Origin of the sequence: Flavobacterium sp. (genome assembly GCF_035299005.1) — a bacterium.
Taxonomy (GTDB): Bacteria; Bacteroidota; Bacteroidia; order Flavobacteriales; family Flavobacteriaceae; genus Flavobacterium.
This window is the reverse complement of sequence record NZ_DATGXL010000006.1, coordinates 1-57,671: the sequence shown is the minus strand read 5'-3', so window position 1 is coordinate 57,671 and position 57,671 is coordinate 1. Positions and strand designations below refer to the sequence as shown.

Genomic DNA, 57,671 nt, shown 5'->3' with positions numbered 1-57,671 from the left:
ACCGCTGCGAACAATAAAATGTATAAAAATTGCTTCATTATATTTATTATTTAAGAATTCAAAAGTAGTCTTTTTTTTAGCTAAACTTTTAAAAAGTAAAACCAAATTTTATCTATAACTTAATTCAAAAAGATACAACACCTTTCTAACATAAAATTAATAACAACTCATTAACAAATCGTTTACAACACTTTTTTTGAGTTTGGCACGGCAATTGAAAACACCTAATCAAGCAACCTTTTTAGAAACGAATTTTAAAATGAAGTTGTTAGTTTAATCTTTAAATATTTGTATCATGAAAAAAATTACACTTTTAGTAGTAGCCAGCTTCATACTGGTAGGAAGTATGGCTTATGCGTCAGAAAACCCTGTTTTTTCTGACAACACAGATAGAAGAGCTTATTCTATTGATTATAGAGATGCAGAACCTATCATTTTTAAAGAACGTGGGATAGAATTTATGTTGTTTCCAAATGGAGAATTTGATTTTAACACAAGACCATCTGGACCAAGACATACTGCAAATGGAACTAGCGGGGCTCCTGGAACAAGAGGATACTATGGACCATCTGGAAGAGGGGTACGTGTGGAACACGACAACTTTGGTAGAGTAAGACGTGTAGGAAATGTTTATATCAACTACGATGCCTTTGGAAGAGTAAAACGTATTGGAAGTATTTACATGAGCTACAACAGCTTTGCTGTAACTAAAGTAGGAAACATGAGAATTGTGTATGACAGAAGAGGAAGAATTGTAGATGTATATGGTTTTATAAACGCTACAAACAGTGGATATTACTACAACCCAAGAGGAACACATTATTCAAATGATCACGACGACTATGGTTATGACGACGATGATAACGGAGACTATGACGATGACTACGATGAAAATGACTATTACTACTATCGTAAAGACGGAACAAAAGTAAAAATGTCTGATGAAGACATTAAAGAAATAAAAGTTGAAACTTTAGAAGTAAAAAAAGATAAATAATTGGTTGGTTAGTTTGTTTTTAAAAATCCTGTGGATTCTGGGAAGATGAAGCAGGATTTTTTTATTTAAATACTTTCTTAAAAACAGAATTTATCACAAAATTAATATCAGAAGATATCTTTAAATAATAGCTTAATCCCAAATAGAAAATAGACACTAACACCGATTTTAAAGTGATATTTATTATAGGATGGAAATTAAAATCCCAAAAATAAAACAATGAAAAACTAACTAATACTAAAAATAAAGAAATTAAAGTTTTAGTTGTAAACGGAAATAATTTCATTTTTAAAACCACAAATAACAATTTAGCTAAACTGTACATGGTAATTGCTATTAAAGTCGCTAAAGCTGCTCCATTTAAGCCAAAATTAGGAATAAAATACATGTTTAACAAAACAATAAGCACAACCAATAACAATCCAAGAATTAAAACAGTTCTGTAGTATTTTGAATTAAAAATAATTGCATTATTATTTCCTAAAATTAAATCAAAATATTTTGACAATCCAATAGTAAATACAACAAACAAACCCTGACTATATTCGGCAGGCAACATCAAGTATAATTGATTAATATTTACTAAAATTCCTAGCAAAATCAAACCTCCAACTACTTGCAATGTTATGGAAGATTTCTTATACAAATCGTTCAATTCTTGCCATTTGTTTTCGCTCATCAGCTTTGCAGTGATAGGATAAGTAATTTGATGCATGGCTCTACTTGGTACAGAAATCACCATTGCAATAAAAATAGCTACTGAATAATAAGCAATATTATCAATCTTCATGTAATGCTTAATCATGTATTTATCAATATCTAAAAGCATATTAGCAATACTTGCGGACAAAATGATAAAAACTGTATAAGTCAAAATTGACTTACTTTGCTTTGGAATTTTAAAATGTAGTACAATTTTCTTGACTTTATTTGCATAAAAAACAATCAACATTAAACTTATTCCATATACTAAAACCAATGAATAAATAAAATCAGATGATGTGATGTATTCAAAATATACTCCAAAAAGTAAAAGCGTAATTAAAATTCGAACGAAAACTTCTTTAACAAAACTTCCAAAAACTGACTTCATGTGCGCACGTAACCATGCATAAAAAATTTCAAAATAACCCATAAAAATCCCAATAATCGGAATAATCCATACAAATGAATAAATTACTGGATTTTGTTGTGACTCGTAAGCAGCAATTGTATCGTAAAAGAAATAAAATAATACCATTAAAGGCGCAATAAAAAACAACGGAACCAATAGCATATATGTTATATAGCTGTTAAGCTCTTGTTCAGTTTTATTGTTTTCATTAAAAAACTTTATTAAGGTATTTTGAATTCCAAAAGACATAATTGGGTACAAAATGTTTGCAGCAGACAATACATAACCTGTTAATCCAAAGTAATCTTTTCCTAAAAAATAAGGATACATAAACAATGTATTTAATGCACCAATTCCAAACCCTAAAAAAGTAGTGATGGTGTTTTTAATTGATTGTTTAATGACAATTCCCATGTTTTGAGTGAATAGTTATTGGTTATTAGTGATTAGCAGTTTGACTAGTTTCTCAGTTAATGATTTTCTGCTGTATTGCTGTAAACCTACAGGATATACTTTTAAATTATGCTGCTGAAATTTTTCAAAACAAGATAAAATTTGAGTTTTTAATGCTTCTAACTCATCATATTTAAAGAAAGTTCCTGTATTTGTTTCTTTTATAATTTGGGCAAAATCTGCGTTTTCAGGACCAATTGCAATTATTGGTCGCTCAGACACCATATATTCAAATAATTTTCCTGGTATAATACACTTGGTTTCCTCAGAATCAATTTCTATTAACAACAAAACCTGTGAACTTCTTTGTTCAGTAATTGCTTCGTTATGTGGCAAATATCCCAAATGATTTACAAAATCATCCAAATGAAACTCTTGAATTGCTTGCAAGACTTCAGTGCTCACGGCACCAATCAATTTCAGTTGGAAATAATTAGCAAAATCGGCATTTTCACGAACCAACTCCGACAAAGCTTTCCACAAAATTCTTGGATTTCTAGCCGATAAAAACGAACCAATATGAGCTAACGTGAATTTTGCATCCAAAGACCTCTTGGTCACATGCTCTACATCATAACCATTTGTAATTACTTCTATTGGCTTGGAAGTAATTGTTTCAAATTCAGCTTTTGTAGTAGGAGAAGTTACCAAAAGCATATCGCAATTATTCATAACTTCTTTCTCCATTTGTTTGTGCTTATTTGCAGCCCAAGAACTTAATTTTAATTGTTTATGATAACCAATTGTTGTCCAAGGATCACGAAAATCGGCCAACCAAGTAATATTTAGTTCTTTTTTTAATTGTAAACCTATTAAATGCAAACTATGGGGTGGTCCTGTGGTGATTATCGTATCGATTTGATGCTCCTGAAGGTATTTCTTCAAAAAATTAACAGAAGGTTTTACCCAAAAGACTCTTGCATCTGGAATAAAAACGTTGCCTCGAATCCAAAGCATTACTTTTTCTACAAAAGATTGTTTTTTTTGATTCGGAATAATTCCTGAACTGATTCTTTTGGTCTTATTCTTCGAAAAAACAGAAGCTAAACCGTAAGGTTCAAAAATCGGTTGTTTGATAATTACAGTTTTATCTGAAACTTCACTCAATAATTTCTCATCAAGCAATGGATATGTTGGATTTTCTGGAATATAAACGTGAGGCTCGATATTAAAATCAGGTAAATACTTCACAAACTTTAACCAACGCTGTACGCCTGGACCTCCTGCTGGTGGCCAGTAATATGATATGATGAGTATTTTTTTGGTTGGTTTCAATATCAAATTCAATTACAAGTTCAAGTTCAAAATTTTAAACTTTTTTCTTTCTCTCAAAATAAACCCCCGCTCCAATTAATAATAACATTCCTATTGAACTAATTAATGCAATTGTACTTCCAGTTTTTATTACTTGAGGTTCAAATTTGAATTCGATAGTGTGTTTTCCTGCTGGGAGTTGTACACCACGTAATACAAAATCTACTTGATATATTTTAGTTTCTTTTCCATCAATAGTAGCTTTCCAACCGTTTTTATAATAGTTTTCAGAAAACACTCCAAATCCAGCTTTACTATTGTTTGAAATGTATTTTAGATGATTAGGATCCTGTAGAACTAACTGAATCGTTGCCGTAGAATCTTTTTCAAAAGAATCTTCTTTAATATCGTTGACAACTGAATTGATTACAACTTCATTCTTTGTATCCAACTTACTTAACGCTTTTATTTCTTCATCAGCAGATTTGACTACCTTTACTTTTTCTACAAACCAAGCACTTCCATTAGCAAACGGATTTGTAATTGGTACATCACCTTGACCTGTAGGAACAATCACATATTTTACATTTAGCATATCCAAAATAGGATTACTTTTTGTAAAACTAAAGGTTTTAAAATCGATTGAGCTTCCTAATTCGTTTATGTTTTTTTCTACATAATAATCAAATAGTTGATCAAATCGTCTTGGTCGAACCGCACTATAACCACCAACCGATTTATGAAAATAAGAAGTTCTAGCCTGCATTCTACCTTGAATTTCATACACTCTATAATTAGAAGTATCTTTCAAAATATGATTATCTACTTCTGTCGCTTCAAAAGGCATATCAACCTCACGAGCACTTTTAAATTGGTCTGGATTATTATACACGTAACGCTTATCTACCATGAACAAGTCTGCTACCATGAAAAAACCAACTGTTATAATAGCTGTTGTAGCTGCTAACTTATTTTTAATATATAACCAAAGTGCTATCGCTGCTACTAAGATTAATAATCCTGAACGCAATAAATCACTAGTATAAAAATTCATTCTATCTTCTTTAAGCGCATTGATAAAATTGATTCCAAATGATTTATCTTGACTTTCGCCAAACATTTGAATCAATTGTTCATCCATTGCTCCTGAAAAATTAAAGACACCTTTGGCTAAAAACAAAATTACTATCAAACCTAAACTTGTAGCAGTTGCTTTCCATAAACTAGTCCACTGTTTTTCTTTTTCAGTTGAGAAAAACGACTGTAATCCCATGATAGCCAAAACAGGAATACATAACTCTAGCACTACTTGAATTGAAGAAACCGCTCTGAATTTATCATAAAATGGAACATAATCGATAAAAAATCGAGTCAAGCCATCAAAATTTTTACCCCATGAAAGCAATAATGATAAAATTGCACCCGCAAGAAAAACATATTTTACTTTACGTTGATCATGAAATAATCCTAAAACGGCTAAAAAGAAAACTATGGCTCCAATGTAAGCAGGTGCAGCAACAATTGGCTGATCACCCCAATAGGTTTTACCATAATACTCAACTGTTTGTAGCGCTTCTGCTGGCGTGGCTCCATAATTTAGCAAAAATGTATATAATGCAGATTCTTCTCCTAATGTTTCGCTATTGCCACCTCCAAAAAGTCTTGGTGCAATTAAATTGAAACTTTCTGCAATTCCATAACTATATTCAGTAATGTATTCATGTTCCATTGCGGAATTTGTAATATTTTTAGAACCATCAGGCTTAAAAGTTAACTCACTTTTTCCACGAATACTAAAATCTGTATATTCTGCCGTAGCCATTAAATTAGTAGCATTTGCTCCCAAAGCTAATATCCCAGCTATTGCAAAGACACCAAATGTTTTACCTAAATCTAAATATTCCTTGTTTTTAACGGCAATAACAATATAATAAATTGCCATAATTAGCAGTAAAAACAATAAATAATAAGTCATTTGAAAATGGTTTGCATTAATTTCTAATGCAGCGGCCAACATCGTTACTAATCCTCCAATAATAAAGCGTTTTTGGAAAACCAATAAAACACCAGCAACAACCATTGGCATATAAGCAATTGCGTGAGCTTTGGCATTATGCCCAACACCTAAAATTATGATTAAATAAGTTGATAATCCAAAGGCTAAAGCTCCAAAAAAAGCTTTCAATGGGTCAACTTTTAAAACCATCAATAACACATAAAATCCAAGAAAATAAAGAAACAAATAGTCAGCTGGACGTGGTAAAAAACGTAAAATATCATCTAATGCGCCAATGGCATCATTTGGATATTTTGCTCCTAACTGATACGTTGGCATCCCACCAAAAGCACTATTGGTCCAATAAGGTTCTTCATTTGATTCTTTTCTAAAATCATTTTGTTCCTTAGCCATACCCGTATATTGAACAATATCAGATTGGAAAATTTTGTCACCTTGTAAAACAGGATAAAAATAAATAATTGATACTAAAACAAATCCGATAAGTACAAGTAAATGAGGAACTATTTTGTTGATTTTTTTCATTGGAATTATAATAAAAATAATAAGGTGCTAAAGTAACTAAAAAAAGGATATTGTTAAAATATCCTTTTAGTTTATGGGTAAAATACAATTATTTTATTTCTTCATAATCAATATAATCGCCAACAATTTTCTTTTCCTTTGACTGTGATTGTGTTGTTTGAGAAGAGTTATTTTGTTGTTGCTCTTGTTGTTGTCTATACTGTTCTTGCATTTTTTCTTGCATCTTATTCACTGCTTTTTGCATTAATATAGGAGCAAAAATACGCATCAAAAACTTGAACAAATAGTAACATAAAATAATGATTGCTATGGTTCTTAGCAAACTTGAGCCTGAAGCCATTTCCATATAAAACTGTTTTAAAATTCAAAAATACAGATATTGGTTGGTAAAACTTCAAAATTGTTTCTTAAAATTATTATAAAATAACTATTTTTGAAGATAAATTAAATTATATGAAGTCTCTACAAACACTTTTAGTTCTAGGATTATTGAGCAGTTTTCAATTAACTAATGCACAATTTACTGACGATATTAACTCAAACCGACCTGGAAGATCTATGATGGCTTTTTCTGTTGGAAAATCTGTATTTCAAACAGAAACTGGAATAAATTATGTAAATGAAGATCATAACACGCTAGACTACAAAGCTAGTGGTTTCATGGCTGAATTTGATTTGCGTTGGGGACTATTTTTTGAGCAATTAGAATTAATTGGCGAATTTCAATATCAAAATGATAGCTATACTTCAGACATAATTGACAAAAACAGAAGTGCTTTGAAAAAAACACTATTTGGAGCAAAATATTTAGTTTATGATCCTTTTAAAAACTATGAAGAAAAACCAAATTTATACAGCTGGAAAGCTAACCACCGTTTTAAATGGAGACAAATGATTCCTGCAGTTGCTGTTTATGGAGGTGTAAATTTAAACTTTTCAGACAATCCTTTCAATTTTGCACCTGTTGATATTGAAGAGCCTAAAATTAGTCCAAAAGCAATGCTGATAGCTCAAAATCATTTCGGTAGCCGTTGGGTTCTAGTAACAAATATTGCGTATAACAAAATAGGAACCGATTTTGCAAGTATTGATTACATTCTTACTTTAACAAGAGGTTTCAATAAACAGTGGTCAGGATTTATTGAAAATCAAGGATTTATGGGCGATTACTATTCTGACGGTGTATTTAGAATGGGTGCAGCATATTTATTTAATAAAGACATGCAAATTGACGCTTCAATTGGAAAAAATTTAAAAGGAACACCAAATCTTTTTACAGGCGGAATTGGTTTTTCTTGGCGTTTTACCAAAAACTACAAAGAAGTCAAAATAGAAAAAGACAACGGTAGTAAAATGGATAAAAAAATGAAGAAAAAAGGTGAAAAAGAAGCAAAAAAACGCAAAGATGCAGTAGAAGAATAAAATGATAACAATTAAAGAAGCATTTACCAAAAAAGAAATGAAAGATTACGTGATGTTTTCTTTCGAATTATATAAAAACAACCCTTATTGGATCCCTCCAATAATTGCTGAAGAATTAGAAACTTTTGATAAGACAAAAAATCCCGCGCTACAAACGGCTGAAGCACATTTTTATTTAGCCTATAAGAACGGTAAAATTGTTGGAAAAGTGGCAGCAATCATAAATTGGGAAGAAGTAAATCTATTAGAAAAAAGAAAAGTACGCTTTGGTTGGTTTGATGCAATTGATGATATCGAAGTTACAAAAGCACTTTTAAGTAAAGTTGAAGCATTAGGAAAAAAACACCAAATGGATCACATGGAAGGCCCGATGGGGTTTTCTAATTTAGATAAAGTAGGTGTGTTAAGTGAAGGTTTTGATCAAATGGGAAATATGATTACATGGTACAGTTTACCATACTACATCACTCATTTTGAACAACTTGGACTAGTGAAAGAAAAAGAATATCAAGAAAGTATTTTCTCTTTTAGTAATATTGACCCAACTACTTTTCAGAAATTTAGTGAACTAGTAAAACAACGTTATAGTTTAAAATCATTGAATTTCACAAAAACAAAAGACATTATGCCTTATGTAGATAAAATGTTTGACTTGTTTAACGAAACGTACTCAAAACTCCAATCATTTGTTCCAATAAATGATATTCAAAAGGCTTATTTTAAAAAGAAATACATCAGTTTTATCAATCCTGAATTTATTAAATTCATAATGGATAAAGACGATAATATGATTGCTTTTGCTATAGTAATGCCAGGTTTTGCACAAGCGCTTAAAAAAGCTAATGGTAAATTATTCCCTTTTGGGTTTTATCATTTATTACAAGCAAGGAAACATTCAAAAGAAGTAGTTTTTTATTTAATTGGTGTTGCCCCAGAATATCAAAGTAAAGGTGTAACTGCTATTATTTTTGACGAATATTATAAAGTCTGTCAAGCCAAAGGAATTGAAACTTGTATAAGAACACCTGAATTAGAGGAAAATCATGCAATCCACAATCTATGGAAAAACTTTAACACTAGAGTTAACAAACGCAGAAGAACATATAGAAAAGAGTTATAAAAAAAGGGATTCAAATTGAATCCCTTTTTTATATAGTGTAAGTTATTATCCTACTATTCTACGTTTTGTACACTTGCCTCAGCAATTTTAGCATACGTTCCGTTTACTAATTTTTCACGGATAGCTTCAAAAGCAGTTAATGTTTCATTAATATCTTCAATTGTATGTGATGCTGTAGGAATCATTCTTAATAAAATAATACCTTTTGGAATTACTGGATATACAACAATTGAAAGAAAAATTCCGTAGTTTTCACGTAAATCATTCACCATAATCATGGCTTCAGGAATAGAACCTTCTAGATATACAGGAGTAATACATGTATTTGTATCTCCAATATTAAATCCTTTTTCTTTTAATCCGTTTTGTAATGCATTAACATTTACCCATAATTTATCTTTAATTTCAGATGAATTACGTAACAATTCTAAACGTTTTAACGAACCAATTGTTTGAATCATTGGTAACGCTTTAGCAAACATTTGCGAACGTAAATTATATTTTAAATAATCAATAATATCTTTATCTGCTGCTACAAAAGCTCCAATATTAGCCATCGATTTTGCAAAAGTTGAGAAATAAACATCAATTCCATCTTGACAACCTTGCTCCTCACCTGCACCTGCACCAGTTTTTCCTAATGTCCCAAAACCATGTGCATCGTCAACTAATAAACGGAAATTGTATTTTTCTTTCATGGCTACAATTTCTTTTAATTTTCCTTGTTGACCACGCATTCCAAATACACCTTCAGTAATAAAAAGAATTCCTCCACCTGTTTCAGTAGCCATTTTAGTAGCACGTTGCAGGTTTTTTTCCATACTTTCTAAATCGTTGTGTTTGTATGTAAAACGCTTACCCATGTGTAAACGAACACCATCAATGATACAAGCATGTGAATCAACATCATATACAATAATATCATTCTTAGTTACTAAAGCATCAATAATTGACACCATACCTTGGTAACCAAAATTTAATAAATAAGCCGACTCTTTCATTACAAAAGCAGCTAACTCTTGTTCTAATTGTTCATGATATTTGGTATGACCACTCATCATACGAGCTCCCATAGGGTAGGCCGCTCCATAAGCAATTGCTGCTTCTGTATCTGCTTTTCTAACTTCTGGATGATTGGCTAATCCTAAATAATCATTCAAACTCCAATTTAAAATATTTTTTCCTTGAAATTGCATTCTTGGACCTAATTCTCCTTCTAATTTAGGGAATACAAAATATCCTTCTGCTTGTGAAGCCCATTTTCCTAACGGACCTTTATTGTTCTGAATTCTTTCGAATAAATCTTTTACCATGATATTTAATAGGTGTTAAAAACGAGACAAAAGTATAAAGAAAAAAGTTTTTATTATAATTTATTGCGTATGAAAATTTATACCTATAAAAATAATTCAAAAATCTTCTTGTTTATTTCATAAATGGGCTTACATTTGCACCGAACGACACAGAAATGTGGTTACACGTTCATCATAAAAGTCGGGGGCTCCACCTCGGCTTTTGTACTTTTATAACATTTGATACCACACTAATTTCTCTCAAATAAATCTTAAAAAATTTTATTTCTAATATAAAAAACATATTTTTACAACATAACAATATGTTTATTAGTATAAATAAAATTGCATGAGAAAAATTATTTTAACCACTCTTGGGCTTACACTTTTTTTAGTTAGTTGCTCAACAACTCAAAAAACTACTTCAAAAACAGTTGATGTTAATGTGTATAAAAATACCATAACACCTGCCGAACTAAGCAAACACCTTTATATTATTGCAGATGATAATATGGAAGGAAGAAATACTGGGGAACCAGGCCAAAAAAGAGCCGGAGAATATTTGATTAATGAATACAAAAAGATTGGAGTAAGCTTTCCTCCTGGCGCTACAGATTACTATCAAAAAGTACCTTCTGAATTTATGAAACGAGGATTTGCTCCTAAATTAAATGATTCTGAAAACATTTGGACGTTTATAGAAGGTTCTGAAAAACCAGAAGAAGTTTTAGTAATTTCTGCTCATTACGATCATGTAGGGATGAAAAACGGAGAAGTTTTTAATGGTGCAGATGATGATGGTTCTGGTACTGTAGCTTTATTAGAAATTGCTCAAGCATTTAATGAAGCAAAAAAACAAGGTTTTGGACCAAAACGTTCAATTCTTTTCTTACATGTAACTGGTGAAGAACATGGTTTGCATGGCTCTAGATTTTACTCAGAGAATCCATTATTTCCAGTAAAAAATACAATTGCAGATATTAATATTGATATGATAGGTCGTCGTGATACTTTACATCCAAATACAAATAATTATATCTATGTAATTGGTTCTGATAGATTAAGTAGCGAATTACACACTATTAATGAAGAAGTTAATGCAAAATACACGCAATTAGAGTTAGATTATAAATACAATGATCGTAAGGATCCAGAGCGCATTTATTATCGCTCAGACCATTATAATTTTGCTAAAAAAGGTATTCCAGCTATTTTCTTTTTTAACGGTATTCATGCAGATTACCATCAATCTTCAGACACACCTGATAAAATTGAATACGATGCACTTGCTAAACGAGCTCAACTCGCATTTGTATTAGCATGGGAATTAGCCAACAGACCTGAACGAATTAAAGTAGACAGAGACGGTAAATAATTATTTAATCTGAAATTTATTAACTCCAAATTATTTTTTTTGGAGTTTTTTTTAGCCTTTAAGGAAATGGCATCCTTTTTGTTTTTTCTATAAAAACAAAAAGATAAAACGAACTACAGGAATTTGCTCCAAAAAAATTTTATCTTTGTCAAAACATCCTTTTTATGAAGAAAATTACTTTATTATTTTTATCGCTAATCATTGTTTCTTGTGGTGTTAAACAGACACAATCTATGTTAAGTAATGGCGATTATGATGGCGCAATTATTAATGCAATAGATGCTTTACGAACAAACAAGAACGCAAAAAGCAAACAAGATTATGTATATTTATTAGAAGAGGCATTCGCTAAAGCTAAACAACGCGATTTAGAAACTTTAAATTTACTAATTAAAGAAAATAACCCTTCTAACTATGAAAGAATCTACAATTTATATACACAACTAAATAATCGTCAAGAGCGTATAAAACCTCTTTTACCACTTCAATTGTTAAAAGAAGGTAGAAATGCTATTTTCCCAATGAATGATTATTCTGATGAGTTAATTAGCAGTAAAAATAATCTTTCGGGTTTTTTATATGCAAATGCTAAAAAATTATTAGCTTCTAAAAACAAAATGGACTTTAGACAAGCTTATGATGATTTAGCCTATTTAGATAAATTAAATCCAAATTACAAAGACGTTAGAGCCTTAATGGATGAAGCGCAATTTAAAGGAACTGATTTTGTTCATGTATATACAAAAAATGAAACCAATATGGTAATTCCTGTTCGTTTACAAGATGATTTATTAGATTTTAGCACCTATGGAATCAATGATAAATGGACCGTTTACCACAATAACCGTCAGAATGGAATTAATTATGATTTTGGTATGATTGTTAACTTTAGAGAAATTAAAATTTCTCCTGAACAAATTAAAGAAAAACAGTTTGTCAAAGAAAAACAAATCAAAGATGGTGTGAAAAATCTTATAGATGCAAACGGAAATGTAGTAAAAGACAGTTTAGGCAATCCAATTAAAGTGGATAATATGAAAACTATCACTGTTAGTATTTATGAATTTACTCAGTTCAAATCATGTCAAGTAACTGCTAAAGTAGATTATATTGATTTTAGAAGTAATCAATTAATAGATGCATTTCCTGTAGCGAGTGAGTTTATTTTTGATTATATTTATGCTAATTATAATGGTGATAAACGCGCTTGTGAAGAATCCTATTACCAATATTTTGATAGAAGAGCCGTTCCTTTTCCAAGTAATGAACAAATGGTTTATGATACTGAAGAAGATTTAAAAGCCAAACTAAAAGGTATTATTACTAATAATAAATTTAGAAGGTAATATTTTACAATATCCCAAATAAAAAAGCATTTGAAATTCAAATGCTTTTTTATTATATGTATATTTTTAATTCTTCAACAACAATATCACTATGAGAAGCATCATAAACAACTACTCCATTCTTAATTAGCAATACTTGCGGCGATTGATGTTGTACATTAAATCGGAATGCAATTTCATTAGAAATATCTCGATAGTTTAATAAATCTAAAAAATAAGGTTCTATTTTTTCTTCTAAATTAAACTCATTTTCAAATTGTTTTAAAGCAAATCTACTAATACTACAACGCGTACTGTGCTTAAAAATTAAAACTGCTTTCTCTTCAGATATTGAAACAATTAAATCCAATTGATTCATAGCCGTTAATAGATTCCATTCCATCTTATTATTTGGTTTTTCTTCATCAGAAGATCCAAAAACATTTTTCAAAAAACTCATTTTTTGTCTCATTTTAAGACATTTTGACTTGAATTATTTCACAAAATACTAAAAAACAAGTCAAATTGTCTGATTTTTTACTTTGGAACATATATTGTCCAATTTTAAACAAAAGTAAACAACTTACAACATAATAAAAAACATGAACATTAATAAATTCACAATCAAATCACAAGAAGCTTTGCAACAAGCACAGCAAATTGTACAAAGTTTTGGGCAACAACAGCTTGAAAACGAACACTTATTTAAAGGAATTTTGGAAGTCGATGAAAACGTAACGCCTTTCATTTTGAAAAAACTCAACGTTAATGTGGAACTTTTCAAAAAAATATTAGACAGTACTATTCAAAGTTTCCCTAAAGTTTCCGGTAGTGATATTATGTTTGCTCGTGATACTGCAACAACCGTAAATGAAGCCGAAATCATTGCCAAAAAAATGAACGATGAATTCGTTTCTATCGAGCATTTAATTTTAGCTATTTTTAAATCAAAAAGCAAAGTTGCACAAATTTTAAAAGATCAAGGTGTAACCGAAAAAGGTTTGCTAGCAGCTATTGACGAAATGCGAAAAGGCGAAAGAGTAACTTCTGCTTCAGCTGAAGAAACTTACAATTCTTTAAATAAATATGCTAAAAACCTAAACGAGCTAGCTAAAAATGGTAAACTCGATCCTGTAATTGGTCGTGATGAAGAAATTCGTAGAGTTTTACAAATTTTAACGCGTCGTACCAAAAATAATCCAATGCTAGTCGGTGAGCCTGGTGTTGGTAAAACAGCTATTGCAGAAGGGTTAGCACATAGAATAGTTGACGGTGATGTTCCCGAAAATCTAAAAGATAAAATTGTTTATTCTCTAGACATGGGTGCACTAATTGCTGGTGCGAAATACAAAGGAGAATTTGAAGAACGATTAAAAGCTGTAGTGAAAGAAGTAACTTCAGCCGAAGGTGACATTGTGCTATTCATAGACGAAATTCATACATTAGTTGGTGCTGGTGGTGGTGAAGGTGCTATGGATGCTGCCAATATTTTGAAGCCTGCTTTAGCTCGTGGAGAATTACGTGCGATTGGTGCCACAACTTTGGATGAATACCAAAAGTATTTCGAAAAAGACAAAGCTCTAGAACGCCGTTTCCAGAAAGTATTGGTTGATGAACCTGATACCGAAAGTGCTATTTCAATTTTGCGTGGTATCAAAGAAAAATATGAAACACACCACAAAGTGCGTATCAAAGACGATGCTATTATTGCAGCTGTGGAACTTTCACAACGTTATATTACCAATCGTTTTCTTCCTGATAAAGCTATAGATTTAATGGACGAAGCGGCTTCAAAATTACGTATGGAAATCAATTCAAAACCTGAAGAATTAGATGTTTTGGATAGAAAAATCATGCAATTGGAAATCGAAATTGAAGCTATAAAACGTGAGAATGATGAAACTAAGTTAAAAGTACTTGGCTTAGATTTAGCTAACTTAAAAGAAGAGCGCAACGAAATTTTCACCAAATGGAAATCAGAGAAAGATGTTGTAGACAATATTCAAAACGTAAAGCAAGAAATTGAAGATTTCAAAATAGAAGCCGAACAAGCAGAAAGAAATGGCGATTATGGAAAAGTAGCAGAAATTCGTTATGGAAAAATCAAGGAAGCACAAGAACGTTTGGATACTTTACAAATCCAGTTAGCCGAAAACCAAGCAGGAACTTCATTAATCAAAGAAGAAGTTACACGAGAAGATATTGCTGAAGTAGTTGCTAAATGGACAGGAATTCCTGTAATGAAAATGCTCCAAGGCGAAAGAGAAAAATTACTTCGATTAGAGGAAGAATTGCACAGAAGAGTGGTTGGTCAAGAAGAAGCTATTGAAGCCGTGAGCGATGCTGTTCGTAGAAGCCGTGCTGGCTTACAAGACATGAAAAAACCAATTGGCTCTTTCTTATTCTTAGGAACAACAGGTGTTGGGAAAACTGAATTAGCAAAAGCATTAGCCGAATATTTATTCGATGATGAAAATGCAATGACACGTATCGACATGAGTGAATATCAAGAACGTCATTCAGTAAGTAGATTAGTAGGTGCGCCTCCAGGTTATGTGGGCTATGATGAAGGCGGGCAATTGACAGAAGCTGTTCGTAGAAAACCATATTCAGTGGTGTTATTAGACGAAATTGAAAAAGCGCATCCTGATACATTCAATATCTTACTACAAGTTTTAGACGAAGGAAGATTAACGGACAACAAAGGTCGTGTAGCTGATTTTAAAAATACGATTATCATCATGACTTCTAATATGGGAAGTGCTATTATACAGGAGAAATTTGAAAATTTAAAAGGAGGAATTGATGCCGCAACTGAAGCAGCCAAAGTAGAAATTTTAGGTTTATTGAAGCAAATTGTTCGTCCAGAATTTATCAATAGAATTGACGAGATCGTAATGTTTACGCCACTAACCAATGCAAATATCAGAGAAATTGTTGGTTTGCAATTGAAAAGTGTTATTAAAATGTTGGCACATCAACAAATCACAATGGATGCGACACCTGAAGCTATTGATTACTTGGCACAAAAAGGTTTTGACCCTCAATATGGTGCTCGACCTGTAAAACGAGTAATTCAACGAGAAGTATTGAATCAACTTTCTAAAGAAATTTTGGCAGGTAAAGTTACTGTTGATAGTATCATTTTGTTAGATAGTTTTGATGGACAATTGGTATTCAGAAACCAAAATTAAATAAAGTATGTAGTTTTTTTCATAAATTAGGTTTGTTTAGTTAGTCCCAATAGATTTATTAAGTCTATTGGGATTTTTTAGCTCTTAAAGTTTAAAAAAAATGATTTTTTTTATTTAGGTTTACTGCATAAAATCAAAACATGAAAAAACTTCTTACTATCGTATTGACAATTCTGTCTTTTACAACTTTTTCACAAGAAATAAAGTTTGAAAAACCAAACTATAACAAAATTGAAAAAGAAATTCAAAAAAAATCTTCAAGCTATTATTATGAAAAGCTCAAAGAAAAATTCAATGCTTCAGATTCAACTATGACATTGGAAGAAAAAAGACATTTATATTATGGCTTTTCTTTTCAAAAAGAATATTCAAGCAGTTATCACAATAAGGCCAATGATAGCTTAATAAATGTTCTGAATAAACAAAATCATTTGACAGATGATTTTAAAAAAATTATAACATTTGGCAATCAAATTTTATCTGAAAATCCATTTGACTTAAGAGTATTAAATTATCAATTATATGCATATGAAAAAATGCAGGAGAAAGATAATTATATTAAAAAACTAACTCAGTTTTCTATAATTGTAGATGCTATTTTAAGTAGTGGTGATGGAACTAGCAAAGAAAATGCCTTTTATGTAATTAATGTTTCACACGAATATGATATTTTAAACATTATTGGTTTCGAATTTGGTGGTAGTCAAAGTCTTATCGCTGGTCAATATGACTATCTCAAAGTAAAGGAAAATAATTTTAAAATCGATGGATTATATTTTGATATTAGTCCAAGCATTAAAAGCATTGAAAATATGTTTAAAGATTAATATTTCTTAAAAAAAACTAAATTAAAATTATGAAAAAAATATTTTTATCAGTCTTACTAGTCCTATCATTTGTTTCCTTAGCACAGGAAAACAATATAATCAATGACATCAAAAAAATAAAAAATAAAGAATTAGCTAAAGCATTTGCAACACAAGATGTTGTTTTTAATGAAATTGAACTTTTTTTAAATCCCAAAGAAGTCACCAAGAATGATTCTCTCTTATCAAGTGTAGAAATTTTATCAGAATTATATAACTCTATTAATAAAAATAATAGCGCTTTTTATGCCTTAAAATTAGATAAAAAAGAAGTTGAATTATTAGATAGCTATTATGAATACCGATTAGAAAAAATCGATTCTTTATACAAACCATTTTTAACCAAGCAAACTACTGCAAGTAAACAAAAAACTGAAACGCCTACAGTTACAAAAATTGAAAGCACAAAAATTGAAGACACAAAAATAATTGAATCCGCTCCATCTCATGAATCGTGTATCAATTCTGAATTAGGTGTTAACAAATGTGTTCAAAATATCATTCTAAATAAAGTTAGAAATAATTATAACGTCCCAGAGTACAGAACTATCGGAGTTCCACAATTAAAAATTTTTCTTAATCTAAACATAAATAAGGCAGGAAAATTAGAAACCGAAAAAGTTCTACGTTCAAGTGGATACTTTGAATATGATATGGAAGCTATTCGTGTTATGAGTATAATTAAAAAAAATATAACTTTTATTCCAGCTCATTCAAATGGCAAACCAGTTAATTGCTCATATGTTATTCCGATAAATGTTGCAATTATTGAAGATTAATTTTCAAAACAATTAGTATAAAAATCCTCAATATTCTTGGGGATTTTTTGTATCAACGTCTATTCATAATCATTAAAGAAAATAAAATGATTTTCATTGTTAAACAAGTTTCTAATTATAAATTACTAAATTTGAATAACTAACCAAAAACTATTGTTATGAACAAGATTGTATTAAAAAATGGACTATTTGGAAGCGTTATTGTTTCTTCATTATTAGTATTTATTACTATGTACATGAAATCAAATCCAGAAAAAGAAGTGAGCATGACTGTTGGATTTGCTGGTATGATACTTGCTTTTTTCTTTGTTATATGGGGAATTAAACAACAGCGAGATGCGAATAATGGCGTAATTTCATTTGGAAAAGCATTCATTACTGGCTTTATGATTACTCTAATTATTTCAACAGTTTATGTCTTAGTTTGGTTGATTATTTTATATAATTATTTTCCAAATTTTGCAGAGCATTATACTGATATGGCTATTCAAAAAGCAAGTCCAGATGAAGTTGCTAAAGTAACCGAAGACATGAACTCTTTTAAAGAAATGTATAAAAATCCAATTATGGTTATATTACTAACGTATGTAGAAATTTTACCGCTAGGAATTGTATTTTCAATCATAAGTGCTTTAATTTTAAAGAGAAAAACAAACTAATTCTAATGAAACAACCACAAATTTTTATTCCTTTATTTTTTATAGGACTAATTCTTTCAGCAATCAATCCTAAGGAATATTTCACTTGGTTTTTAGAAGTTTCTCCGGCAATTATTGGTTTACTGATTTTAGTTTTTACTTATAAAAAATTTCAGTTTACTAATTTTACTTATTTCTTCATTCTCATTCATTGTTATATTTTATTTCTTGGTGGGCATTACACGTACGCTGAAGTACCACTGTTTGATTGGATTAAAGAAGCATTTGATCAAAGCCGAAACAATTACGATAAAGTCGGGCATTTTGCCCAAGGTTTTATTCCAGCAATGATTGTGAGAGAATTATTTATTCGCAAAAAGGTTATTTCAAATCAAAGTTATTTTAACTTCATTATTGTTTCGGTTTGTTTAGCAATTAGTGCAGCTTATGAATGGTTAGAATGGGGTGTTTCACTTTGTACTGGTGATGGCGGTGATGCTTTTTTAGGAACACAAGGCTATGTTTGGGACACTCAATCTGATATGTTATATGCAACCATTGGCGCCATTTGTATGCTGATTTTCTTTAGAAAAAAACACGATAAAGCAATTCAAATTCAATAACAAAGAAATACTATAAAAATGTTACAACTCAACTTCTCTCCTTTTCCAATACTAGAATCAGAACGTTTACGTTTTAGAAAGCTAACAGATAATGATGCGCCAGAAATTTTAGCACTCAGAGGTAATCCAGAAACAATGAAATTTATTCCAAGACCACTTGCTACAAATATCGAAGAAGCTCTAGCGCATATAAAAACAATCAACGACAAAATAGACGAAAATATTGATATCAATTGGGCTGTAACCGAAAAAGGAAGCGACAAATGTATTGGGCTTATGGGATTTTATCGAACACAACCCGAACATTTTAGAACCGAATTAGGCTACATGATTGCTCCAGAACATTGGGGAAAAGGTTATGTAACTGAAGCCGTAAAAACATTATTAAATTTTGCTTTCAACACATTAAATTTTCACTCAATTGAAGCAGTAATTGATTCAAGGCATAAAGCTTCAGAGCGTGTTTTACAAAAAGCTGGTTTTGAAAAAGAAGCCCATTTTAAAGAGAATTTTTATTACAACAACGAGTTTACTGATACCGTAATTTATGGTTTACTAAAGCAAAATTTTATAAAATAAAATATATGACCGAATTTGAAAAACAATTCCGCGAGGTGCAAGAACTTCTCGAATTTAACGACTTCAATCAAACCATAAAACGAGTAATAGATTTTACTTTAGATTCCGAAAACATAGATTTTTATACTAAAACCAATGCATTTTTAAATTGGTTAGACCATAATGAAAAAGAAGACGAAGATAAAAAAACTCGTTTAAAAACCTTGTTAGATGAACTTTACGCGTTTTTAAGCAAAAAAGAATGTCACAATCATCAAACCATTATTTCGGTTAAAAATCTACAAAAAGTATATAATGCTTCTTTTGGATTAGGTCCAATTAACCTAGATATTAAAACAGGTGAAATCATTGGTTTGGTTGGCGAAAACGGAAACGGAAAAACGACTTTACTACGTAGTTTATGTGGTGAATTACATCCAACATCTGGAACCATAAATTATCAATTTCAATATGATGATTTGTATGATTTGCGAACAAAATTAGTCTACATTCCACAACGAACTGACACTTGGCGCGGTTCTATGTACGAAAATTTAGAATTTACAGCAAGTTGTTACGGCTACTTACCAGAAGAAAATAATTTGGTAGTAGATTTAGTCATAACGCGTTTAGGATTGCGAAAATTTAGAAAACATTACTGGAATAATTTATCTTCTGGTTACAAAATGCGTTTCGAATTGGCTCGGATGTTACTCCGAAAACCAAAAATTTTATTGATTGACGAACCTTTGGCAAACTTAGATATTTTGGCACAACAAACCATTTTAGACGATTTTAGAAACATCGCCAATTCGGCTTTTAGACCGATTGCTATTGTGTTGAGTTCACAACAATTGTACGAAGTGGAAAAAACATCAAATCAGGTGGTTTTCTTAAAACGTGGTTCACAAAAGAATTTAAATGCCGAAAATGATGTAGCAAAAAATTGCATTATCGAATTTGAAAGTTCGTTGAATTTAAGCGATTTAAAAGAAGCGTTTACAACTCTAGAAGTAATTTCTTTGGAACAAAATGGTGGAACTTTTATTGCTACTTTTCCAGAAAAAATTGAAATGAATGATTTCTTAAAAGTGGTTATAAACCAATCGATTCCAATGACTTACATGCGAAACATTTCAAATTCAACACGTCGCTTTTTTGTGAACTAAAAAAATAAAATCATGTTTAAAGATATACAGAAAAAATTATTACTAAAATATCCATTGCTTTGGAACACCAAATTTGTTCCAATGGTTGCTATTGGATTACTACTTCACGTCATCTTTTTTGGATTAGGTTATTTAGACGGAACTATTGATTTTTCAAACAAAAACAATATTGATATAGAAGCACTATCTATTATGTTTGGTGTATTAATCAATATAATAATCACAATATTATGGTTAGTTAACTACTTTAAAAACAATTCTTTAAAATCATTTTACAGCAAATCAAAATACAGTTTATTTTACGAATGGTTGCAAATATTTATTATTAGTACATTATTGATTACGTTTTATTTACCATTTTCTATTGGGAAACAATTGCACCAAAAAAGTTATTATTCACTTGAAGAAACAACCAATCGTTGCAAAACCATTGCTACTGCAGATATGTTTATTGATGGAAGTTTTGGAGAAACAGAATTAGATTCAATACATAAATCAAAATTAAATGATGAAGAATACAATAAATATTTAACCAGTGAAATAGGAGTTAACCGAGATTCAAACTATTATTATTTTAATAAAGATTACATCAATTTCAAAGAAAAAAAATACAATCAATTTTCGTTACTAAACAGAAATACGTTTGAATTTACTGTTATTTCAAGAGAACAAGATTCGTTAAACAGAATACAAGTTCAAAATTGGTTACACCAAGACAATAAAGCTGAAGTTAAAAAGCTAATGGACAATTATTTAAATTTAATTAGAGAGCACAATTTAGCAACCAATTTAACTTTAGACAAATGGTTTGATATTGTTTACAAAGCCCCTGAATTTAATGAGTTTTTATACATTCAACCTTATTTGAGAGAATACGAAACAGACAATTCATATAATAGTTATGACTATGTAGCTAAAGTTGGCAATGGCGAACGAAAATATTCTAAATATTTTGTGCAGCAAGATGTTTTAAAAGATAAATACGATACGGTTTCAGAAGCACATATGGATTCATTTTTCAATATTGAAATGATTTTAGGGTTTTTATATGGTGCCTTAGGGCTATCCTTACTGATATTCTCATTTAGAACAACCTCTGGAAAGAGTTGGTTAATTGCTAGTGTTACTACAGGTATAATTAACATAATATATGGAATTTTTACTGTGGTTTCAAGAGCTGACATGTTGTATTTCTATTTAATAATACCAACAATTTTAGTAATTATCCTTTACTTTTTTGTCATATGTTATAAAAAGAAAAATTTACAATTAAGCAGAATTGCATTAAATTTATTTTTGTGGTTTTTTACAGCAGTAATCCCTATTATTTACTTTATTTTAATTGAAGTAAACAGACCAAATTATTATGATAATTATAATTTACAACGTTACGAAGATTCAAAATTATATGATTGGCTAAATGATCATTTAATTCATATGTTTTCATTGAATTTTATATTATCAATAACATCACTTTTCTTGTTATCAAAAATCATTAGAAACTGGAAAGGAATTGCAGAAAATTAAGTATGATAGTTTATATTAAAAAGCTCCCAAATTTGGGAGCTTTTTAATTTATGACAAACCAGTTATTACACCGTTATTATCAATATTTATTCGTTCTGCGTTTGGAACAGCGGGTAAACCAGGCATTCGCATTACTTCTCCTAAAAGCGGTACAATAAATCCGGCACCACTCGCAATTTCAAATTCACGAACTGTAATATCAAAATTTGTAGGGCGACCAATTAACTTTTCATTATCTGAAAAACTCGCTGGCGTTTTAGCCATACAAACCGAAAAATGACTAAACCCTAAATCGTTAATCATTTTTAATTGTGTTTTTGCTTTTGGAGAAAAATCTACCGTATTGGCACCATAAATTTCCATAGCAACCGTTTTAATCTTGTGCTCAATACTATCCGAAGGCACATAAAGTGGTTTGTAATTTGCTTTTCCTGCTTCTATTTCGGCAATAACTTTTTCAGCCACTTCCGCCGAACCTTTTCCTCCATGAACAAAAGCTGTGCTTACAATTGCTGTAACACCTTTAGTAGCACATAAAGCTTTTAATTTATCGTATTCCGCTTGTGTATCATCAGGGAAAGCATTCACACAAACGACTGGATTAATTCCAAATTTTTGAATGTTTTCAATATGTTTTTCTAAATTGCAAAAACCTCCTTCAATCGCGCTTACATTTTCAGTTTTGAAATCTTCCGCCGCTAATCCTGCATGATGTTTAATCGCTCTTATTGTTGCTACTAAAACAACTGCATCTGGTTTTAAACCTGATTGTTCACATTTGATATGCAAGAATTTTTCTGCTCCTAAATCAGCACCAAAACCCGCTTCTGTTACTACGTAATCACCAAGCGACAATCCCATTTTGGTAGCAATTGCCGTATTCGTTCCTTGCGCAATACTTGCAAATGGTCCGCCGTGCAAAATTGCAGGATTTCCGTCTAACGTTTGCACTAAATTAGGTTTAATGGCATCTTTCAATAAAACGGTCATTGCCCCTACTGCATTCAAATCGCGGGCAAAAATTGGCTTTCCATCAAAAGTTTTTCCAATAAAAATATTTCCTAAACGAAGTTTCAAATCTTCTAAATCTTTTGCCAAACACAAAATTGCCATTACTTCTGACGCAGGTGTAATATTGAAACCGTCTTCGCGCAACATTCCGTTTGTTTTTCCTCCAACACCAATGATAATTTGACGAAGCGAACGATCATTCATATCCATCACTCGTTTCCAAGCAATTGTTCGTGGATCTAAATTCAATGAATATTTATGATTTTGCAGATTATTATCAATAATCGCCGAAAGCAAATTATTTGCCTTTTCAATCGCAGAAAAATCTCCTGTAAAATGCAAATTGATGTCTTCCATTGGCAAAACTTGGGCATAACCACCGCCAGCGGCACCACCTTTTAAACCAAAAACAGGTCCAAGTGATGGTTCTCTCAAAACCGCAATCGCTTTTTTACCAATGTAATTTAAACCATCGGTTAAACCAATTGACATGGTTGTTTTACCTTCACCATATTTGGTAGGTGACATGGCTGAAACTAAAATAAGCTTACCTTTTGGAGTTTCTTGTTGTAGCTGTAATGGTAACTTGGCTTTGTATTTGCCATAATATTCTAAATCGTCGTTTGAAATATTAATTTTATTGGCGATTTCTTTAATATGAGACATCGTTGCATTTTGTGCAATTTCAATGTCTGATGGAAATGTTGACATTAGTTGTGTGTTTTAATTTAAATCTAAAATTAAGTAATTAATGGCGTTGTAAAAATGACAAAAATCAATAAAAAACCTACAAGATTAAAAACCTTGTAGGCCATAAATTATTCTAATGATAAGGTTATTTGTCCGTCATCATCTAATTCTATGTTAAAATCTGTAATATCGGCACTTTCGTTATCCTCTGAAGATTCTTGTTGTACTTCAGGTTCTTCTAATACTTCTTCGTAAGGCAACGGTTCTAATAAATTTATCTGTTTCACCTTATCCGTAGTTAATTGGTTACCCAAAGCTTTGATCCCTTTAACCGCAATAAATTGTTCTAAATCAACAATTTGATTTTCTTTTTGAACACCTTTTACTTTGGCAAAAATGACTTCAGCAACCGGACGCCAATCAGTAGAAACAATTTCTAATTGCGATTTATCATGTTCAGTGATGAAAATTTCCTCTTTATTTTCGTTTTCAACCAAGAAACGTTTTACAAAATAACGCTCTTTTTCACCATCGTAATAAATACAGGAAACCGGTTTATTTGGATTCCATTTTTCCAATACAATCATATCTTCGTCGAAATGTGTGGTTAATTCTGGAATAATGGTTTTTAGTTTTCCGGATTGATTCACAATCAACAAACGATCATTTGGACGGAATTCGCCTAACAACTCACCTCTTCCATCTACATTTAATCGTTGTACCGTATCATCAAACCAAACTTTTCGAGGTCGTAAAGTTGAAATTCCTTTCTCTTTTAACTCGATTTTTTTGATTGGATATTTGGTCACCGTATTGCCTCGAGAAGCTCTACCTTTGATTGCAATGTCTGAGAAATCTACATCCCATTTCAGTTTTTTCACACTACCTACTTGACGTAATAAAATGGTAACCACTTCTGCTTCTCCGTTTGGATTGGCTGAAAAATAGGACACCATTGAACCCGGTTTTTCTTGTGTTAAATCATAAAACTTATCACGAGTTACACCAGAAACATTGAAACGTTTGATAAAAGTTGAACCGTTTTTTCCATCACGATACATCATGTTGTAAATGGTTCGTTTGTCGTTTTTATCAAAAACAGCTATGTGAATAATGTCTTTTCCAACGAATTTTTTATCATCTACTTTGGAAACCATCATTTTTCCATCGCGAAGGAATACAATTACATCATCAATATCTGAACAATCAGCAACGTATTCATCTTTCTTTAAACCTGTTCCAAAGAAACCTTCTTCACGATTTACATATAGTTTTGTATTACGCAAAACTACTTTTGTAGCTTCAATATTATCAAAACTTCTTAATTCAGTTTGACGCTCTCGCCCTTTACCGTATTTGTCTTTTAGCTTTTGGAAGAAATCAATTGTATAATCAATAATATGATCCAAATGATATTTCACTTGTTCCATATCAGCTTCCAATTTTGCAATCGCTTCATCCGCTTTATCCGAGTCGAAACGTGTAATACGAATCATTGGAATTTGCGTTAATTTTTGCAAATCATCATCGTTAATTTCACGAACAAATGATTTCAAAAACGGCTCAAATCGGTCATACATATATTGGTACAACGATTCTCTATCCGAATACAATTTGAAGTCGATATACATTTCTTCGCGAATGAAAATCTTTTCTAACGTAGAGAAATGCCATTTATTTTCTAACTCGTCTAACTGAATTTCCAATTCACGTTTCAGCAAATCAACCGTTCGGTTAGTCGAAATTTTCAACATATCAGAAACCCCAATAAACAATGGCTTGTGGTTTTCAATAACACAACCTAAAGGCGCTACCGAAGTTTCGCAAGCTGTGAATGCATATAAAGCATCAATAGTTTTATCTGGAGAAACGCCAGGTGGAAGGTGAATTAAAATTTCAACCTCAGCAGCCGTATTGTCTTCAATTTTCTTGATTTTGATTTTCCCTTTTTCGTTGGCTTTCAAAATACTATCAATCAAAGTACCAGTATTAGTTGAAAACGGAATTTGAGTAATCACTAACGTTTGTTTGTCTAATTGCCCAATCTTTGCACGCACACGCACACGACCACCACGCATTCCATCGTTATAATTGGAAACATCAGCAATACCTGCGGTTGGAAAATCAGGATATAGAGTAAATGATTTCCCTTTTAAAACTTTAATGGAACAATCAATTAATTCGTTGAAATTATGTGGTAAAATCTTAGTGGATAAACCTACTGCAATACCTTCTGCGCCTTGAGCTAACAGCAATGGAAACTTTACTGGAAGATTAATTGGTTCGGCACGACGACCATCGTATGACATTCCCCATTCGGTAATTTTAGGCGAATACAACACATCGTGACCAAATTTTGAAATTCGGGCTTCGATGTAACGGGAAGCTGCAGCACTATCTCCTGTTAAGATATTTCCCCAGTTTCCTTGCATGTCGATGATTAGGTCTTTTTGTCCAATTTGCACCATGGCGTCGCCAATACTGGCATCTCCGTGAGGGTGATATTGCATGGTGTGCCCAACGATATTGGCCACTTTATTGTAACGCCCATCATCTAACTCTTTCATAGAGTGCATAATACGACGTTGCACCGGTTTAAAACCGTCTTCAATCGCTGGAACTGCACGTTCTAGAATTACATAGGAAGCGTAGTCCAAAAACCAATCTTTGTACATTCCTGTAACTTTGGTAATGGTGTCTTCTGGGTTTTCGTTGTTTTCGTAAAAATGATGTCCCGTTGAAACACGAATATCGTCAAAACCTTCCTCGTTAGTAGAATTGTCTTGATTATCGAAATTTTCGTCTTCGTTTGGAATGATGTTATCTTCTTCTTCGTCTTTCATTTTTATGCTGAATTATTTTCAGTATATTATCTATTTACCAAGTAATTGTTTTCCTAATTCTTTTTCAATCGCTTTGATTTCACGTGATTTATCACTTGTAATTTTTAAACCAAAACTTTTTAACAATTGTTCCATTTCAGTTCCCTTTTCTATACAAAAAACAGGAATATTTTTAAGTGTTTCTGATTCAACACTTCCGCCACATTCAATACAAAATTCATAAAACCCAATTAATTTTTCATTTTTATCGTAAAAATGAATTAAATGCCTTGGAATATAACATGCTGCATGAGTTCCTGAATTATCGCAAATATCATTTTTTAAAAGTGCAAAAAATTCCTTTTTTTGATTGCTATTCAATTCAATATTGTCAATTATTTTTGTCGTATCTAATTGAATTTTATTATTTAAAATCTTTATTCCTTGTCTTTCTTTACCATCTTCAACGTCCCACAAACCTCTTGCAGGATATGACCAAATTTTCACTTTCGTAACCTCCTTTGCAAAAAACTCAACTGCTTCTTCTTTTTCGCTTTTACACGAAAAAAAGAAAATGGGTATAAATAACAAAACTAAATATCTCATAACCTACTTTTCAACAACATCCAACTCCACTTTCAAATTATTTATGATAAACTCTTGTCGGTCTGGAGTGTTTTTACCCATGTAGAACTCTAACAAAGTTTCAATAGAAGTGGATTTATCTAACATAACAGGATCTAATCGAATGTCTTGCCCGATGAAATGCTTGAACTCATCTGGAGAAATTTCTCCTAATCCTTTGAATCGGGTGATTTCTGGTTTTGGTTTTAGCTTTTCGATGGCGTTTACGCGTTCTTCTTCGCTGTAGCAATAAATCGTTTCTTTTTTATTTCGCACACGGAACAAAGGCGTTTGTAAAATATACAAATGGCCATCTTTAATCAACTCAGGGAAAAACTGCAAGAAAAACGTAATCAACAACAAGCGAATGTGCATACCATCGACATCGGCATCGGTTGCAATTACAATATTGTTGTAACGCAAATCGCCCATGTCTTCCTCGATGTTTAATGCGGCTTGCAATAAATTAAATTCTTCGTTTTCGTATACAATTTTCTTAGTCATTCCATACGAATTCAATGGCTTACCACGTAAACTAAACACCGCTTGCGTATTCACATCACGACTTTTAGTAATGGAACCCGAAGCCGAATCTCCCTCGGTAATAAAAAGCGTACTTTCTAAACTTCTTGGGTTTTTCGCATCGGTTAAATGCACACGACAATCGCGTAATTTTTTATTATGCAGACTGGCTTTTTTAGCGCGGTCTTTGGCTAATTTTCGAATTCCTGAAAGTTCTTTACGTTCGCGTTCGGCTTGTAAAATCTTACGCAATAACGCATCGGCAACTTCTGGGTTTTTATGTAGAAAATTATCTAACTTAGTTTTGATGAAATCATTTACAAACGAACGTACTGAAGGACCATTTGGACCAATTTCGGTAGAACCTAATTTAGTTTTGGTTTGCGATTCGAAAACAGGTTCTTCCACTTTAACCGAAACCGCCGAAACAATCGATTTACGAATATCCGAAGCTTCAAAAGGTTTGTTGTAAAACTCTTTGATGGTTTTTACAATCGCTTCACGAAAAGCACCTAAATGCGTTCCTCCTTGCGTGGTATTTTGTCCGTTGACAAATGAATGATATTCTTCTGAATATTGTGATTTACTATGAGTAATCGCTACTTCTATATCGTCGCCCAACAAATGAATCGTTGGATACACCATATCGTCTTCGTGAATGGCTTCTTCTAATAAATCTTTTAAACCGTTATCTGAAAAATACTTTTCGCCATTGTAATAAATAGTCAATCCCGTATTTAAATAACAGTAATTTTTGAGCATCTTGATGATGTACTCATTTCGGTATTTGTAGTTCTTGAAAATCGCTTCATCGGCAACAAACGAAACTTTGGTTCCTTTACGCTTGGTTGTTTCTTGAACGTCTTCTTCTAAAGTTAGATTTCCTGCAGAGAATTCCGCTGCTTTTTGTTGGTTATCACGTACCGATTCTACTCGGAAATAATTGGAAAGTGCATTTACAGCTTTTGTTCCGACACCATTTAAACCTACCGATTTTTTAAAGGCTTTGGAATCGTATTTTCCTCCTGTGTTCATTTTGGAAACTACATCAACGACTTTTCCTAACGGAATGCCTCGACCATAATCGCGCACCGTAACGAGTTTATCTTTGATGGTAACTTCGATGGTTTTTCCTGCACCCATGACAAATTCATCGATACAGTTATCCAATACTTCTTTTAATAAAATATAAATACCATCGTCGGGCGAAGAACCATCACCTAGTTTTCCGATATACATACCGGGACGCATACGAATGTGTTCTTTCCAATCGAGGGAACGTATATTGTCTTCGGTATATTGATTTTGCTCTAACATAGACAGAATTTGGATTTTGTGCAATATAGCACATATCTCCAAAGATTGAAAGTCAGAAACCGATAAGTTATTGACAAAATATGGTTAAGAAGATAGAAAAAAGAGGAAAGAAAAAAGACAAATTATTTATCAATCTTTAACTTCCTGAAATGACGGAAAAGGTAAAAATTTGTAATTAATAATAAATAAAAACCAATTTTTATTTGACCAATTCTATCAATAAAAGCATATCCATTTATAAGCATAATAAGTAAAATCAAAATCAAGTTAATTAAATATACTTTTGAAGTATTTTTAAACTTATTATTGAAAATTTCATATGACCCAAACAATGAAAACAAAACCAATAAAATTGAAAATATAGAAGAAAGAAACAACAAAAACACCCCTAAATCATTTAAAATATTTACACCAAAAAGATCTTTAATTTGAAAAGTTAAGTCAATAACAGATTTACTTTCTTCTACAAAGTAAACTTTTAAATAAAAAATAATGTCGGATATTAAACTTTGAGAATCAGCTGACACTTCACATCCATCACAAATAGGGTTTGAATTTACATATTCAACATTATCACATTGCTTTACGAATGGTAAAAACAAGAATAAAACAGACAGAATTGAAAGAATTCTTAACTTATATTTTTTGACAAAATCCATACTCCAAATTTAGTTATAATGCCTAAAAATTCCACTATCAGAAATTGTCCAAAGTGCAGCTTTTTGATTGGCTGCTTTTAAGGCTTGATTTGCCCAAGAATTGCAAGTATAAAATAGCGAGTAACTTCCATTGGCTTCATAAAAAACATCGTGTTTTCCGTAAACGGCTTCGGTTTCAATTTTTAGAAATTCACCTGATTTGGTTTGGAAAGACTCCTTAATGAATAGAATCAACTTTTTGTAATTATCGGAAGAGATTTGCAGTTTTTTACAAGAGTTACTTTCTTTCATCTCTTTGTAAAACGTTACATGCATTGCGGTTGAACTCAATCCTGAAGCTGCTTTCAAAGCAGTAGTTGCTTTTAAGTCTGCCCAAGTGGGAGTTTCTAGGTAAAAACCTTTATCGCCCCAACCTAAAGCCGCATATTGATACGTAGAATCTTTTGCTTTAGTATGTTCTGGCTTGAGTTGGTTCGTCCAATCGTAATACTCGGTTTTTAAAGGTAAAACAATATCGGTGTGCACTCCGTTTGTTAGAATGTAAATTGGGATTTCTTTGCGACTTTTCATCAAACCGTCATTTACAGTAACAAACGACAACAAAGTTACAATTAGCAAATAAGTCATCAATGACAACACAAAAATTGCAGTGTATTTCAGCAATTTTTTGATGATTTTCATAAGCTTTTATTTAAACAAGTAATTACTTTCGTACTCAAAACCTTCTTTTCGTAATAACTTTCTGAAATCGGCACGTGATGGCGTTAAAACTACGTGAAGCGTGTCGTTTTCTTTCATTTCGATTGCAAAGGGAATTTTTAATTCACTCTTTAACTTTGTAAAATCTTTTTTGGTTCCGAATTGAATGTGTCTTGCTCCAATAGTGGATAATTTCAAAATACTGGTTTGGTATTTTCCATCCACTTCTTTATTTAAAACCAATGAAGATTTATATTGTTTAGCGATTTCGTTTTCTGCAAAAGAGAAAATGGTATCCAAACGCTCGATTTCAAACGCAATTGTATCGCCTTTTACAAACGTTTTATAAGGTTTATTTTCGGATTTATCGTAAACTTGATTGTTGCGCAATTCAAACTCGGGAATAGAATCTAATTCTGATTTTAAAGCTGTTAAAGTTTCTATTTCTAGAATGTAAGCACATTTGGGTTGTACTACCAAACGATGTGAATAATCCATCGTATACGTTCTAACAAACTTCTTTGGAAATGCTGTTAACTCATCCACATTTGTGGGTTGGGCTTCAGAAAAATAAATAAAACTGTTGTTCAATCCTGAATCTTTACAGGAAACCATAGCCATAGCAAATGCGGCTAGAATAAGATATTTTTTCATGATAATTTGTTTTGATTTGCAAATACAAATGTTGTGCCACAAAAAAACCGCTGAATGGCTTCAACGGTTTTCTATTTTCTATGTTCTCAGGAATTAAACATTAAATCTAAAGTGCATTACATCGCCATCTTTTACGATGTATTCTTTACCTTCTACTCTTAATTTTCCAGCTTCTTTTACTTTAGCTTCTGAACCGTAGTTTGAGAAATCTTCGAATGCAATAACTTCTGCACGGATGAATCCTTTTTCAAAATCAGTGTGGATTACTCCAGCTGCTTTTGGTGCTGTATCGCCTATGTTGATTGTCCAAGCACGAACTTCTTTAACACCAGCAGTGAAGTATGTTTGTAATTTTAATAATTTGTAAGCCGCACGAATTAACACTGCCGAACCAGGCTCAGTCAATCCCATATCTTCCAAGAATACTTGACGCTCTTCGTAGCTTTCTAATTCGGTAATATCAGCTTCTGCTCCTACTGAAAGAATGATTACTTCTGCTTGTTCGTCTTTTACTAATTCACGAACTTGGTCAACATATTTGTTTCCGTTTACTGCCGAAGCTTCGTCAACGTTACAAACATATAAAACTGGTTTTGTAGTGATTAATTGGAATTCTTCCATCATATCCACCTCATCCTGATTTTGAGGAATTACCGTACGAGCCGATTTTCCAGCTAATAAAGTTTCGCGAATTCTATCTAACAATGCTTTTTCAGCTTGTGCTTCTTTATTTCCTGTTTTTGCTGCACGATTGGTTTTTTCCAAACGTTTTTCAACAGTTTCTAAATCTTTTAATTGCAATTCGATATCAATCGTTTCTTTATCGCGAATTGGATTTACATTACCATCAACGTGCACGATATTATCGTTATCAAAACAACGTAAAACGTGAATAATTGCGTTACATTCTCTAATGTTTCCTAAGAATTGATTTCCTAAACCTTCTCCTTTACTTGCTCCTTTTACCAAACCTGCAATATCAACAATATCAACTGTTGCCATTTGCACTCGTTCTGGTTTAACCAATTCCTCTAAACGAGCAATACGTGGATCTGGAACGTTTACTACACCAATATTTGGCTCAATAGTACAAAACGGAAAGTTAGCACTTTGCGCTTTAGCGTTTGATAAACAATTAAATAAAGTTGATTTTCCAACATTTGGCAATCCTACAATTCCTGCTTTCATTCTGAATGTATTTTTTTAAAAGTGTGCAAATATAGTTTAAAAGTTGGAAAGCCACAAAGTTTGACAAAAAGCAAATTAGAGAATTAAATGAAAACTTATGTGTGAATTGTGTAAGATTAATAATTTTTGATGCAAAACGAATTAAAAAAAGGAAACTAAATTTGTAACTAATTAACAAATAAAACATTACATCATGAAAACAATACTTTTAGGCTTATTCATTTTATTAACCAGTAATTCAATTATTGGTCAAAATAAAAATGTAAAAGATGAAACCAAAACAACTACAACTACTGTTACTGACTCAAAAGGCGATAAAACATATGTCAAAAAAGAAAATACTAGAGAAGTTCAAAACATAGAATTACAAAATCAAGAACCCAAAAACATTAATATGGATTTAAAAGATTCTGAAGTAATTGTAAAAACCACAACAACAATTACCAATCCTGATGGCTCAACCAGAACAGTCGATACTGATCGATCTTCATACTACCTATTAGATGGAAAAAAATTTCAAGTTTCTTTGGATAGTAATGGTTACAGAATTTTATCTGAAGATAATAAAGAAACAGGATTGCTAAGAAAAACCTCTACAAATAGTTTTATTTATAGAAATAAACAAAAAACAGCAGTTGGTTATTTTGATACTGAAGGCAACTTAATTTTAGAAACCTATAACCCGAAAACAGACACTATTTCTTATGAAAAATATACGGTTACCAAATAAATACAATTACTAAGAAAAAAAATCCTGATATAAATCAGGATTTTTTTTATTCGTTATGTAAAAATGATTGTCTATTTAAAAGTGTTTCTTCACTTTCTACATGATTATCGTCTGGAACACAACAATCAACTGGACAAACAGCTGCACATTGAGGTTCTTCATGAAAACCTTTACATTCGGTACATTTCCCAGGAACAATGTAATAAATATCATCTGAAATTGGTGTTTGTGCCGCATCTGAATCTACTTCTGTTCCATCAGGTAAAATAACTTTACCACTTAGTTTTGTACCATCTTTCCATCTCCAATCGTCAGCTCCTTCATAAATTGCTGTATTTGGACATTCTGGCTCACAAGCCCCGCAGTTGATACATTCATCTGTTATTATAATAGCCATGTTTGCTTTTGTATTTAGAAATTAGAATTCAGAAAAACTTGATATTCTAATATAATGATTAATTTTGCGCTACAAAAATACAATGTAAACCAAATATAAACAAGTTACAAATGTTACAAAGTGAAATAAAATTGAGTTTTGTGGAATTAGGAAATTTTCTACGTCAATTTTCTTTAGAAAAAAACACTAAAAATGTATCCGTTTTACAAAACGATTTATTTTATGATGATTTCATTTCGTTAGTTGAATTATCTCAATCCCACAATGGTTGGTTTACTCCCGAGCAAGTTTATTTTAGTGTTCAGTCTTGGGCAAATGCATTAACAGAACCCAACCTAAACCAATGGCTTTCCACTTACAACTTTTCAAAAACAACACCTAAAAAAATAGGCTTAGTTTTAGCAGGAAATATTCCTTTAGTAGGTTTTCATGATTTTCTTTCGGTACTAATTTCTGGGCATGATGTTTTTGTTAAAACGTCTTCCAATGACCAACATTTATTAAAATTTTTAGCAAAATACTTAAGTTCCATTCAACCTGAATTTAACTCTAAAATAACGTTTGTTGAAGGGAAATTAGAGCGTTTTGATGCTGTAATTGCCACCGGAAGCAACAATACAGCTCGCTATTTTGAATATTATTTTAAAGACAAACCAAGTATCATACGTAAAAACAGAAATTCAGTTGCTGTTTTAGACGGAACAGAATCGCACGAAGATTTAGTTGGTTTAGGTGAAGATATTTTCCGCTATTTTGGTTTAGGTTGTCGAAATGTTTCTAAACTATTTGTTCCAAAAGGCTATAATTTTGATAATTTCTTCAAAGCCATGTACGAATATCGTGAGGTAATTCAGTATGAAAAGTATGCTAATAATTACGATTATAACAAAGCGGTTTTCTTAATGAGTAACTTTCAATTATTGGACAATGAATTTTTAACCATCAAAGAAGATTCAAGCTACTCCTCACCCATTTCATCTGTGTTTTATGAATTTTATGACAACTTGAATGAAGTAAATTCTCGTTTAAATAATGACTCAGAACAAATTCAGTGTATAGTTTCAAATAATCTAATTGAAAATAGTGTCTCTTTTGGACAAACGCAACAACCAAAACTTTGGGATTATGCAGATAATGTTGATACATTGTCATTTTTATCAAAAATATAATTACATTATTTGTATTTTTTTACAAAATCTACAACGTTTTCGTTAATAACATAGCCGAATTATTATTAAATTATAACTCAATTTTTGATAGCTATTTCCGAAATTTGCTTTTTTTAAAAACACATACATAACTACAATAAACACAATGAAAAAACACAACTACAGCGCGGGCCCATGCATTCTTCCTCAAGAAGTTTTTGAAAAATCGGCACAAGCTATTTTAGATTTTAATAATTCTGGATTATCCATTTTAGAAATTTCGCACCGAAGTAAAGATTTCGTTGCCGTTATGGAAGAAGCAAGAGCATTAGTTTTGGAACTTTTAGGATTAGAAGGCAAAGGATACCAAGCTTTATTTTTAGCAGGCGGTGCCAGTTTAGAATTTTTAATGGTCCCGTATAATTTAATGAAAGTTGACGGAAAAGCTGCTTATTTAGATACAGGAACTTGGGCTAATAGCGCTATTAAAGAAGCAAAACATTTTGGAGAAACAATTGTTGTAGCTTCATCAAAACCAGAGAATTATAATCATATACCAAAAGATTATTCAATTCCTGCTGATGCATCATATTTTCACTGCACGAGTAACAATACTATTTTTGGAACCCAAATGAAATCATTTCCAACAACCAATGTTCCGTTGGTTTGTGATATGAGTTCAGATATTTTTTCACGCGTATTGGATTTCTCAAAATTTGATTTAATCTATGCTGGAGCACAAAAAAATATGGGTCCAGCCGGAACTACTTTGGTAGTTGTTAAAGAAGAAATTTTAGGAAAAACAGGCCGAACTATTCCTAATATGTTAGATTACCAACAACATATAGCAAAAGAAAGCATGTACAATACACCTCCAGTATTTCCTATTTATGCATCACTTTTAACCCTTCAATGGTTAAAAAACATAGGTGGAATTGCTGCTATTGAAAAAATTAACGAGGCAAAAGCAAACTTACTTTATACTGAAATAGACAGAAACCCATTATTTAAAGGAACTGCTGCTATTGAAGACCGTAGCAATATGAACGCAACGTTTTTATTAGCAAACGAAGCACATCAAGAAAAATTTGATGCAATGTGGAAAGCAGCCGGAATTTCTGGATTAGCTGGTCATCGTTCTGTTGGAGGTTATCGCGCTTCTATGTACAATGCGCTTCCAATAGAAAGTGTTCAAGTTTTAGTAGATGTAATGCAAGAATTAGAAAATAAAATTTAGTAATTAGTGACTAGTAAATAGTAACTAGCTTAAAAAAATATAAACAAAATGAAAGTTTTAGCAAACGACGGAATTTCAAAAAGCGGCATCAAAGCTTTGGAAAAAGGAGGTTTTGAAGTAATTACTACAAAAGTGGCTCAAGAGCAAGTTGCCAACTATATCAATACACACGATGTAAAAGTAATTTTGGTAAGAAGCGCTACAAAAGTGCGTCAAGATATTATAGATGCTTGTCCAGGTTTAAAAATCATTGGTCGAGGTGGAGTTGGAATGGATAACATTGATGTAGATTATGCTCGTTCAAAAGGAATTCACGTAATCAATACCCCTGCTTCATCGTCAGAAAGTGTTGCTGAATTAGTTTTTGCACATTTATTTACAGGAGTTCGTTTTTTACATGATGCCAACAGAAATATGCCATTAGAAGGTGATACTAATTTTGACGGATTGAAAAAAGCCTACGCAAACGGAATTGAGCTTCGTGGAAAAACACTAGGAATTATTGGTTTTGGTCGTATTGGACAAGCCGTAGCAAAAATGGCTTTAGGATTAGGTATGAAAGTTATTGCGGCCGATAAATATGTAAACGAAGCTGTAATTCGTGTGGATTTTTATAACGGACAATTTATCAATGTGGATATAGTTACAGAGCCATTAGAAGATATTTTCAAACATTCAGATTTTATTACGTTACATGTGCCCGCACAAGAGGGCTATGTAATCGATAAAGAAGAGTTTCAATTAATGAAAGATAACGTTGGAATAGTAAACTGTGCTCGTGGTGGTGTAATTAATGAAGTTGCATTAATAGAAGCATTAGACGAAGGAAAAGTATTGTTTGCAGGGCTAGATGTATTTGAAAAAGAACCAACACCAGAAATCCAAATTTTAATGCATCCAAAAATTTCATTAACACCACATATTGGTGCAGCAACGGAAGAAGCACAAGATAGAATTGGTACAGAACTTGCTGAACAGATTATTAGTCTATTGAAAAATAACTAAAAATTAGTATCTTTAACTAAACAAAAAATCCCTAAAATTATGTTTGATCAACTTTCAGAATTAGTAAAACAATTTGGTGGTGATGCTGTAGTGAACAATCCAGCGGTGCCTAACGAACAAAATGATGCTGTAATGCAAGAAGCTGGAGGTTCAATCCTTTCAGGCTTAAAAGATATGGTAGCTAGTGGAAACATTAGTGATTTAACAGGAATGTTAAGCGGTAATGCTCCTATAGACGGAAACAATCCCGTTGTAAAACAATTAACTGAAAAAGTAACTGGAAACCTAGGTGAAAAATTTGGTTTATCATCTGATGCTGCTGGAAGCGTTGCTGGTGGATTAATCCCTCAAATTTTAGGTGGATTAGTTGATAAAGCTAAAGATCCAAACCAACCTGGATTTAATATGAACGATTTAGTAAGTGCTATTTCTGGTGGTCAAGGTGGTGGTTTAATGGATGCTGTTTCTAAATATGGTGGACAATTTGGCCTAGACCAAGACGGAGACGGAAAAGTTGGCATGAGTGATGCTGTGGCTGCCGTTTCTAAAAAAGGTGGATTGGGCGGTTTACTTGGAAAACTATTTGGAAAGTAAAATTTCTAATTTATACTGTTAAAAGCATCGGTAGTATCGATGCTTTTTTTTATCTTTAACCTTTCTAAATAAGTGAGGTTATGAAATATACTGTTTTACTATTATCGATAGTTTTTTCTGTACTTATAGCTTGTACTAGTTCAAAAACTCAAAAAACTTTTGAAGATAAGCCAACTTTAAAAAGCGACACTATTCATATTGCTAATGAAGCTTTAGAATATGAAGTAATTATAATTGACGGTGGATTTACCTCTTGGTTTAATACACATGCAAAACCTAGAAATTACTATTCACAATCTTATTTAGAAGCGAGAAATAGATTTTGGGTTACCGAATGGAATAGAAGAGTGATGTTTCCTTCACAATACAATCCAAATTTGTATGAAATGGCTATTAATTATGACAGCAATACAGATTATGGCTATGAAGTAAATTATATGATTTACAACTATTTGGTCTATTTTCAATTAACAAACAAACAACAATTAGGAGGATTTGTCCCAAGAATATAACATTTATGAAAAAACTTAAAGAACGTTGGAATGTCAAAAGTAATTGGCAATTAACCCTTATTTTTATTGTATTTGCAATTACTGGTTTTAGCTCATTACAATTGGCTAAACCATTTTTAGCTCTAATTGGTATTCCAGAAACGTTTCAACCACATTGGTTGTATAGAGTTTTGCGATTGATTCTTATATTCCCTATTTATCAAGTATTGCTGGTATTGGTAGGATTTCTGTTTGGGCAATTTGAGTTCTTTTGGAAATTTGAAAAGAAGATGCTGGAACGCATGAAACTGGGCTTTATCGCAAGGTTTTTTGATTCAAAATTTAAAAAGGAGCAATAAGCTCCTTTTTTTTATTCTTGCCCTTTTCCGCCTTTAATAACGTAGGTATAAAACCAAGTAATTGTAAAGGTAGGAATCACATCTACAAATGGAATCATTTCTTCTATGAAACCAAAAATACCTGCTAGTTTACCCGCTGTTCCTTTAAACATCAACACTAGTAATAATCCTGAAATGGGCGCCCATAAAATATCTATAGCTTCTCCAAATACAGGAACTAAATAGGACAACAATCCTATTCCATCAAATAATAAACTCAAAATTAACTTTGAAGTTTTATCATTTTTTTCAGGTTGAATAGGGTTATTTATTACCGGACTAGTTACTTCTTCTGACATTTTGTTTTATGTAAATTCTATTACGAATATACAAAACAAATGCCAAATTATGCTTTATGAATCATTTTATAAAAATCGTCACGGAATTCTTTCTGATTAAAAACACCTCCATATTGCAATGTTGAAGTATAGCTACTCTCATCTTTAATACCTCTACTTGAAACACACAAATGTGTTGCTTCCATTACAATGATTACATTATCGGTTGCTAGTACCGCTTTTAATTCGTTGAAAATTTGCATAATCATGCGCTCTTGCACCTGAGGTCTTCGGGCATAATAATCTACAATTCGATTCAATTTTGATAACCCAATTACTTTTCCTGAAGAAACATAACCAATATGCGCTTTACCAACAATAGGTAAAAAGTGATGCTCACAGGTAGAATTAAAATTAATATTTGCTTCTACTAACATTTTATCATATTGATACGAATTTTCAAAAACAGATATTTTAGGTTTATTTGCTGGATTTAATCCCGAAAATATTTCTTGTACAAACATTTTTGCTACCCGATGTGGAGTTCCTTGCAAACTATCATCTGATAAATCCAATCCTAATTCTTTCATAATGATTTCAAAATGCTCCGCAATAACTTCCATTTTAGCAGCATCTGATTTTACAAAAGCATCTGGACGTAGCGGTGTATCGGCAGAAGTCATTTGATGATTATCGCCAATTATATCGTATATTTCTTTTTCAATAGTTGTATTCATAGCTATTTTTTCTTCTATTTTAACTTTGATTTGTAATACTTTCGGAGCTTTTCTAATTTTGGAGCAATAACCATTTGACAATAGCCTTGCTCTGCATTCTGGTTATAATAATTTTGATGGTAATCTTCCGCGGGATAAAAAATAGTAGCCGAAGATACTTTTGTAACAATTGATTTATCGTATAATTTTTCTTTTTCAATCAAGGCAATATAGTTTTCTGCTTTTATTTTTTGTGCTTCCGAATTATAGAAAATTTCACTTCTATATTGTGTACCCACATCAGCACCTTGACGATTCAGTGTTGTGGGGTCGTGTGTAGCAAAGAAAACTTCTAACAAATCTTCATACGCTACTTCTTCTGGATTAAAGGTAATTTGAATTGCTTCTGCATGCCCTGTAGTTCCTGTACAAATATCGCGATACGTAGGATTTTCAGTAGTACCGCCTATATAACCCGAAACTACTTTCTCTACTCCTTTTATTTCTAAAAAAATGGCCTCTGTGCACCAAAAACATCCGCCTGCAAATGTTGCTGTTTCCATACCTATTGTTGTGTAACTTTTTACTGGTTCTTTGAATTCTTGTATTATCACTGGCTTTTCTTTTGCGGTGCATGACATTACTAGCACACCAAAAAAGAACGGCATCCACTTAAATTTACTTTTCATAATTCTTTTTTTGTTTAACAAATTTAGTTATAAATTAAACACAAAATCTTTTTTAACGAAACTTTATACTTTGATGTACGACAATTGGCATCGAATAGTTTTTTTATTCCTCAAAAATCTTTGTTTCTTTGTAGAAATCTTGGATTATGATACTTGCAAAAAATCTGCATAAATTTTACGATACGTTACACGTTTTAAAAGGTGTTGATTTACATATTAAAAAAGGTGAAATTGTTTCTATTGTAGGCGCTTCTGGAGCGGGTAAAACCACTCTGTTACAAATTTTAGGCACATTAGATGCTCCTAAAAAAGAAGTTGGAACTGTATTAGAAATCAATGGTGAATCGGTATTGGATTTAAAAGATGTGGCCCTTTCTAAGTTTAGAAACACTCATTTGGGCTTTATTTTTCAATTTCATCAATTGTTACCTGAGTTTACAGCTTTAGAAAATGTATGTATTCCAGGTTTTATTGCCAATAGAGATAAAAAAGAAGTAGAAACAGAAGCTAAACGCTTGTTAACTTATTTAGGCTTGGCAGAACGAACACATCACAAACCAAGCGAGCTTTCGGGTGGTGAACAACAACGTGTGGCAGTAGCAAGAGCACTAATCAATAAGCCTGCAGTTATTTTTGCAGATGAACCTTCTGGAAATTTAGATACACATACAGCAGAAAACTTACACGAATTGTTCTTTAAATTGCGTGACGAATTTGGGCAAACCTTTGTAATTGTTACTCATAATGAAGAATTGGCCAACATGGCAGATAGAAAATTGACGATGGTAGATGGGAATATTGTGTAAACAAGTAAAAAGATAAAAGATAAAAGTAATAAGGGAAAGCAATTATCTAATTTTGGTTCTTTATTGTCTCCTTGCGAGAATTTTATGGGTGTAACAAATGACAAAAAGTGAATTAAAAGAATTTCTAGACGAAAAGGTCGAATTGTACAATAATCCAAACTTTATTGAAAGTGATCCGATTCAGATTCCGCATTTGTATTTGATAAAGGAAGATATTGAAATTGCGGGTTTTCTGGCGGCTACAATTGCATGGGGAAATCGCAAAATGATTATCAACAATGCCAAGAAAATGATGTCTTTGATGGGTAATTCACCTCATGATTTTGTGATGAGTCATACTAAATCGCAATTGGAAAACTTAGAAACATTTGTACATCGCACGTTTAATGGACAGGATTTTGTGGGATTCATCAAAGGATTGCAACACATTTATCAAAACCATAACGGATTAGAAGCGGTTTTTTCACAAGAACATCCCACGATACAACACACGATTTCTCAATTCAAACAGCATTTTTTTGAAGCACCACATTTGGCACGAACCGAAAAACACATTTCGGATCCGATGAATGGTTCGGCTGCTAAACGAATCAACATGTATTTGCGTTGGATGGTGCGCAACGACAACAAAGGCGTGGATTTAGGTATTTGGAAAAGTATTGCTTCTGCCCAATTATCTTGCCCTTTGGATGTACATTCGGGAAATGTGGCGCGAAAATTAGAGTTGTTAACTCGCAAACAAAACGATGCTAAAGCATTAGTAGAACTAGACCAAAGTTTAAGAGCATTAGACCCAAATGACCCTGTAAAGTATGATTTCGCATTATTTGGCTTGGGTGTTTTTGAAGGGTTTTAAAACAAAAAATCCTGCCGAAGCAGGAGTTTGTGGAGAAGATGGGGCTCGAACCCACGACCTCTTGACTGCCAGTCAAGCACTCTAGCCAACTGAGCTACATCCCCAAAATTTTTACGAATATAGCTTTTTTAAAGCTATAAGTTTCTTTTTGATTCGATAAAAAATTGAAGTAGCTTTACGGTTCTAAAAAAAAATCATGCACGCAGATTATATTACCGACCAAAATTTTACAGACGTTGTTTATGCTGAAAGCGATGTAAAGTATAAAGAATACGAAAATTGTACGTTTACCAATTGCGATTTTAGAGCGTGTTCGTTTATTGCGGTAACTTTTATAGATTGTAATTTTTTGGATTGTAATTTTAAAGGCACCAAAATCAACCATGTGTCGTTGCGTGATGTTTGGTTTACCAAGTGTAATTTTACGTCGGTAAACTTTGCTATGACTGACCAGATTTTGTATGAATTTCACTTTAAAGACAGCTTGCTTGATTATGCCCAGTTTTATAGTTTGAAACTCAAAAAAATGCAGTTTATCAATTGCAGCATGATTGCGGTAGATTTTATGGAAAGTGATTTGACTGAAGCGCTGTTTGACAACTGTAATTTAAGACACGCTGTGTTTATAGGTACAACTGCCAACAAAACTGATTTTTCTACCAGCTATGATTTTATTATTGACCCTGAGAAAAACAAATTGAAACGCGCTATATTTTCTACAGAGAATTTAAAAGGTTTATTGCAAAAATATGACTTGGTGATTAAATAGTTTATCGTTGCATTAGTACCTCTGGCATACCTCTAGCATACTTCTGGCATACACTCGCCATACACTCCGCATACACTCTTGATACACTAGGCATACACTCGCCTACTTTTTTTGTGTCGAAATGTTAAAGCCTCACCCCCGTAAAAATACCTGGTTACCCCCGTAAAAATACCTGTTTTTAAAAACAGGTATTTTTACTCTATTTTTTGTATTGGCAAACACTTACATTTGGCTCAAAACTTTAACAAAATGTACAGAAAATCTGTAATGCGGTTTTGGAGAGGTTATTTATATTTGGAAAATGCCAATTAATTGATGGCATAAGCTAAATTAGTACAAATATAAAACAGGGCGAATTATTAATATAATTTAACAATTTTAATTTATGGGTATTTTCGATAGTAAAGAAACTTTACAAAAAATAAAAAACATTGAAAAAAAGGCAGATAAAAGTGTTGAATTATATAGTTCTTTAGTAACTCAATTAAATAATTTAAGGCAAACAATTGCTGAAGCTCAAAAGCACAGTCCTGAATATGAGAAAGAAGCTAAACAAGCTTCAAGAAAAACCGCTGAATATAGAAATAAATCATTAGAAACGTTAAATGAAATTAATTCTCTATTTAACAATGCTACGAGTCAAAAGAACAGTATAACGGCACTTGCTAAAGAACTTTCAGATGCTATTGAAAATGTCCAAAAAGAATACAATGAGTTATTAGAATCAAATCAGTCGATTGAAACAAAAAAAGGAGAACTCTTTTCTAAAATTGAAGTAACACACTCTAAAATTGCTGAAGTAGATGAAGTATTTGAAAATCATCCTGATTTAGAAAATGATATTGAGCGTTTAGAAGATTTTCTTTCAAAAATTGAAATTATTCACGACAAATCAAATTTACTTCTAAAAACCATTACATCAAGGAAAAACGAAATCGACAGAATTCATAATGATATTTTCGGCTATGACGAAACTAACAATGAAACAAATGAAGTTAATCATATCAATGGTTTGAAAGATGAATTAGAAGAATCGTATGACGGACTTGATGAAAAATTAGATAATTTAAAATTAGAAATTGAAAAGTTAGAAAATTCATCTAACTCAAATTATAAAACATTTTTCGAAAAAAGTGAAGATTCAAACTCAAAATTATTTAATGAGTGGAATGATAAATACACCGAATTGAATAAAAAAATTGAAAACTTATTACCTAATGCATTAACAGCAGGTCTAAGTCATGCTTTCTCTGACAAAAAAGAAGAAGAAGTAAAATCATATCAAAAACACAAAACTCAATTCGGTCTAGGTATCGCAGGAATGATTTTAGTATCACTTATCCCATTCTTTTTTAGTTACAAATTCATTATTGATGCGGTTGACATTGATACTGTTATCAATAGGGCTCCTAGGTTAGTTCTTGCTATATTACCTTTATATATTCCCGTTCTTTGGCTATCGATTTCTTCGAGCAAGAAAATGAATTTATCAAAAAGGCTCATTGAAGAATATTCACATAAAGAAGTACTAAGTAAAACTTTTGAAGGACTATCACGTCAAATAGAAAATATAAATGAAGAAGAAATTTCGAGTGATTTAAGAATCTCACTTCTCCAAAATTTCTTACATATGTATTCTGAAAATCCTGGTAAACTAATCTCAAATTATGATACTTCAGACCATCCAGTCATGGAATTACTCGAAAATTCAAACAGATTAGAAAATTCAATTGAAAAACTTAACAAAATACCTGGAATGGGAAGAATATCAAATTTTTTAGAAAGAAAAAGTACAGAAAAATTAAATCAAACTGCTGAAAAAATTGAAAAAGGGTTGGATAGAGTTATTGGTCTTGAAGATGAAAATATTCAACAAAATTAATGAAGTTTAAAAATAAATATCACTGATAAAAGATATTAATAAATTACAAGGTAATGGATATATCAGAAATAGTAAGAGTTATTATTTTAAGCTTGGTCCTAGTTTATCGCTACTCCATGTAACGTCGAAACATCGGTAAAAATGAAAAAAAATGAAAAGTAAAATCAACTATGAAAATGAAGTCGAGCTAATTGATAGTGGAACTTTTATAAATTATGGTCAAGATAAACCTGTGACAATAACAATTAAAGAAGAAGATGGAACAAGTTTAGGAATTAAAGTAAAATTCAATTACGATAAATCTGCAAAAGAAGCTTCTTTTAATTTTTCGCAACAAGACACATACACATTAATTCTTACAGTAACCCATAATGGATTAATTGCTAATTATGGATATATTAATCCAGTTCTTGTAGGAACATTTAATGGGCATGAACTTTATTTCAATATCCGAATTGATATAAACGGTATTGAAGACAGTCCACTAATTCATTATTCTTGGTTTAAAGGAAAAAAAATATCATAATTATGAAAGGTTTAAACTTAGCGGAGCTTCCAAAAAATCCAGAAACTTCACATAAAATTATTGATAATACATTTGAAGAAATTAAAATGACTCGTGAATTAGGTTTTCTAGGTCAATTTTTTGGTTCTGGTAATTCAATCAAATTAAATATAGCGGGCTTATTTATATTTATTCTTGTACTCATTGGAATAATTTATACTTCATGTGTATTATTTGCTACAAACATTAATCCTAAAGCAATCGGTATTTTAGATTTTTGGGGCATAATAACTCCACTAATTACATTGGCACTCGGATATATTTTTGGAAAAAAAGAATAATATAAAAATATATTTTGATTCCTGTTTTTTCAAAAAAATTGAGTTTTAATGCTTAATTCTAATACAAAAATAAACCCCACAAAAACTCCCACCACACGGGAGTTTTTTTATACCTTTTAAAAACCGCACTTTTTAAATTCCATAATCAAAATACAAATAGTATCTTTATCCAATTATTAATTTTAAAAATCACAATGAAAAAACTATTCTCTATCTTTTCATTATTGCTTTCATGTGTGGCATTAGCACAATCTACCGATTTAGACCGCCATGATTTCAATTATTCGTATGTACAATTACCGAGCAACCCTATAGCTGAAGTAAAAAACAGAACGTATTCGTTCACTACTAACATCGACCGCAACTTGATGTATGATAAATCTAAATTCTTTTTTCAGAACCAAGTCAACATCAATGGGTTTGAAAAAAAGGAAAAAAACGGATATATCAACATTGACATTACGTTGCTAACACCAACCATTACCAAGAAAAACATTGCTACTAGAACCAGCTCCTCTAAAGACAAGAATGGCGTGGTGCGTAACACTTATTACTACACAGCTGAGCTTACGTATGCTCAAAATGGTAGTGCAAAAGTGAGCAGCTCAGATGGAAAAATTCAAAAAACCATCGACTTCACGAGAAGCAACACTATGAAAAGTAAAGAATATGATAGCTACTCAAGCGCTGAATCGTATTTTTACAACATCAACCGCACCATTTATAACAACTTTGTAACTGAAGTGGTGAATTCGTTAAACAACCAACTGAATAACGATTATGGGTATTCGGTAAAAACAGGAACCGATTACCTTTGGATTCTAGCCAATAAAAAGCACCCTGAACAAGCCGCAGAATACAAAGCATTTGAAGAAGTAAGAGCTGTTTTTGACAAAATGACTTTTAACAATCCGGTGTCAAACTTTGAAGTTGAATTGCAAAGTCCAATTCAATATTTTGAATCGTTACCAAAAAAATATGCGGAAGATTCAAAAGCGCATCGAAAAATTAGATATAGTGCCTATTTTAACTTGGCACAAATTTATAATTATTTAGATTTACCAAACAAGTCCATTGAATGGTCAAACAAGCTTGTTGAAAACGACTATGACAAAAGCGACGGTGTGAGCAATATTGAAGAATGCAACGACATGAACACTCTTTTTAAAGTGAACAAAATCAATACGAGACACTTTGCTGTTGAAACAAAAAACTTCTTTTTTGAAGAAGCTGCACCAGTAGCTAGTTCACCTAGTTATACTGCTACCAGCGCACCTTATAGTATAGATACTGATCCAAACTATATTTTGGCATATTTGGCTACAATTAAAAAAGATACCATTGCAGGTTATATCCCAAAAAGCAGAACGTTAGCTTTAAGTGATGCCATCACAGTAACCGTTAAAGATTTCCAAGGAAAGTTTTCTGAAAGAACATTTAAAGCAAATGAAATTAATCGTCTTACATTGAGTAATGGTGAAGAATTTGCATCGGTTTCATTTAAAGTAGCTGTTGATAATGGTGGTATTTCTATGTCTAGCGCTACAAAGAAATTTGTGAAAGAAATGTACACGGGTAAAAAAATCAGTGTGTACCAATATTTTAATGGCGAAATTATTATAAAAGGCACCAACGATTCGGAAGGAAAATCTAATGCCTCTGCGTCTTGGATGCTTTCACCTAAAAAACGTTTTGAGGAATTGGCCGTAGGTTGTCCTTCCCTACTTGCTCGCGTAGAAAAGAAAGAATTTAAAAACAATTTAGAAAGTATTTTACAATTTGCTGAAGCATTAGACGCTTGTAACTAATCATAAGCCGCTTTATAGTATAAAATCCCGAGTAGTACTCGGGATTTTTTATTATATGACGTCAACAACTACAAGGGTTTTGTAATTATTTATTTAAAATAATTAAATTTTTATTGTTTTTCAATAAATTTTTATTGACATTTGCAAAGTAATTATAAATTTTTCAATTATGTCAAAAACAAACAACTTCGTATTTTGGGGCTTATACGTTATAGCTTGGCTTATTTTTGTAGGCCTATCTATTGAAGCAGGAGGTTTAGTCGTTAATTTCTTTTTCAGTCTTTATAATCCTGATTTTCTTCAAAATTTGTATCAAAAATTAGACTTAATGGCTATGTATACCGAAAGTAAGTTTGCTTTTTATGGTGTGTATAGTTTTATTCTAATTATTTCCATTTTAAAAGCGATTTTATTTTATGCGGTAATTCATTTAATGCACAAAATGGATTTATCAAAACCGTTCAACACGTTTGTGGCTAAGCAAATTTCTCTAATTAGTTATTGCACGCTTTCAATAGGATTTTTAAGTCATATTGCGAGACAGTTCGTTAAAAATTTAATGCACCACGGCTTTGTTCTTGATAACTTAAATCAGTTTTGGGTAGATAGCGAAGCTTTTATTTTAATGGGAGCCGTTATTTATATTATTGCGATTATCTTTAAAAAAGGAATCGATATTCAAAACGAAAACGATTTAACGGTTTAAATTATGGCTATAGTAGTAAACTTAGATGTGATGATGGCGAAACGCAAAATGTCGCTCAATGAACTTTCAGAAAAGGTAGATATTACGTTGGCTAATTTATCTATTTTAAAAACTGGAAAGGCAAAAGCTGTTCGTTTTAGTACGTTAGAGGCCATTTGTAAAGTTTTAGATTGTCAGCCTGGTGATATTTTGGAGTATGTGGCAGAATAAAGTGTCATCATTGATTTTTTGATTTATACTTAATTTCATTCGCTTTTATATATCTTTACAACCTATTTGAAACTGTATTCAGAAGTTTTTCATAAAAACAGATTCTACAGTTTCAGCATATTAAAAATAACTATTTATGGCAGTTCAAATTTGTACGTGTGAAGGTTTAGATGTAAAATGTAAAAAGTGTTTTGGGAGCGGTTATATTCATACCAACGCTCCAGAAAAAGCAATAAAATCAGTCCCTAAAAAAGAAACTGTAAAGCAAGAATCTTTTCTTCCTGAAAATATGAATTTATTATCAAGAAAAGAAATTGAAAATATAGTGCCTAAAATCATAGATACTTTGGATTTAAAATCGAAGAAGCAAATGCAAATTCTTAATTCGATTCCATTTAATACCACCACTTTTAGAAGAGATTTTAAAGCTAAATTTGAACTCTTACAAAAAATAGAAGATGAAAAACAAGCATTACGAAATGACCTAGACGTAATTTCTGATGCGTTAACCACATCAAAATACACTATAGCATTCAATTATGGTCATTTTTTATCTGATAAAATTATGGATGTAACTTCTAATCGAGAACTTAAAACTTTAATTAGAGCCTACAAAAAACTTAAAAAATAAAAATCATAAACAGAAAAATCCTGAGTAATGCTTGGGATTTTTTGTTTATAAGATTGTGTTTAAACTAATTTAATGTTTGATAAATTGTAAGAATTTTTTATTATTTTTGAGAAACGCTAGTTTATAGCGCATATACACCCAAAATTGGGTAGATTGGCGCTACTTTGTAGCGCATATAAACAAGTTAGCCGTCAGTTTGGCGGAACGCTGAAAAAACAAGATGTAAAGTAAAAATAGAATGATAAAAGAAAATAAACAATCGAATTTTTTAACCATTTTTAAAGTTGGTTTAACTTGTATATTTATTGGTGGATTTATTGGAGCGATTACAAATATGATTAATGGTGCAATTAGTCCTAATTATTTTCGAATTGTTATGGGTTGGGATTTTGAAGATATTTGGATTGCAAGTGTTGCGCAAGGAATATTTGAAGGATTAATTTACGGTGTAATTTTCTCTTTAATATTTACAACAGGATTTGGAATTATTACAAAAGGAAATGCAACTTATAATTTTGCGATAAAACAACTATTGAAAATAATATTAATAGTTTTTAGTTGTTGGATAATTGGAGGAATAATTGCAATTCTTCTCGCTTCTTTGAGTCCAGAATTTTATAAATCTCACTATTACAATGTTCCGAAAGAGAAAATCGAAATGCTGAAATACGCTTGGGTTGGAGGTTCAATTTGGGGCGGAATGATTGGCGGATTATTAAGTGCTGTATTTGGAGTTGTAGTAATTAAAAATAATTGGGAAGAAAAAACAGAAACTGAATAAAAAACCGAACGGCTAACAGGCGTTTGGCAAGATTGCGAATTTTGTAGTAAATACACGTTTATTTCTCGCAAGAAATTTTATCTTTGATAGAAAATAATCAGTTCCGAAGTTCGCAACCTCGCCAAGCGCCGGAACGTTAGCAGAAATTTTTAGAAACATCATGAATATCATTCTAGAGATAAAACATTTTTTTCAAAGAAGAAAAGCCTTAAATCAGATTTTTGATGATATTAAGAATCTGGATGAAGTATTGTTGAATAAACGAATTGAAATATTCAATGAAGTGGTAACTCCTAGATTTGCAGAAATTGGTCTAACAAATTGGGATGGGAAATATTTGTGGTTTAGCGATTTTAATGAAGAAGGAATTAAGCACGTTATTGAGTACAATGTCTTTAAGGTATTTGGAGGTTCATTTTCTTATGGAAATTGCTTCGAAAAAGTTCCAACTATAAGTGGAGGTAATAAAATGATTTACCATAGAACAAACAGAAGTACTAAAATAATCTATTACAAAAAATTTCCAGGATGGGAAAAAAGCGACAATGAAAATAGCCCTACAAATGTTGATAAAATTAGTACTGTAAATGAAACCCGATTTAGAGAAACTTTAAGTGATGTGTTAGATAGGAATCTTCCAATAGTACAACAATGGTTTAAAAATAATCAGACAATACAACAAAACATTTCTAATTTAATAATTGATCAAAAAAATTACAAAGCAGATTTAATACAACGTATAATCAGTTTTGAATATGTCCTGGGTTTTTTATTTGCTCAGCAAAAAGATTTTCAGTCTAGTAAAAAATGGATAGAAAAACATTTCCTGAAAAAAATTCACAACGAGCAAGAAATGAATCTTATCATCAATAAGCTTAAGGAGTTTAGCAATTAAAACTTCTGCTAACAGCCGTTTGTAGCAATTGCTAGGCTTGGCTTGCGTTCGGAATTTTCTTCGAAAATTCTAAAGTAGTTTTGTACTTGTAAACTTTTGTTATAAATTTACGCAACTGCCACAAGCGGCCTAACGTTGTAAAACAGTTTAGAAATGACACTTGAAAATTTTCTTCTAATATTATTACTGATTTTTATTATTTATATAATTTATAAATCAATGACTCTTCAAACAAAAGAAGAAAAAGAATACAATGAAAGGATAAAAAACAGTCTTGAAGAACAATATATTATTGATCCAGAAACTGGAGCAAAATTGACTTTAGAACAAGCTGAATCAGGAGTATGGGATGAAAATCAAGTTGAATATTTTTCAGAAACTGATTATGAAAAAATACTTGTAAATGAAGAAAAAAATGCAGAATTAGCTATCGATTTCTATCGTAGAAATAAAAATTATATAAAAACGAAATTTGATGACTCAGAAATTGAAATTCTTGAAAACACTCTTACGTTATCAAAATATGATGAATGGGATTATTCAAATTGTTTAGCTAACGAAAACCGAACTAAAATATTTTTTGTACCATCTGTCAGAATTGCAAAATTAAACTATAGAGAATCGCAAATTATGTATTGGATTAAAATTCAAAACATTTATGGGCATTATTATCTATACGAAGTAAATAAAGCTGAAAGAATTTTAATAAATTCTACTGAAAAAGAAAGTGTTTTTTATAATAACTATTATTGTAAAACTTTAAAAAAATCACATAATCTTACAAACTTAAAATTTATTTTAAATAAAATTTCAGAACTAAAGGGATTTGAGTTTGAAATTATTAACGATAATCTTTTTATAAAATCTACTTGTTTAGTTTGCAAACTTGATATTGATAATGCAGAAGAACTAATAAATAAGTTTGCTAACAGCGGTTTACTTCAATAGCTACTTTCAGATTTTCCTACGGAAAATCCGCTGCTGAATGGAATGTTTTGTTATATTTGTTATGGCTTGGTGTTGGTAAACGCCACTGAAATCAAGCCGTAGAACGTTAAAAATCAACTTAAAAAAAGCTGTTTATGGCTACTCGCCATTTTTAAAGTATAAACAAAAAAATCCCGAGCTCACACTCGGGATTTACTATTTTAAAACCTGTCAGGTTTGCAATTTATTTCAAACTCGCTAAACTTTGTTCTAAAGTCGCTATTTTGGCTAGAGCGTCGGCTTCTTTTTTACGTTCGTTTGCAATTACTTGCTCTGGTGCGCCGGCTACGAATTTCTCGTTAGACAATTTCCCTTGTACTGAGCGTAAGAACCCTTTGATGTAGTTTAACTCTTCGGTTAATTTTGCAATTTCTGCTTCTACATCAATGTTTCCTGTAATTGGAATAAAATATTCATTCGATTTCACACGATACGATAACGCACCATCTACTTTATCTGAAACGTATTCTAAAGTCGTAACATTTCCTAACTTCTGAATTACTGAATCAAAATAGGTTGACGCTTTTTCGTTGTTCACTACTTTTAATTCCATCTCATCTTTAAACGGAATGTTTTTGTCTTTACGAATCGTTCTAATTCCAGAAATAACTTCCGTTGCAAAATCAAAATCAGCAATTAATTTTGCGTCAAACGCTTTCGCTTTTGGCCATTCTGAAACGATTAACGCTTGTTCTGGCGTTCTTTCGGTAATGTGTTGCCAAATTTCCTCTGTTAAAAACGGCATGAACGGATGCAACAATTTCAAGTTGTTTTCTAACATTTCAATTGCTTTTTCAAACGTAGCGCGATCGTTAGGTTGTTGATAACCTGGTTTGATCATTTCTAAGAACCACGAACAAAAATCGTCCCAAACCAATTTGTAAATTGCCATTAAAGCATCGGATAAACGGTATTTATCAAAATTATCTTCGATTTCGGCTAAGGTTTGTTGCAACTTCGCTTCGTACCATTCAATCGCTACTTTAGACGATTCTGGTTGAGCAATATCCGCTACTTCCCAACCTTTGATTAGTTTGAATGCATTCCAAATTTTATTAGAGAAACCTTTTCCTTGGTTGCATAATTCTTCGTCGAATAAAATATCATTTCCTGCCGAAGCACTCAATAACAATCCCACACGAACTCCATCTGCACCAAATTTTTCAATTAGTCCAAGCGGTTCAGGCGAATTCCCTAAAGATTTCGACATTTTACGACCTTGTTTATCACGAACTAATCCCGTTAAATATACGTTTGAAAATGGTTTTTCGCCTGCATATTCATAACCTGCAATAATCATTCGCGCTACCCAGAAGAATAAAATATCGGGTCCCGTAACTAAATCATTAGTAGGATAATAATATTTAAAATCTTCGCTTTCTGGATTCAAAATTCCACCAAAAACCGCCATTGGCCATAACCATGAAGAGAACCAAGTATCAAGTGCGTCAGCGTCCTGACGTAAGTCAGCAGTGGTCAGTGTTGAGTTGCCAGTTTTTGCTTTCGCAAGCTCAAGCGCTTTTTCTATGTTTTCAGCTACTACGAAATCTTCTTTTCCATCGCCATAATAATAAGCCGGAATTTGTTGTCCCCACCACAATTGACGTGAAATATTCCAATCACGAATGTTGTTTAACCAATGCGCATAGGTATTGTTAAAACGGCTTGGATATAATTTGATTTCGTCTGATTCTAAAACGGCTTTGATAGCAGGTTTTACTAAATCTTCCATTTTTAAGAACCATTGGTCGGATAATCTCGGTTCGATTACCGCTTTGGTTCTTTCAGAAGTTCCTACTTTATTTAAATGTGTTTCGGTTTTTGCTAAGGCTCCGATAGTTTCTAATTCTTTAGCAATTTCTTCACGAACTACAAATCTATCTTTTCCTTGATAATGCAATCCGTATGAATTCAAAGACGCATCTTCATTGAAAATATCGATGATTTCCAAATTGTGTTTATCACCTAACACTTTATCGTTGGTATCATGAGCAGGCGTTACTTTTAAACAACCTGTACCGAATTCTACATCTACATATTCGTCTTCTATAATTGGTACTACTCTACCACAAATTGGAACAATTGCCTTCTTCCCTTTTAAATGCGAAAAACGTTCGTCATTCGGATTGATACAAATAGCTGTATCTCCAAAAATCGTTTCTGGACGAGTCGTAGCAACAGTTAAGAAATCTTCCGAACCTTCAATTTTATATTTGATGAAATATAATTTTCCTTGACGTTCTTCAAAGATTACTTCTTCGTCTGATAACGTAGTTTTCGCTTCTGGATCCCAGTTTACCATTCGGTAACCGCGATAAATCAAACCTTTGTTGTATAAATCTACAAAGGAGTGAATTACTGAAGCCGACATATCGTCATCCATAGTAAACTTAGTACGACTCCAATCGCAAGAACAACCTAATTGTTTTAATTGCTCTAAGATGGTTCCACCGTATTTTTCGGTCCAATCCCAAGCGTGTTTTAGGAATTCTTCACGCGTTAAATCGTTTTTATTGATGCCTTCTTCTTTTAACTTGGCTACTACTTTAGCTTCGGTTGCAATAGAGGCATGATCCGTTCCTGGCACCCAACAAGCGTTGAACCCTTTTAAACGCGCACGACGAATTAATACATCTTGAATCGTGTTATTCAACATGTGTCCCATATGTAAGACTCCTGTTACGTTTGGTGGTGGAATTACAATGGTGTATGGCGTTCTATGGTCGGGCTTGGATGTAAAATAATCGTTTTTCATCCAGTAGACGTACCATTTTTGTTCTACTTCTTTAGCGTTGAATTGTGCAGGAATCATTATATTTTTTTCTTGTTTAATTGTTGAATCGTTAAACGGTTGAATCGTTCGTTTTAACTTTACAAAACTTAGTTTGGTATGTTTTTTGTATTACTATGTGCAAAAGTAACTATATCACGAAAATAAAAAAAATGTTAAGAGTAGTTTGTTGGTTGCTTTTATTTAATTATTTTTACAACAACCTATTAATTTATAAGATGATGAAAAAATTACTTGTTTTTTTAACTGTATTCGTTGGAATGACTTCATTAGCTCAAACTGGCCCAAAGATTGAGTTTAAAGAAGAGACCATCAATTATGGAGAAGTGGAAAAGGGAAAAGATGATGGAATTCGAATTTTTGAATTCACTAATACTGGTGATGAGCCTTTATATATTAAAAATGCAAAATCAAGCTGTGGTTGTACTGTACCTGAATGGCCAAAAGAAGCAATTGCTCCAGGAGGCAAAGGACAAATTAAAGTACAATATAATATGAACCCAGGTCCGATAAGCAAAACCATTACTATTGAGAGTAATGCGGTTAACAAACCAAATGGTATGGTGCCATTACGAATTAAAGGAACTGTAATCGTTAAAGAAGAAGTTAGTCCTTTAGTAAAGAAGAAAACCTTTCCCAACTCATAATTAAAAAGTCCCAATTAAATTGGGACTTTTTTTATAGTAGTTTTTCTAACTTGAACTTAAATGTTAATTGTTGTCCTAATCTTTCAACAACTATAGTTATAATTTTTCCATCTTCTGATTGAAATAAATCAGATATTGACTGAATGGTAAGTATATGTGATGATTTGCCATTAATTTTAACAATTCTATCGCCTATTTTTAATCCTATTTTTTCTGCCGGAGAATCTTTTCTGATGGCATAAATTTCATAAACAGGTTTGAGTTCATATCTGTATTTTTTAGATTCATCATTTAACATTAATTCGTTTAAATTCAATTGATTATTAGATGTATTCAATTTAATCTCTTCTTTAATCCATTGTAAACCTGAATGTTGCAATTCAATCCCCGACATATTATAATTGAATGGTTTATTGAAAAAATCATTCTTCTTGTAATATACTTTTTGATTTTCGTAATCAATTAGCCAGTTAAATCGTTTTGTAATTGCTCCACCTAAAGAACCATTTCTACTTTTTATTAAATTATGTTGTGGAAAGGAAATACTATCTGGAAAAGAAACTAAAGCATCCTGGATTTTATAGTTTACCATCTCAATTTTTTTTACTCTTGATCGTTTACCAAAAATATCTCCACCTAAGCCACGACCTAAAACATCATCAAAAAAAAGTTTTGGAGTTTTAATTGTATCATTTTCAAACAACCATAAACCATCTCCTAGCCCAGTATCTATTAGCAATTTAAAATTTTGTAACTTGTCATCAATCCCTAATTTCAAATCAATATATGGCTTATCTTCAATAAGTTGAATATTGCTGCTTGTGTATTTTTTTGCTTTTTTGGAAAGAACATTTTCTTTGCTTTTATGGAGAATAATTTCTTGCGTATCATATTTTATTTCCACTAAAAAATCTTTAAAAAAACTTGCGCCAACAATCCCATTAATAGGAACTCCTAATTTATTTACAATATTTACGCCTTGACTGTCAATGATTAATATTTCAAAATTTGAGTCTTCATATTCTTTAACTTTCATGTTGTTTTTTTGAGAAACAATAGCTTCAATTGGTTCTCCCAAACCAATACCTCTAAATGTTACTTTTCTAGGATTGAAAATTTCTAATGAGTCTTTTTCTGGAAAACAAAATAATAGGTTTCTATCAGAACCCGTATCTAATATCATATTCAAAGGCGCATTATTGAGTGTGATGTTCATAATAATTAAATTATGAGTCAACTCAAAAGGAATTTTGATTTTAGTTTTATTGGAATTCCATTTCGTTTGTGCAAAAACTGATGTTATGGCAAAAAGCATTAGGGAAAATTGCACTATTCTTCTCATAACCAATTTTATATCATAAATGTAAGAAATTATTTCTTAATGGTTATATATTTAACACATTTTAAATAGTAAAATTGCTTATATCACAAAAAAAAATCGCAATTTTGCGAATCTTTAAAAAATATATCATGCCAAAAGTTTCAATTAAAGGACAACAAATGCCTGAATCGCCAATTAGAAAATTGGTTCCCTATGCAGAAATTGCTAAGAAAAAAGGACATAAAGTATATCATTTAAATATTGGACAACCAGATATTAAAACGCCAGAAGTAGCGCTACAAGCAGTTAAAAATGCTGATATTAGTGTTTTAGAATATAGCCATTCTGCTGGTTTTGAAAGTTATAGAACAAAACTTTCTCAATATTATAAAAACCACGGACTCCCAATAGACACTCAAGATATTATTATCACTACTGGTGGATCTGAAGCTTTGCTTTTTGCAATGGGGAGTACTATGGATGCTGGAGATGAAATTATCATTCCTGAGCCATTTTACGCAAATTATAATGGCTTTTCTACAGCATCTGGTGTAAAAGTAGTTCCTGTAATTTCTGGTATTGAAACAGGATTTGCTTTACCTCCAATTGAAGCTTTTGAGAAATTAATTACCTCTAAAACAAAAGCTATTTTAATTTGTAATCCAGGTAACCCAACAGGTTATTTGTATTCAAAAGAAGAAATTTTAAAATTAGCTGAAATTGTTAAAAAACACGATTTATTTTTAATTGCCGACGAAGTATATAGAGAATTTATTTATGATGGAGAAGAGCATTTCTCAGTAATGAATGTTCCAGGATTAGAAGAACATGCTATTATGATTGATTCGGTATCAAAGCGTTATAGTATGTGTGGAGCGCGTATTGGATGTATTGTTTCTAAAAATACAGCGGTAATGTCTACTGCTATGAAATTTGCACAAGCTCGTTTAAGTCCTCCAACTTATGCACAAATTGCTAGTGAAGCAGCTTTAGATACACCTCAAAGCTATTTTGATGCGGTTATTTCTGAGTACAAAGATCGTAGAGATACATTAATTACAGAATTACAAAAAATAGAAGGTATAACTGTAGCAACTCCTAAAGGTGCTTTTTACTGTATTGCTAAATTGCCTATTGACAATGCTGATAAATTTGCACAATGGTTATTAGAATCATATGATTTCAATTGTGAAACGGTTATGGTTGCTCCAGCAGCAGGGTTTTATTCTACCCCTAATGTAGGGTTAGACGAAGTTCGTATTGCTTATGTTTTAAAGAAAGATGATTTAATTAAATCGGTTCAAATTTTGAAAGAAGCGATTTCTGTTTACAACCAAAAATAATTTATTACTTCATATTAAAAAGAGCTCATTTTATGAGCTCTTTTTTTGCTTATTTATTTTGATAAAAAAAAGCGACACTTTAATCAGTGCCGCTTGTAATTCCTAAATATTATTATCTTACTAATGAAAAATGTGCTTTAAACTGTTTTGCAGCACCATTTTCTGTATAGTCTATTGTAAACCAGTAATCAGTTGATGGTAATTGTTGGTTATTAAACGTTCCGTCCCAACCGTCACTGCCATCCGTAGCACTTAGTTGTTTGATTAATTTTCCA

Annotated in this window: 57 protein-coding genes and 1 tRNA gene (1 of these 58 running past the window's edge); 35 read left to right on the top strand and 23 right to left on the bottom strand. The window is 31.7% G+C overall.

Going from position 1 to position 57,671, the window contains the following annotated elements; translation table 11 throughout:
• Positions 1-38 carry the 5' end (the start) of a hypothetical protein gene (locus tag VK164_RS03450; protein WP_324208009.1) on the bottom strand. It extends 148 nt beyond the left edge of the window, so the window shows 38 of its 186 coding nt (coding positions 1-38); its start codon is at positions 36-38; the stop codon falls past the left edge of the window.
• A gap of 257 nt (positions 39-295) precedes the next feature.
• Between VK164_RS03450 and VK164_RS03445 the strand changes: the two genes are divergently transcribed.
• On the top strand, positions 296-997 hold the full coding sequence (locus tag VK164_RS03445) for a hypothetical protein (protein WP_324208008.1): 702 nt from the start codon (positions 296-298) through the stop codon (positions 995-997).
• Positions 998-1,058: 61 nt separating this feature from the next.
• On the opposite strand, the gene VK164_RS03440 is transcribed toward VK164_RS03445, so the two are convergent.
• The 4 genes from VK164_RS03440 to VK164_RS03425 all read right to left on the bottom strand — a co-directional run bounded on the left by VK164_RS03440 (position 1,059) and on the right by VK164_RS03425 (position 6,706).
• The gene (locus VK164_RS03440; protein WP_324208007.1) at positions 1,059-2,525 is read right to left on the bottom strand and encodes a lipopolysaccharide biosynthesis protein; all 1,467 of its coding nucleotides are present in this window, start codon (positions 2,523-2,525) and stop codon (positions 1,059-1,061) included.
• Between the two features lie 15 nt (positions 2,526-2,540).
• Positions 2,541-3,839, bottom strand: coding sequence for a glycosyltransferase family 4 protein (locus VK164_RS03435; protein WP_324208006.1), 1,299 nt, complete (start codon positions 3,837-3,839; stop codon positions 2,541-2,543).
• A 34-nt stretch (positions 3,840-3,873) separates the two neighbouring features.
• A complete protein-coding gene (locus VK164_RS03430; RefSeq protein ID WP_324208005.1) occupies positions 3,874-6,360 on the bottom strand; it encodes a YfhO family protein in 2,487 nt (828 codons plus the stop codon).
• An 88-nt stretch (positions 6,361-6,448) separates the two neighbouring features.
• Positions 6,449-6,706, bottom strand: coding sequence for a DUF4834 domain-containing protein (locus tag VK164_RS03425; RefSeq protein WP_324208004.1), 258 nt, complete (start codon positions 6,704-6,706; stop codon positions 6,449-6,451).
• A 107-nt stretch (positions 6,707-6,813) separates the two neighbouring features.
• On the opposite strand from VK164_RS03425, the gene VK164_RS03420 reads away from it, so the two are divergent.
• The gene (locus VK164_RS03420; RefSeq protein ID WP_324208003.1) at positions 6,814-7,782 is read left to right on the top strand and encodes a transporter; all 969 of its coding nucleotides are present in this window, start codon (positions 6,814-6,816) and stop codon (positions 7,780-7,782) included.
• A gap of 1 nt (position 7,783) precedes the next feature.
• Entirely contained in the window at positions 7,784-8,902 is a 1,119-nt protein-coding gene (locus VK164_RS03415) for a GTP cyclohydrolase (RefSeq protein ID WP_324208002.1), read from the top strand.
• A 53-nt stretch (positions 8,903-8,955) separates the two neighbouring features.
• Here VK164_RS03415 and VK164_RS03410 read toward each other — a convergent pair whose 3' ends face one another.
• Positions 8,956-10,215, bottom strand: a complete 1,260-nt coding sequence (locus VK164_RS03410; RefSeq protein ID WP_324208001.1) for an aminotransferase class I/II-fold pyridoxal phosphate-dependent enzyme — start codon at positions 10,213-10,215, stop codon at positions 8,956-8,958.
• Between the two features lie 328 nt (positions 10,216-10,543).
• Here VK164_RS03410 and VK164_RS03405 point away from each other — a divergent pair, with 328 nt between their 5' ends.
• Entirely contained in the window at positions 10,544-11,569 is a 1,026-nt protein-coding gene (locus VK164_RS03405) for a M28 family metallopeptidase (RefSeq protein WP_324208000.1), read from the top strand.
• A 164-nt stretch (positions 11,570-11,733) separates the two neighbouring features.
• On the top strand, positions 11,734-12,915 hold the full coding sequence (locus VK164_RS03400) for a hypothetical protein (RefSeq protein ID WP_324207999.1): 1,182 nt from the start codon (positions 11,734-11,736) through the stop codon (positions 12,913-12,915).
• Between the two features lie 52 nt (positions 12,916-12,967).
• On the opposite strand, the gene ytxJ is transcribed toward VK164_RS03400, so the two are convergent.
• Entirely contained in the window at positions 12,968-13,366 is a 399-nt protein-coding gene (gene ytxJ / locus VK164_RS03395; protein ID WP_324207998.1) for a bacillithiol system redox-active protein YtxJ, read from the bottom strand.
• A gap of 130 nt (positions 13,367-13,496) precedes the next feature.
• On the opposite strand from ytxJ, the gene clpB reads away from it, so the two are divergent.
• The 8 genes from clpB to VK164_RS03355 all read left to right on the top strand — a co-directional run bounded on the left by clpB (position 13,497) and on the right by VK164_RS03355 (position 22,248).
• On the top strand, positions 13,497-16,088 hold the full coding sequence (gene clpB, locus VK164_RS03390; protein ID WP_324207997.1) for an ATP-dependent chaperone ClpB: 2,592 nt from the start codon (positions 13,497-13,499) through the stop codon (positions 16,086-16,088).
• A 140-nt stretch (positions 16,089-16,228) separates the two neighbouring features.
• Positions 16,229-16,915 carry a DUF4919 domain-containing protein gene (locus VK164_RS03385; RefSeq protein ID WP_324207996.1) on the top strand — a complete coding sequence of 229 codons (687 nt, stop codon included), beginning with the start codon at positions 16,229-16,231 and terminating at the stop codon, positions 16,913-16,915.
• A gap of 29 nt (positions 16,916-16,944) precedes the next feature.
• Entirely contained in the window at positions 16,945-17,733 is a 789-nt protein-coding gene (locus tag VK164_RS03380; RefSeq protein WP_324207995.1) for an energy transducer TonB, read from the top strand.
• Positions 17,734-17,891: 158 nt separating this feature from the next.
• The gene (locus tag VK164_RS03375; RefSeq protein WP_324207994.1) at positions 17,892-18,392 is read left to right on the top strand and encodes a DUF4199 domain-containing protein; all 501 of its coding nucleotides are present in this window, start codon (positions 17,892-17,894) and stop codon (positions 18,390-18,392) included.
• A 5-nt stretch (positions 18,393-18,397) separates the two neighbouring features.
• Positions 18,398-18,994, top strand: coding sequence for a DUF2238 domain-containing protein (locus VK164_RS03370; protein WP_324207993.1), 597 nt, complete (start codon positions 18,398-18,400; stop codon positions 18,992-18,994).
• Between the two features lie 18 nt (positions 18,995-19,012).
• Entirely contained in the window at positions 19,013-19,573 is a 561-nt protein-coding gene (locus VK164_RS03365) for a GNAT family N-acetyltransferase (protein ID WP_324207992.1), read from the top strand.
• 5 nt (positions 19,574-19,578) lie between these two features.
• Complete coding sequence (locus VK164_RS03360) at positions 19,579-20,721, top strand: ABC transporter ATP-binding protein (RefSeq protein WP_324207991.1); 1,143 nt, start codon at positions 19,579-19,581, stop codon at positions 20,719-20,721.
• Positions 20,722-20,733: 12 nt separating this feature from the next.
• Positions 20,734-22,248 (top strand): hypothetical protein, encoded by a 1,515-nt coding sequence (locus tag VK164_RS03355; RefSeq protein WP_324207990.1) that lies wholly within the window; start codon positions 20,734-20,736, stop codon positions 22,246-22,248.
• Positions 22,249-22,296: 48 nt separating this feature from the next.
• Here the strand turns inward: VK164_RS03355 and VK164_RS03350 are convergent, their stop codons facing one another.
• The 8 genes from VK164_RS03350 to ychF all read right to left on the bottom strand — a co-directional run bounded on the left by VK164_RS03350 (position 22,297) and on the right by ychF (position 32,434).
• Complete coding sequence (locus tag VK164_RS03350; RefSeq protein WP_324207989.1) at positions 22,297-23,970, bottom strand: formate--tetrahydrofolate ligase; 1,674 nt, start codon at positions 23,968-23,970, stop codon at positions 22,297-22,299.
• 107 nt (positions 23,971-24,077) lie between these two features.
• Positions 24,078-26,792, bottom strand: a complete 2,715-nt coding sequence (locus VK164_RS03345) for a DNA gyrase/topoisomerase IV subunit A (RefSeq protein WP_324207988.1) — start codon at positions 26,790-26,792, stop codon at positions 24,078-24,080.
• Positions 26,793-26,822: 30 nt separating this feature from the next.
• On the bottom strand, positions 26,823-27,377 hold the full coding sequence (locus VK164_RS03340) for a hypothetical protein (RefSeq protein WP_324207987.1): 555 nt from the start codon (positions 27,375-27,377) through the stop codon (positions 26,823-26,825).
• A gap of 3 nt (positions 27,378-27,380) precedes the next feature.
• The gene (locus tag VK164_RS03335; RefSeq protein WP_324207986.1) at positions 27,381-29,234 is read right to left on the bottom strand and encodes a DNA topoisomerase IV subunit B; all 1,854 of its coding nucleotides are present in this window, start codon (positions 29,232-29,234) and stop codon (positions 27,381-27,383) included.
• Between the two features lie 122 nt (positions 29,235-29,356).
• Positions 29,357-29,893, bottom strand: a complete 537-nt coding sequence (locus VK164_RS03330; protein ID WP_324207985.1) for a hypothetical protein — start codon at positions 29,891-29,893, stop codon at positions 29,357-29,359.
• A gap of 9 nt (positions 29,894-29,902) precedes the next feature.
• Positions 29,903-30,574 carry a TIGR02117 family protein gene (locus VK164_RS03325; protein WP_324207984.1) on the bottom strand — a complete coding sequence of 224 codons (672 nt, stop codon included), beginning with the start codon at positions 30,572-30,574 and terminating at the stop codon, positions 29,903-29,905.
• Positions 30,575-30,580: 6 nt separating this feature from the next.
• Positions 30,581-31,246, bottom strand: a complete 666-nt coding sequence (locus VK164_RS03320) for a hypothetical protein (protein WP_324207983.1) — start codon at positions 31,244-31,246, stop codon at positions 30,581-30,583.
• Positions 31,247-31,339: 93 nt separating this feature from the next.
• A complete protein-coding gene (gene ychF / locus VK164_RS03315) occupies positions 31,340-32,434 on the bottom strand; it encodes a redox-regulated ATPase YchF (RefSeq protein ID WP_262319193.1) in 1,095 nt (364 codons plus the stop codon).
• Between the two features lie 193 nt (positions 32,435-32,627).
• Between ychF and VK164_RS03310 the strand changes: the two genes are divergently transcribed.
• A complete protein-coding gene (locus VK164_RS03310; protein WP_324207982.1) occupies positions 32,628-33,164 on the top strand; it encodes a hypothetical protein in 537 nt (178 codons plus the stop codon).
• Positions 33,165-33,210: 46 nt separating this feature from the next.
• On the opposite strand, the gene VK164_RS03305 is transcribed toward VK164_RS03310, so the two are convergent.
• Positions 33,211-33,561, bottom strand: a complete 351-nt coding sequence (locus tag VK164_RS03305; protein ID WP_026726242.1) for a 4Fe-4S dicluster domain-containing protein — start codon at positions 33,559-33,561, stop codon at positions 33,211-33,213.
• 110 nt (positions 33,562-33,671) lie between these two features.
• Here VK164_RS03305 and VK164_RS03300 point away from each other — a divergent pair, with 110 nt between their 5' ends.
• The 6 genes from VK164_RS03300 to VK164_RS03275 all read left to right on the top strand — a co-directional run bounded on the left by VK164_RS03300 (position 33,672) and on the right by VK164_RS03275 (position 38,395).
• Entirely contained in the window at positions 33,672-34,730 is a 1,059-nt protein-coding gene (locus VK164_RS03300; RefSeq protein ID WP_324207981.1) for an acyl-CoA reductase, read from the top strand.
• 145 nt (positions 34,731-34,875) lie between these two features.
• Complete coding sequence (gene serC, locus VK164_RS03295; RefSeq protein ID WP_324207980.1) at positions 34,876-35,946, top strand: 3-phosphoserine/phosphohydroxythreonine transaminase; 1,071 nt, start codon at positions 34,876-34,878, stop codon at positions 35,944-35,946.
• Positions 35,947-35,994: 48 nt separating this feature from the next.
• Complete coding sequence (locus VK164_RS03290) at positions 35,995-36,951, top strand: D-2-hydroxyacid dehydrogenase (protein WP_324207979.1); 957 nt, start codon at positions 35,995-35,997, stop codon at positions 36,949-36,951.
• Positions 36,952-36,990: 39 nt separating this feature from the next.
• Positions 36,991-37,545 carry a DUF937 domain-containing protein gene (locus VK164_RS03285; protein ID WP_324207978.1) on the top strand — a complete coding sequence of 185 codons (555 nt, stop codon included), beginning with the start codon at positions 36,991-36,993 and terminating at the stop codon, positions 37,543-37,545.
• Between the two features lie 80 nt (positions 37,546-37,625).
• Positions 37,626-38,057: a DUF6146 family protein gene (locus VK164_RS03280; protein ID WP_324207977.1), complete on the top strand. Its 432-nt coding sequence runs from the start codon at positions 37,626-37,628 to the stop codon at positions 38,055-38,057.
• A gap of 5 nt (positions 38,058-38,062) precedes the next feature.
• Positions 38,063-38,395, top strand: a complete 333-nt coding sequence (locus VK164_RS03275; protein ID WP_324207976.1) for a DUF6787 family protein — start codon at positions 38,063-38,065, stop codon at positions 38,393-38,395.
• An 11-nt stretch (positions 38,396-38,406) separates the two neighbouring features.
• On the opposite strand, the gene VK164_RS03270 is transcribed toward VK164_RS03275, so the two are convergent.
• The 3 genes from VK164_RS03270 to msrA are packed head-to-tail and all read right to left on the bottom strand — an operon-like array spanning position 38,407 to position 39,991.
• On the bottom strand, positions 38,407-38,733 hold the full coding sequence (locus VK164_RS03270) for a hypothetical protein (RefSeq protein WP_324207975.1): 327 nt from the start codon (positions 38,731-38,733) through the stop codon (positions 38,407-38,409).
• Between the two features lie 47 nt (positions 38,734-38,780).
• Positions 38,781-39,449, bottom strand: coding sequence for a GTP cyclohydrolase I FolE (folE, locus tag VK164_RS03265; protein ID WP_324207974.1), 669 nt, complete (start codon positions 39,447-39,449; stop codon positions 38,781-38,783).
• Between the two features lie 14 nt (positions 39,450-39,463).
• Positions 39,464-39,991 (bottom strand): peptide-methionine (S)-S-oxide reductase MsrA, encoded by a 528-nt coding sequence (gene msrA / locus VK164_RS03260; protein WP_324208192.1) that lies wholly within the window; start codon positions 39,989-39,991, stop codon positions 39,464-39,466.
• A 272-nt stretch (positions 39,992-40,263) separates the two neighbouring features.
• Between msrA and VK164_RS03255 the strand changes: the two genes are divergently transcribed.
• Positions 40,264-40,923, top strand: a complete 660-nt coding sequence (locus VK164_RS03255) for an ABC transporter ATP-binding protein (protein ID WP_324207973.1) — start codon at positions 40,264-40,266, stop codon at positions 40,921-40,923.
• A 97-nt stretch (positions 40,924-41,020) separates the two neighbouring features.
• The gene (locus VK164_RS03250; RefSeq protein WP_324207972.1) at positions 41,021-41,779 is read left to right on the top strand and encodes a TIGR02757 family protein; all 759 of its coding nucleotides are present in this window, start codon (positions 41,021-41,023) and stop codon (positions 41,777-41,779) included.
• Between the two features lie 30 nt (positions 41,780-41,809).
• Here the strand turns inward: VK164_RS03250 and VK164_RS03245 are convergent.
• Positions 41,810-41,883: transfer RNA gene (locus VK164_RS03245), tRNA-Ala, on the bottom strand.
• A gap of 92 nt (positions 41,884-41,975) precedes the next feature.
• Between VK164_RS03245 and VK164_RS03240 the strand changes: the two genes are divergently transcribed.
• The 11 genes from VK164_RS03240 to VK164_RS03190 all read left to right on the top strand — a co-directional run bounded on the left by VK164_RS03240 (position 41,976) and on the right by VK164_RS03190 (position 51,255).
• Positions 41,976-42,548 carry a pentapeptide repeat-containing protein gene (locus VK164_RS03240; RefSeq protein ID WP_324207971.1) on the top strand — a complete coding sequence of 191 codons (573 nt, stop codon included), beginning with the start codon at positions 41,976-41,978 and terminating at the stop codon, positions 42,546-42,548.
• 385 nt (positions 42,549-42,933) lie between these two features.
• Positions 42,934-44,430 carry a hypothetical protein gene (locus VK164_RS03235; RefSeq protein WP_324207970.1) on the top strand — a complete coding sequence of 499 codons (1,497 nt, stop codon included), beginning with the start codon at positions 42,934-42,936 and terminating at the stop codon, positions 44,428-44,430.
• A gap of 151 nt (positions 44,431-44,581) precedes the next feature.
• Positions 44,582-44,956: a DUF6864 domain-containing function gene (locus VK164_RS03230; protein WP_324207969.1), complete on the top strand. Its 375-nt coding sequence runs from the start codon at positions 44,582-44,584 to the stop codon at positions 44,954-44,956.
• 2 nt (positions 44,957-44,958) lie between these two features.
• Complete coding sequence (locus VK164_RS03225; RefSeq protein ID WP_324207968.1) at positions 44,959-45,276, top strand: hypothetical protein; 318 nt, start codon at positions 44,959-44,961, stop codon at positions 45,274-45,276.
• 194 nt (positions 45,277-45,470) lie between these two features.
• Positions 45,471-47,084, top strand: a complete 1,614-nt coding sequence (locus VK164_RS03220; protein WP_324207967.1) for a hypothetical protein — start codon at positions 45,471-45,473, stop codon at positions 47,082-47,084.
• Between the two features lie 169 nt (positions 47,085-47,253).
• Entirely contained in the window at positions 47,254-47,790 is a 537-nt protein-coding gene (locus tag VK164_RS03215; RefSeq protein ID WP_324207966.1) for a DUF2975 domain-containing protein, read from the top strand.
• 3 nt (positions 47,791-47,793) lie between these two features.
• Entirely contained in the window at positions 47,794-48,000 is a 207-nt protein-coding gene (locus VK164_RS03210; RefSeq protein ID WP_324207965.1) for a helix-turn-helix transcriptional regulator, read from the top strand.
• A gap of 136 nt (positions 48,001-48,136) precedes the next feature.
• The gene (locus VK164_RS03205) at positions 48,137-48,631 is read left to right on the top strand and encodes a hypothetical protein (protein ID WP_324207964.1); all 495 of its coding nucleotides are present in this window, start codon (positions 48,137-48,139) and stop codon (positions 48,629-48,631) included.
• 238 nt (positions 48,632-48,869) lie between these two features.
• Entirely contained in the window at positions 48,870-49,412 is a 543-nt protein-coding gene (locus tag VK164_RS03200) for a hypothetical protein (protein WP_324207963.1), read from the top strand.
• Positions 49,413-49,572: 160 nt separating this feature from the next.
• Positions 49,573-50,307 carry a hypothetical protein gene (locus VK164_RS03195; protein WP_324207962.1) on the top strand — a complete coding sequence of 245 codons (735 nt, stop codon included), beginning with the start codon at positions 49,573-49,575 and terminating at the stop codon, positions 50,305-50,307.
• Between the two features lie 219 nt (positions 50,308-50,526).
• The gene (locus VK164_RS03190) at positions 50,527-51,255 is read left to right on the top strand and encodes a hypothetical protein (protein WP_324207961.1); all 729 of its coding nucleotides are present in this window, start codon (positions 50,527-50,529) and stop codon (positions 51,253-51,255) included.
• A 223-nt stretch (positions 51,256-51,478) separates the two neighbouring features.
• On the opposite strand, the gene VK164_RS03185 is transcribed toward VK164_RS03190, so the two are convergent.
• Positions 51,479-54,109, bottom strand: a complete 2,631-nt coding sequence (locus tag VK164_RS03185; protein ID WP_324208191.1) for a valine--tRNA ligase — start codon at positions 54,107-54,109, stop codon at positions 51,479-51,481.
• 197 nt (positions 54,110-54,306) lie between these two features.
• Here VK164_RS03185 and VK164_RS03180 point away from each other — a divergent pair, with 197 nt between their 5' ends.
• Entirely contained in the window at positions 54,307-54,732 is a 426-nt protein-coding gene (locus VK164_RS03180; protein ID WP_324207960.1) for a DUF1573 domain-containing protein, read from the top strand.
• A 31-nt stretch (positions 54,733-54,763) separates the two neighbouring features.
• Here VK164_RS03180 and VK164_RS03175 read toward each other — a convergent pair whose 3' ends face one another.
• Positions 54,764-56,074: a PDZ domain-containing protein gene (locus VK164_RS03175; RefSeq protein ID WP_324207959.1), complete on the bottom strand. Its 1,311-nt coding sequence runs from the start codon at positions 56,072-56,074 to the stop codon at positions 54,764-54,766.
• 128 nt (positions 56,075-56,202) lie between these two features.
• Here VK164_RS03175 and VK164_RS03170 point away from each other — a divergent pair, with 128 nt between their 5' ends.
• Positions 56,203-57,396 carry a pyridoxal phosphate-dependent aminotransferase gene (locus tag VK164_RS03170; RefSeq protein WP_324207958.1) on the top strand — a complete coding sequence of 398 codons (1,194 nt, stop codon included), beginning with the start codon at positions 56,203-56,205 and terminating at the stop codon, positions 57,394-57,396.
• Between the two features lie 112 nt (positions 57,397-57,508).
• Here the strand turns inward: VK164_RS03170 and VK164_RS03165 are convergent, their stop codons facing one another.
• The gene (locus tag VK164_RS03165) at positions 57,509-57,661 is read right to left on the bottom strand and encodes a T9SS type B sorting domain-containing protein (RefSeq protein WP_324208190.1); all 153 of its coding nucleotides are present in this window, start codon (positions 57,659-57,661) and stop codon (positions 57,509-57,511) included.
• Positions 57,662-57,671: the final 10 nt, after the last annotated feature.

Coding starts and splice junctions, on each gene's coding strand:
- VK164_RS03445 (WP_324208008.1), top strand. CDS start 296: ATGAAAAAAATTACACTTTTAGTAGTAGCCAGCTTCATACTGGTAGGA.
- VK164_RS03440 (WP_324208007.1), bottom strand. CDS start 2,525: ATGGGAATTGTCATTAAACAATCAATTAAAAACACCATCACTACTTTT.
- VK164_RS03430 (WP_324208005.1), bottom strand. CDS start 6,360: ATGAAAAAAATCAACAAAATAGTTCCTCATTTACTTGTACTTATCGGA.
- VK164_RS03425 (WP_324208004.1), bottom strand. CDS start 6,706: ATGGAAATGGCTTCAGGCTCAAGTTTGCTAAGAACCATAGCAATCATT.
- VK164_RS03420 (WP_324208003.1), top strand. CDS start 6,814: ATGAAGTCTCTACAAACACTTTTAGTTCTAGGATTATTGAGCAGTTTT.
- VK164_RS03415 (WP_324208002.1), top strand. CDS start 7,784: ATGATAACAATTAAAGAAGCATTTACCAAAAAAGAAATGAAAGATTAC.
- VK164_RS03410 (WP_324208001.1), bottom strand. CDS start 10,215: ATGGTAAAAGATTTATTCGAAAGAATTCAGAACAATAAAGGTCCGTTA.
- VK164_RS03405 (WP_324208000.1), top strand. CDS start 10,544: ATGAGAAAAATTATTTTAACCACTCTTGGGCTTACACTTTTTTTAGTT.
- VK164_RS03400 (WP_324207999.1), top strand. CDS start 11,734: ATGAAGAAAATTACTTTATTATTTTTATCGCTAATCATTGTTTCTTGT.
- ytxJ (WP_324207998.1), bottom strand. CDS start 13,366: ATGAGACAAAAAATGAGTTTTTTGAAAAATGTTTTTGGATCTTCTGAT.
- clpB (WP_324207997.1), top strand. CDS start 13,497: ATGAACATTAATAAATTCACAATCAAATCACAAGAAGCTTTGCAACAA.
- VK164_RS03385 (WP_324207996.1), top strand. CDS start 16,229: ATGAAAAAACTTCTTACTATCGTATTGACAATTCTGTCTTTTACAACT.
- VK164_RS03380 (WP_324207995.1), top strand. CDS start 16,945: ATGAAAAAAATATTTTTATCAGTCTTACTAGTCCTATCATTTGTTTCC.
- VK164_RS03375 (WP_324207994.1), top strand. CDS start 17,892: ATGAACAAGATTGTATTAAAAAATGGACTATTTGGAAGCGTTATTGTT.
- VK164_RS03370 (WP_324207993.1), top strand. CDS start 18,398: ATGAAACAACCACAAATTTTTATTCCTTTATTTTTTATAGGACTAATT.
- VK164_RS03365 (WP_324207992.1), top strand. CDS start 19,013: ATGTTACAACTCAACTTCTCTCCTTTTCCAATACTAGAATCAGAACGT.
- VK164_RS03360 (WP_324207991.1), top strand. CDS start 19,579: ATGACCGAATTTGAAAAACAATTCCGCGAGGTGCAAGAACTTCTCGAA.
- VK164_RS03355 (WP_324207990.1), top strand. CDS start 20,734: ATGTTTAAAGATATACAGAAAAAATTATTACTAAAATATCCATTGCTT.
- VK164_RS03350 (WP_324207989.1), bottom strand. CDS start 23,970: ATGTCAACATTTCCATCAGACATTGAAATTGCACAAAATGCAACGATG.
- VK164_RS03345 (WP_324207988.1), bottom strand. CDS start 26,792: ATGAAAGACGAAGAAGAAGATAACATCATTCCAAACGAAGACGAAAAT.
- VK164_RS03340 (WP_324207987.1), bottom strand. CDS start 27,377: ATGAGATATTTAGTTTTGTTATTTATACCCATTTTCTTTTTTTCGTGT.
- VK164_RS03335 (WP_324207986.1), bottom strand. CDS start 29,234: ATGTTAGAGCAAAATCAATATACCGAAGACAATATACGTTCCCTCGAT.
- VK164_RS03330 (WP_324207985.1), bottom strand. CDS start 29,893: ATGGATTTTGTCAAAAAATATAAGTTAAGAATTCTTTCAATTCTGTCT.
- VK164_RS03325 (WP_324207984.1), bottom strand. CDS start 30,574: ATGAAAATCATCAAAAAATTGCTGAAATACACTGCAATTTTTGTGTTG.
- VK164_RS03320 (WP_324207983.1), bottom strand. CDS start 31,246: ATGAAAAAATATCTTATTCTAGCCGCATTTGCTATGGCTATGGTTTCC.
- ychF (WP_262319193.1), bottom strand. CDS start 32,434: ATGAAAGCAGGAATTGTAGGATTGCCAAATGTTGGAAAATCAACTTTA.
- VK164_RS03310 (WP_324207982.1), top strand. CDS start 32,628: ATGAAAACAATACTTTTAGGCTTATTCATTTTATTAACCAGTAATTCA.
- VK164_RS03305 (WP_026726242.1), bottom strand. CDS start 33,561: ATGGCTATTATAATAACAGATGAATGTATCAACTGCGGGGCTTGTGAG.
- VK164_RS03300 (WP_324207981.1), top strand. CDS start 33,672: ATGTTACAAAGTGAAATAAAATTGAGTTTTGTGGAATTAGGAAATTTT.
- serC (WP_324207980.1), top strand. CDS start 34,876: ATGAAAAAACACAACTACAGCGCGGGCCCATGCATTCTTCCTCAAGAA.
- VK164_RS03290 (WP_324207979.1), top strand. CDS start 35,995: ATGAAAGTTTTAGCAAACGACGGAATTTCAAAAAGCGGCATCAAAGCT.
- VK164_RS03285 (WP_324207978.1), top strand. CDS start 36,991: ATGTTTGATCAACTTTCAGAATTAGTAAAACAATTTGGTGGTGATGCT.
- VK164_RS03280 (WP_324207977.1), top strand. CDS start 37,626: ATGAAATATACTGTTTTACTATTATCGATAGTTTTTTCTGTACTTATA.
- VK164_RS03275 (WP_324207976.1), top strand. CDS start 38,063: ATGAAAAAACTTAAAGAACGTTGGAATGTCAAAAGTAATTGGCAATTA.
- VK164_RS03270 (WP_324207975.1), bottom strand. CDS start 38,733: ATGTCAGAAGAAGTAACTAGTCCGGTAATAAATAACCCTATTCAACCT.
- folE (WP_324207974.1), bottom strand. CDS start 39,449: ATGAATACAACTATTGAAAAAGAAATATACGATATAATTGGCGATAAT.
- msrA (WP_324208192.1), bottom strand. CDS start 39,991: ATGGAAACAGCAACATTTGCAGGCGGATGTTTTTGGTGCACAGAGGCC.
- VK164_RS03255 (WP_324207973.1), top strand. CDS start 40,264: ATGATACTTGCAAAAAATCTGCATAAATTTTACGATACGTTACACGTT.
- VK164_RS03250 (WP_324207972.1), top strand. CDS start 41,021: ATGACAAAAAGTGAATTAAAAGAATTTCTAGACGAAAAGGTCGAATTG.
- VK164_RS03240 (WP_324207971.1), top strand. CDS start 41,976: ATGCACGCAGATTATATTACCGACCAAAATTTTACAGACGTTGTTTAT.
- VK164_RS03235 (WP_324207970.1), top strand. CDS start 42,934: ATGGGTATTTTCGATAGTAAAGAAACTTTACAAAAAATAAAAAACATT.
- VK164_RS03230 (WP_324207969.1), top strand. CDS start 44,582: ATGAAAAGTAAAATCAACTATGAAAATGAAGTCGAGCTAATTGATAGT.
- VK164_RS03225 (WP_324207968.1), top strand. CDS start 44,959: ATGAAAGGTTTAAACTTAGCGGAGCTTCCAAAAAATCCAGAAACTTCA.
- VK164_RS03220 (WP_324207967.1), top strand. CDS start 45,471: ATGAAAAAACTATTCTCTATCTTTTCATTATTGCTTTCATGTGTGGCA.
- VK164_RS03215 (WP_324207966.1), top strand. CDS start 47,254: ATGTCAAAAACAAACAACTTCGTATTTTGGGGCTTATACGTTATAGCT.
- VK164_RS03210 (WP_324207965.1), top strand. CDS start 47,794: ATGGCTATAGTAGTAAACTTAGATGTGATGATGGCGAAACGCAAAATG.
- VK164_RS03205 (WP_324207964.1), top strand. CDS start 48,137: ATGGCAGTTCAAATTTGTACGTGTGAAGGTTTAGATGTAAAATGTAAA.
- VK164_RS03200 (WP_324207963.1), top strand. CDS start 48,870: ATGATAAAAGAAAATAAACAATCGAATTTTTTAACCATTTTTAAAGTT.
- VK164_RS03195 (WP_324207962.1), top strand. CDS start 49,573: ATGAATATCATTCTAGAGATAAAACATTTTTTTCAAAGAAGAAAAGCC.
- VK164_RS03190 (WP_324207961.1), top strand. CDS start 50,527: ATGACTCTTCAAACAAAAGAAGAAAAAGAATACAATGAAAGGATAAAA.
- VK164_RS03180 (WP_324207960.1), top strand. CDS start 54,307: ATGAAAAAATTACTTGTTTTTTTAACTGTATTCGTTGGAATGACTTCA.
- VK164_RS03175 (WP_324207959.1), bottom strand. CDS start 56,074: ATGAGAAGAATAGTGCAATTTTCCCTAATGCTTTTTGCCATAACATCA.
- VK164_RS03170 (WP_324207958.1), top strand. CDS start 56,203: ATGCCAAAAGTTTCAATTAAAGGACAACAAATGCCTGAATCGCCAATT.